This is a genomic window from Afipia broomeae ATCC 49717 (assembly GCF_000314675.2).
GTDB classification, from domain to species: Bacteria; Pseudomonadota; Alphaproteobacteria; order Rhizobiales; family Xanthobacteraceae; genus Afipia; species Afipia broomeae.
The window spans coordinates 1282269-1339428 of record NZ_KB375282.1; the positions used below are offsets into that span (position 1 = coordinate 1282269).

Genomic DNA, 57160 nt, shown 5'->3' on the forward strand with positions numbered 1-57160 from the left:
GACGTCGACATTCCCGGCAAGGATTCGTGGCAGCACCGGCAGGCAGGTGCAACCGAAGTGCTGATTTCCTCGGGCCGCCGCTGGGCATTGATGCATGAGCTGCGGGGCGCGCCCGAGCCGCCACTGGCTGAGTTGCTGTCCAAGATGTCACGCGTTGATTTGCTGATCGTCGAAGGCTTCAAGGCTGACCGGCATCCCAAGATCGAAGTGCATCGCGCCGCGAATGGCAAACCGCTGATGTTTCCCAAAGATCCGACTATCGTCGGCATCGCCGCCGATATCGCGGTAAATACGGCTCTGCCGTCCGCGCATCTCGATGACATTCCGGCTGTCTCGCGCATCATGCGGGCAGCCGCGGTGCGGATCGAGGATGTGCTCGCCCATGAGGCTGCGGGAGCCTGATCGCCGATGGCACAACTCTCGGACGACTGCTTCGCGTTCGGCGGCCCGATGATGTCGGTCGATGAGGCTGTCTCGACGATCGCGAGTCGCGTCGAGGCCGTGGCAGACACCGAATGGGTCGATCTTAGTGAGGCCGACGGCCGAATTCTCAGCTCCGACATTAAAGCGCCGTTGGCGCTGCCGCCGTTCACCAATTCCGCCGTCGATGGCTATGCCGTGCGCAGCGCCGATTTGCCGCGCGACAAGGAGCAATCGTTTCCGGTGTCCGGCCGCATCCAGGCTGGATCGTCAACCTCTGGCGCAATAGCAGCGGGACAGGCAATCCGCATTTTCACCGGCGCGCCGATGCCCGTGGGTGCGGATACCGTGTTCATGCAGGAAGATGCGCGTCTCGACCAGGCGGGCAAGGTTGTGCTGCCGCCGGGCCTCAAGGCTGGAGCGAACGTGCGGCCTGTGGGCGAGGATATCGCCGAAGGTCATGCCGCGTTGCCGGCAGGCCGCCGGCTGCGTCCCCAGGACATCGCGTTCATCGCAGCGTTTGGATTGACGCGCGTCGAGGTGAGGCGGCGGCTGCGGGTCGCTGTGTTTTCGACCGGCAACGAAGTGGTTTCGCCCGGTGCTCCGCGCGCCGCCGCGCAGTTGTTCGATTCCAACCGCTTCATGCTGACTGCCCTGTTGAAGCGGCTCGGCTGCGAAGTCAGCGATCTTGGCATTCTGCGTGACGACCGCGCGTCTCTTGCCGCGGCGCTGAAAGACGCTTCAATCCGTCACGACCTGATCCTTACCTCGGGCGGCGTGTCCACGGGGGAGGAGGATCACGTCAAGGCCGCCGTCGAGAGCGTCGGTACGCTGGTGCTGTGGCGGATGGCGATCAAGCCGGGGCGCCCGGTTGCGATGGGGGTCATAGGCGGCACGCCGTTTATTGGATTGCCGGGGAATCCTGTGGCGAGCTTTGTGACGTTTACTTACGTCGTTCGTCCGACAGTTCTGGCGCTTGCCGGAACAACACAGAAAAGTCCGGTGCCGATGCCCGTGCGCTCTGCCTTTACCTACGCCAAGAAAACCGGACGCCGCGAATATGTCCGGGTCAGCCTGCGCACGGCGGACGATGGCGTCCTAGAGGCGGTGAAATTTCCGCGTGAAGGAGCGGGGCTACTTTCGTCGCTGGTCGATACCGATGGGCTCGTTCAACTCGGCGAAGAGGTCACGTCAATAAAGCCCGGCCAGACTGTGGGTTTTCTGGATTACGGGAGTCTGATTTAGCTCGGCCCGATCAGATTATGGCCGGGATCGCCGACGCGCGCTCCGCTCGTCGTGAACGCGACGTAGCCAGGCTCCTGAAACTTGTTGAGGAGCATCGACACCGCAGCGGCGGAGATCCCTGCGAAAACCAATGCGACGATAAAGATTTTCATGACGTTCCCCAGCAAATCAATTGTTCTGGCTGCATTTTGTGCTCGGGAACCGGGCAAAGCAAGCTGCCTGTTGTCGCGCTTTCGTCGCACGTCAGGATCAAGCAAAACTGCAATAAACCCGCCAAAAATGATGCGCTGCAAGAAACGGCATTCGTGATCGTTGACGCTGGATTGAGTGTCCGCCATTGAGAAGCATGACCATGACCAAGCTCGATCTGACAGGGCTCAAATGCCCGCTGCCGGTGCTAAAGACGCGGAAGGCGCTAAGGGGCCTAACCGCAGGCGACCGGTTGGAGGTGCATTGTACTGATCCGCTCTCTGTCATCGACATTCCTAACCTGATCCGGGAAACCGGTGATCGCGTGGAGATCATCGAACGCGCCGAAAAGCGCATTGTGTTCATGATTGAAAAGACGGATGGGGCGGTCGCTTGAGCGAACTCACCCCGTGGCCGGTGGAAATCCGGCTTGCCAAGGACAAGCGATCGCTGAGCATTGCGTTCGACGACGGAAAAACCTTCAGCCTTTCTGCCGAATTGCTTCGCGTGACCAGCCCGTCCGCGGAGGTACAGGGGCACTCGGAGGCAGAGCGGAAAACTGTCGGCGGCAAGCGCAACGTTGCCATTCTCTCTGTCGATCCCGTCGGAAACTATGCAGTGCGAATCGGTTTTGACGACATGCACAGCACCGGGATCTACTCTTGGGCCTTTCTGCATGATCTTGGGGCCAACGCCGATCTGCGCCTCCAGAGTTATCTCGACGATCTGGCCGCCAAAGGTCTGGATCGGGATAAGCCCGGTATCCGCTGAGACACGGGCCGGATGAGCCTGTTGGCAGCACCGGTTTCGCTCGGCTCCCGACCACCGCTACCTGAACTCGATTTCATATTGCCAGGGATGCCGACGATCGGCGGCTATAGCCCGCGATACGATTCCTGAATGGAACTATCTGGTGCTCGAATAGAATAATTCTTGGCATACTGAATGCCAGAAGCTATCGTTCGTGCTCGAAACACCGGAAATGAGATATTCGAATGAGCCATAACGTCCTGAAAGTTCAGCCATTCGATCATCCTGGCGAGGGCAGGCGGCGGGCCAAGGCGACCCCGAAGGGCCGCCAGATCGACCCGACCGCGGCGCACGAAATCGAGCTTTTGCTGGGGGACCGGCCGAGGCGGCGCGATCTCCTGATCGAGCACCTCCATCTCATTCAGGACAAGTACCATCAGATTTCCGCAGCGCATCTTGCCGCTCTCGCGGATGAGATGAAGCTGGCTTTCTCGGAGGTGTTCGAGACCGCGACCTTCTACGCCCACTTCGACGTCGTCAAAGAAGGCCAGCCCGATCTTCCGCCGCTGACGATCCGGGTCTGCGATTCTCTTACTTGCGCGATGATGGGCGCGGAGACGCTGCTGGGCGAATTGAAGAAGGGTGCGGGTCCCGGCGTGCGCGTCGTGCGTGCGCCGTGCGTCGGCCGCTGCGACACCGCCCCGGCCGCCGAAGTGGGACATCACTTTGTCGACCATGCGAGCGTCGAGAGTGTGCTGGCTGCGGCGAAAGCCGGCGACACCCATGCGCATCTGCCGAAGTACGTCGATTACGACGCCTATGTCGCCAAGGGCGGCTACGCACTTCTGAACAAGCTGCGCTCCGGCGCGATGACGAAAGAAGATTTGCTGAAGGCGCTCGATGACGCCTCGCTGCGCGGGCTTGGCGGAGCGGGCTTTCCGACCGGGCGCAAATGGCGCGCGGTGTTGGGAGAACCGGGTCCGCGGCTGATGGCAATCAACGGCGACGAAGGCGAGCCGGGGACGTTCAAGGATCGCTACTACCTCGAAACCGACCCTCATCGCTTTATTGAAGGCATGCTGATCGGTGCGTATGTCGTCGAGGCGCCCGATGTCTACATCTACCTGCGCGACGAGTATCCGGCCTCACGCGAAATCATCGAGCGCGAAATTGAAAAACTGCCGCCGGGTGGTCCCAAGCTGCATCTGCGCCGGGGAGCCGGCGCGTATATCTGCGGCGAAGAATCCGCGCTGCTGGAGAGCATCGAAGGCAAGCGAGGATTGCCACGCCACAAGCCGCCGTATCCGTTCCAGGTTGGTCTGTTCGGTTTGCCGACCCTGATCAACAACATCGAGACGCTGTGGTGGGTGCGTGACATCGTTGAGAAGGGCGCGGACTGGTGGAAGTCGCAGGGCCGTAACGAACGTCAGGGCCTGCGCAGCTATTCCGTCTCGGGCCGGGTGAAAAATCCCGGCATGAAGCTTGCGCCTGCGGGCGTGACGGTGCGTGAACTGATCGATGAATTCTGTGGCGGTATGGCCGATGGCCATAACTTTCACGCCTATCTGCCGGGGGGAGCGTCGGGCGGCATTCTGCCGGCGTCGATGGATAACATCCCGCTCGATTTTGGAACGCTGGAAAAGTACGGCTGCTTCATCGGCTCGGCGGCTGTGGTCATCCTGTCGGACAAGGATCAGGTCAAGGACGCTGCGCTGAACCTGATGCGGTTCTTCGAGGACGAGAGTTGCGGCCAGTGCACGCCATGCCGCGTCGGCACGCAAAAGGCCGCGACGCTGATGGAACAGAAGGTGTGGAACCGTGACCTGCTCGATGAATTGAGTCAGGCGATGCGCGATGCATCGATTTGCGGCCTGGGGCAGGCGGCTTCGAATCCGCTGACCACCGTCATCAAATATTTTCCCGAGGAATTCGCGCCCAAGGAAGCCGCAGAATGACCAAGATTCAATTCGAGCTCGACGGGAAAATGGTCGAGGCCCAGCCGGGCGAGTCTATCTGGCAGGTGGCCAAGCGCGAAGGTACCGAGATTCCGCATCTTTGCTATTCGCCGGAGCCGGATTACCGCGCCGACGGCAACTGTCGCGCCTGCATGGTGGAGATCGAGGGCGAGCGCGTGCTGGCTGCCTCCTGCAAGCGCATGCCCAACGTCGGCATGAAGGTAAAGTCCGCGAGCGCGCGCGCCGTCTCCGCCCGCAAGATGGTGATGGAGCTTCTGGTCGCCGACCAGCCGGCGCGCGAGACATCGCACGATCCCGACTCCAAGTTCTGGAGCTGGGCCGACAAGGTCAACGTCACTGAAAGCCGCTTTCCGGCAAACGATCGTTGGTCGAGCGATACAAGCCATCCTGCGATGAGCGTCAATCTGGATGCGTGCATTCAGTGCGGACTTTGCGTTCGCGCCTGCCGCGAGGTTCAGGTCAACGACGTGATCGGCATGGCCTACCGCAACCATGACGCCAAGATCGTGTTCGACTTTGACGATCCGATGGGCGAATCCACCTGCGTCGCCTGCGGCGAATGCGTTCAGGCCTGTCCCACAGGCGCGCTGATGCCCTCGGCGTATCTCGACGCCAACCAGACACGGACAGTTTATCCGGACAAGCAAGTCGATTCCCTCTGTCCGTTCTGCGGCGTTGGCTGTCAGGTCACCTATGAGGTGAAGGACGAGAAGATTGTCTATGCCGAGGGCCGCGATGGTCCAGCCAACCACAACCGGCTTTGCGTCAAGGGCCGCTTCGGCTTCGACTACATTCATCATCCGCACCGCATCACCAAGCCGCTGGTGCGGCTGCCGAATGCCAAGAAGAGTTCGACCGATCAGGTCGATCCCGCCAATCCGTTTACGCATTTTCGCGAAGCGAGTTGGGAAGAGGCGCTCGATATCGCTGCACAGGGTCTGGTGAAGATCCGCGACGAGAAGGGCGTCAAGGCGCTTGCCGGCTTCGGGTCAGCCAAAGGCTCCAACGAGGAAGCCTATCTGTTCCAGAAGCTGGTGCGCACCGGATTCGGTTCGAACAACGTCGATCATTGCACGCGGCTGTGCCATGCCTCGTCAGTCGCAGCGCTGATGGAAGGCTTGAACTCGGGCGCGGTGTCGGCGCCGTTCGCGGCAGCGGCGGATGCCGAAGTCATCATCGTGATCGGCGCTAATCCGACGGTCAATCATCCGGTTGCTGCGACCTTCATCAAGAACGCAGCGAAGAAGGGCGCCAAGCTGATCGTGATGGATCCGCGCCGGCAAACGCTGTCACGCCACGCCACAATGCATCTGCAATTCAAGCCGGGCAGCGATGTCGCGATGCTTAATGCGATGCTGCACACGATCATCACCGAAGGTCTGACCGACGACCAGTACATCGCTGGCTACACCGAGGGATTCGACGACCTCAAGGAGAAGATCAAGGAATTCCCGCCGGAGAAGATGGAGCCGATCTGCGGCGTTCCCGCTGAAACGCTGCGCGAAGTCGCCCGCATGTACGCGACGGCGAAGTCGTCGATCATTTTCTGGGGCATGGGCATCAGCCAGCATGTCCATGGTACCGATAATGCGCGTTGCCTGATTGCTCTGGCATTGATCACGGGGCAGGTCGGCCGTCCCGGTACGGGCCTTCACCCACTGCGCGGACAGAACAATGTGCAGGGTGCCTCGGACGCGGGTTTGATTCCAATGTTCCTGCCGGACTATCAGCCGGTCGGGCGTACCGATCTGCGCGATCCGTTCGAACATCTGTGGCGGCACGAGATCGATCCAGTGCGCGGGTTGACCGTGGTTGAAATCATGGATGCGATCCATGCCGGTGACATTACCGGCATGTATATCGAGGGTGAAAATCCCGCGATGTCGGATCCGGATTTGCAGCACGCGCGTCAGGCGCTGGCCATGCTCGACCACTTGGTCGTGCAAGACCTGTTCGTGACTGAGACCGCGTTTCATGCCGACGTTATCTTGCCGGCCTCGGCGTTTGCCGAGAAGGTCGGCTCGTTCACCAATACGGACCGCCGCGTGCAGATCGCGCGGCAGGTGGTCAAGCCGCCCGGCGATGCGCGTCAGGATTTGTGGATCATTCAGGAGATCGCAAAGCGGATGGGGCTGGACTGGAATTACAGCGGTCCTGCCGATGTATTCCACGAGATGACGCAGTTGATGCCGTCGCTGAAGAACATCACCTGGGAGCGCCTGGAGCGCGAAGGCGCGGTGACCTATCCGGTCGACGATCCTTTCAAGCCCGGCAACGAGATCATCTTTACCACCGGTTTCCCGACCGAGAGTGGCCGCGGCAAGATCGTGCCGGCGCGCGTCACCGCACCGGACGAAATACCAGACGAAGAGTATCCGATGGTGCTCTCGACCGGCCGCGTGCTCGAACACTGGCACACCGGGTCGATGACACGCAGGTCCGGCGTGCTCGACAGCATCGAACCGGAAGCTGTCGCCTTCATGTCGCCAAAGGACATGCGGCGGCTGAACGTGTGGCCGGGAGATTTCATCAAGCTGGAAACGCGCCGCGGCGCCATTGAAGTCAAGGTTCGTTCCGACCGCGACGTGCCGGAGAATATGGTGTTCATGCCGTTCTGCTACGCCGAGGCAGCGGCGAATCTTCTGACCAATCCCGCGCTCGATCCGTTCGGTAAAATTCCGGAGTTCAAATTCTGCGCCGCGCGAGCGGAACGTGCAGAGGTGCGCACCGCCGCCGAGTGAAACTCCGACGGCACGCACGGGAAGCGACAGGTCTTCCCCGAGCGGGCGCCATCCCTGGCGCCGGCATTGGCTACGGTCTGAATGAGAACTGCGGAGGCCCGAGCTGATGTGCCAGGCCGGGCTGTACCAGTTCGATCCAGTCGCACAGCCGAGAGCGGGTTTCGCGCGGATGGATAAGGTCGTGAACCGAGAAAGCTTCGGCTTTGCGGAAGGGTGATTGCAACGCGGCGAACTGGTCTTCGAGTTCGAGCCGTTTCGCCGCGGGATCGGCCGCCGCCGCAATTTCGTGCCTAAACGCCAGAGCGACACCGCCTTCGACGGGCAACGCGCCGCTTTCGGCCGAAGGCCACGCCAGCACATGACAGCCCGACGGCATATGGGCGTAGTTGGCAAGGCCCATGCTTTTGCGCACCAGCACAGCCATCCAGGGAACGGTGGAGAGTGCGACCGAGATCAGCGCCGAAGCGCCGTGCCGGATGGTGGCGTCGCGCTCTGCATCGGGGCCGATCATGAAGCCAGGTTCATCGACAAAGGTGACGATCGGAAGGTGGAAGGTCTGGCACAGATCGACAAAGCGTCTCAGTTTCTGCGCGCCTGCCGCGGTGAGCGATCCGGCGTTGTGTTTTGGATCGCTCGCAAAGATGCCCACCGCATAGCCTGACAGGCGCGCGAACCCCGTAATCTGCCCCGGTCCGTATTTCTTTCCCATTTCAAAGAAAGAGCCGCGATCGACGATCGCTTCCACCACATGCCGCATGTTGTAGATGCGCTTGCGGTTGGCCGGGATGATATCGGCCAGTTCAGGAGCTTCGCGCGTGACCGGATCATCATTGGCTCCGCGTGGCGTTAACTCCCATACGTTCTGCGGCATATAGGACAGAAACTTTTTGATGGCATCGAAGGCTGCGTTTTCGTCTTCCACCACGTCATCGACGAGACCGCTCTTTTCGTGGACCTGCGCACCGCCGAGTTCTTCCTTGGTCAGCTTGACGCCGAGGGCGCGCTCAACCAGCGCCGGGCCGCCGGTCAGAATTTGCGAGGTCGTTTTCGTCATCACGGTGTAATGCGACGCCGCAAGGCGTCCGGCTGGAAATCCGGCGACTGCCCCAACAGCAGCGCTGGCGACCGGCACTGTTCCCAGGCATCGCGCGATGGATTCGAAACGGCTGCGTTCGTAGACAGCGCCGGGGAGGGTTTGAACTTTCTTGCCCCCGCTGCCGGTGATGCTCGCACCCGAGCCTTCGTGAAAACGCACCAGCGGAATCCGGTACTGCAGCGCGAGGTCTTCGGTGTAGATGCTCTTGCGCAGGCCGGCGGCGTTGGGCGATCCCGCGCCCATGGTGAAATCCTCGCCAGCCACCACACAGTGACGTCCGGCAATCTTGCCGATGCCAAGCACGAAATTGGCTGGCGTGAAAGACAGCGTGCCGTCTTCCGCGCGTTCGCCTGATCCTGCTATCGGACCGACCTCTTTCAGGCTGTCCGTGTCGAGGACACGCTCGATCCGCTCGCGGATGGTGAGGCGGCCTTTGTCGTGCTGCTTCCGGACTGCGATCTCGCCGCCTTGCTGAAGCGCCAGCTTGCGCCGCTCGTCGATTTCATCGGTTTTGTCCTGCCACGCTGTCGAACGCATTGTGTTTCTCCCGGACGCGGTTGTGGCTCAGATCTCAAGAACCATGAGCGATTGGCCTTCATCGACCATGTCGTCGATCTGGACGAGAATGGTTTTGATCTTGCCCCTTGCAGGCGAGGCAACCGGAATTTCCATCTTCATGGATTCGATCAGCATAAGATCGTCACCCGCGCTCACCTCGGTGCCGATCTCGGGAAAGGAGATGACCCGCCCCGCCAGTTCCGCGGTTATTGTCTTGTCGGCCATGTACTGACATCCATCACGTGTTTTGTTGCGGCCCCGAAAACCCCGTGGGCTATGGTGTTTCAGGTTAGTTCCAGAAAGGAACCTGTCAAGCGGTCTGCCTGCGAAGCAGCCCTGCGCGGTGAAGAGCATCGGATATTTACGCGTTTGCGGCTGGTATAGCTTGCAACCGGTGCTATGAAATGACCGATCAAATCGGCATAGATAGCCGGTGACCGAGGCTGAAGCGTGATTGACAGCAGTATCCGATTTTCCGTGGCGCCGATGATGGATTGGGTAGAGAGTTCTTTGAAATCAAATAGTTAGATGGTGGTCGTGTGCAAATCCTGTGCACGAAGGTTCTACTATTCTTTCCTTTTCGTTCTCACGAAATTGCACGTGACAGTCGTCGAATGACGCCGATTACCGGTGTGGCGCTTTGCCGTTGATAGAAAGAGCGAACCAGTGATCGATGAAGGTCAGGAAGGAAAATTTGGACCGACCGGCATTGCGGTGATGGAGTCCGCGGTAACGTTTGGCGGCGCGCTTTATGGCGAGGCGACCGTCGTTGATTTCAACTCCGCTTTTTATCATATCGTTGCGCTGCTCGACGATGCGGCGGTGCTGTTCGAGCGTTCGTCTTTCAACACGTCAGCTTTTCTCGCAATTACCGCTATAGAAGAGACCGCGAAGGCCCACGTCGGGCTATTCCGCAAGGGTGGGGACGTGGCAAAACGCAAGGGCCGCGATCCACTGCGCGACCACAAGAAGAAGCACCAAATGGGCGTATTGCCGACGGTGTTCATGGGCGACCGACTGACGACCGTACTCGGCAAAGATGCTTGCGTTCGGCTGGAGAATGAGGCCCAGACCGACGGTTTCACGACGACACGGGAGGCGTCGCTCTATTGTGCACGTTTGAACGGCCGCTTTGTAACGCCCCGTGGGGCGGTAACAAGGGCGCGCGCCCGGGAGCTGTTGTTGCTCGCGATTGAGACGCTGGATGATAGCCTCGTCGGCTATTCAAGCCACACGATGGCGGAACGTGGCCGGATCGACATGCTCTTTGATCGGATCGCTAGCATGTCGGAGGATAGATAAAACGTGGCCTCGCCAAGTATAGCGGCAACACTGATCATGATCGAACTGCATGAGATTGGTGCTGGCGAAAATTGTCAGAATGCTCAGGTTCGTGCTCGCGTGTTGGAGAGTCCCAAGGCGCGCTACACGAAGCAGTTCGCCGTTAGGGAAAGTGGATCAGAAGTGGCGTTCCTCGCGCTCGATCTGATTCCGGAAACCGACTATCTCGTTCTGTATGAGATTTTTGTACCAAGTGAACTTCGGCGGCGGGGGATTGGCTCGCGATTGCTCGGGGAGGTGGAGAGCCTTGCCAAGAGCCTTGGATACGAAAGCGTCGCGCTGTTCCCATCGCCACTGAATTCTGAGTATCCGGAGAGCAAACTGATTGCGTGGTATAGGAGCCACGGCTACGTTCCGCGACCTGATTGTCCAACCGAGTTGGAGAAGCTTGTTGTGTGAGAGTGTCTAACCTATTGGTCGAAGACGACACGGCACAGGATTTCAAGAGATCAGCGGCCGCAGGCTGAATAGTGCGTCAGGCGCTAGGCGAGGCCCAGGCGGGAAGAGCCGTCAGATAGATTAGTTCCTCTCTGACCAGCGGGTCGAATACTTCGGGAACGAGAAGGCGCATGATCTCCCATTCCGGGTCATCGGATAGAGAAAGATTGCCTTCCATCTGAGCCTTTGCCCGCTCGATGTGTTGTCCGACCGTGCCAGCGAGCAAATCGCGCAGGACCGTGTGCTGTAGAAGCGTCTCAATGAGAAGCGCGTACCGTTGAAGCCCCGACGGAATATGAAGTAGCGTGTTCAGCATAGCCCGAACGTTGGGATGCCTCGTCGCATAATTCCTCTCATGACCGTTGGCCGTCGATAGAATAGAGAATACGGAAGCCACAAGACGAAGAACGGTGAAATCTTGATCTCGTTTGTCACTCTCCCAATGCGACAGAATGGGGAACGTCTGCCTCAAGCTATCAAGTGCCTCCATAACGTGCGGCATCTCTAGGACCCGCCAATCCCAGCCTTCGCGGAGCGGGTCGAGAACCTTGAACCACGGCTTTCGCACGTCATTGATTTGATCGCGAAGCGGCCCGATGATTCTGTCTTCAAGGTAGGGAAGGCCGCGGTCCGGGAATGTAAGCTTATCAACCCGCGTCAGGACTGGGGAGTCGAATGAGCCATCCTTGTTCTTAAGATAGCATTTCAAGACCACCGTTTTTTCCGTCTTTGACGCGTCGATTGCTTGCTTGTCGAGAATGAAAGCATTGCCGCGATGCCGGCGGATGACGTCGCGAAAGCTCTGCGGCACGTCCAAGCCCGCGGGATCTACGCCGTACAAGACCCACACGAGCGGGATACCTTCACGCTGATAGTGGATGCACCGCGCTGACACCTCGGTCTGGAACGTGTTCGACAGTTGAACTTCAACCGCGAAGGGCGAGAAATTGCTCCATTCAACATATACGTCCGGATATCGGCCAAACGAATTTTCGGTCGGGGGAAGATATGTTGCGACGCTGCTGTGTTGGTAGCGTGGGTCGCCGCGTGCAAGCTGGTCAATCTGTTCACAGAGAAGTCTGTGCGCTGCGGATTCTTGTCGTCCCTGGTACTGCGCGGCGCGCGCATCGTCCGGCTTCATCGTTGCCCCATGATGCCACGGACAACTGGGATCTCCGCCCTTGAAATGTGCGAAGTAAGGAAGCCGGTTGCCGCGAAGCGTGCGGCTTTGAATGAATACACGACTTTCACACATCAGACATCGTGCGAGCAAGCCAGCGTCTTTTTCTCGGGCATAATCAGTCAGGCGATCACGAAGAATGCCCCAGCCATCCTCCGGCATAGCCAGCAGCTCCGTGGCCGTGACGGGGCCGATCTGCCTGTCAAAGATTGCCGCTTCAATAATGCGGCGTGGTTTCTGAGATCGTTTGAGCAAATGCGCCAATTCTCCAGGCTCCTCTCCGACTTGGCTGATGCGCGTTCATTTGCCAATCCGCCATTTAGTAAGGGCAATCCACCCCCGGTCTTAGAACCCCCTCAATCATCACACGGCCCTTGGCGACCTCCTCACCTTTTGCGAGAAGATTGACAACGACAAGATCATCGACCTTCAAGGTTCGGATCAATCCAAGCTTTTCGATGCGTTCGAGACAATCTTGCACTTCCTGTCGCGAACAGGTGAGGCCGATCTTCTCAAACAGGAGATTTATGATGCATTCATTCGATACATTTCCAGGCTGTCGATCGAGAAGGCGCAATAACGCCAAAGCACGATGGTCGGACTTGTGTTGCTCCATCGTCTCAACCTCATTAGGTCCGTAACAGTGCATTTCTCGCATCGCCGCTTTCAGAGGGCCGCGTTCGGGAAACGCACCGCATGTGTGTGAATGAACGAAGCGCTAGGCCACGTTCTCTGGACTCTCTAGCTCACGCAGTTCGGGAAGAATTGCCTCAAGACGCGCTACCAATTCATTGGCGATCCCCGGGGAATTGATATGAACGCCGATATCCCCCCAAGGGAAATCAGGGTCGGTGGCTGCTGAAGCCCAGTTGAGGCTAGTGATGACGACGTCATCGCTATCCCAAGTCGCGAATTTTCCGTGGAGCGGGGGTTTGCGGGTCCTGCGCAGGATCAACCCGTTTCCGTCTGCTTCCTCTTCGAGCGCCCGGGTATGCCGATTTTTCAGCGGCCCACTCGGTTGAGTATAAAGGACGATTGCTTTAACGCCCTTCCGGCCGGCCGCGGCTTCACCTTGCATGATCGCGCCCGGACGCGCGGTCGAACCAAGCCTGTGGCTTCCCACTAAGAAACGACGGGAGGCCGCACTTGCGGTTCTGATCAGTTGATCGTGAGTTTCGCCGATGACGATGGCGACCTTGGCCGAGCCTTGCGAGCTCGGGTGCCTTCGAAGATCGCGGGTGGTGACGGCCATTTCGGTCGCCATATCATCTGCCAGGCCCCGACGCCCGACCAGCCGCTGGATCGAAAACGTAAGGTCGGCGACGACACATTGATCGCGAAGGATGACCGACAGCTCGACGGATTGAAACGGCGACGACAGCCAATTGCAAGAACCGACTGCTGCAATCCATCCATCTTCGGCTGTGTCGTACAAAACGACCTTCGCATGCGAGCCGGTCGACTTCATCCGCACTCGAAATCGGCCCTTCATGGTGGGGTCTTCTCGCACGAGCTTCGCGATATCTGATGCTGCAGTCGAGTTTTTCTTCTCTGTTTCGTCGTCCTTCTCAGCGCCCCAAAGTAGGTCGAACTGTACACCCCGTATGCAAGCCGCCCTGATCGGATCGGCGAGAAGTTGAAATCGCTTCGCATCCAAAAATGTCGAATGAATAATCATGCGCCGATGAGCTTGACCTAGCATGGCCTCAAGACTGTCTCGATGCGCCGTGCCGCCGATGATGATATCCTTTGCGTCGAAGTCGCACGCGTGGCCTACCGGTTCACTGTCGAGAACTTCACGGGGGCCGCTGTAAATAACTGGGACGAGCGTTGTGCCGGGCGGCAATACAGCGGCCGCAGTGACAAGCTTGCGCAGGGCAGGGCCGGCCGACTGAGGAAGCCCCTGAGCCTCGCCGTCGATCACGCGCAGGACCATGAACTCGTCATCGCGTAGCGTCGCCGTTCTGCCGTCGACCAGAGCTACCTGCTCGTCCCACCCACGCGCTGCGATCTCGGAGAGGCGGTTCAAGTTGGCTTGGTGAGACATCGATGGACCGCCGCCCTCGACGGAGACCGTCCGGACTTCAGTCCCTGTCTGCCGCTCTTGATCTAGCCGGAACGCCGATAATAAACGAGGTACTTGCCGCGTCGGAAAGAAGTCGCCCGTGGCCCATTCGATGACGAAGCTTACGCGTCTCGCCACCCGCTTCGGAAAGTAAGGGAGGGGATGTCCGCCGCTGACCGCTTTGAAACCGTAGTCGCTCGCACGAAATGCGACGCCGCCGTCTTTGGGGGTCACCTCAACGAGGCGAAAGCGCATTAGACGAGCAATCGATGCGACAATCAACTGGCGTGGAAGATCGGTTTCGAGCGAAAGGTCCGCAACCGTTTTCGATTGTCGTGTGATCGCCCACAAGACCACTTCTTCCACCACACTCCACGCGCGGCCACGGTCGATACCGACCTTGCATCCAACTCGAAATACAGGAACAGCGATCACCACCGTCATAAGCGATCCTTCAAGACTGAAGGCGCAATGACGCTCGCGAGCGGTAAATCGCCGCGCTTGCGAGTGGCGAGATTTTCGATCGCTTCGACGATGACGGTCAGAAAGGAGAGGTCATGGTCCTCTGCATCCGGATTGACCCCGCGAACCGCCTCGCGCAAGAAACCCAGGCTGCCAACGATAATCAATTGGCTCTTTGCGCGGCTCAGCGCCACATTCATCCGGCGGCGGTCTCGCAAAAACCCAAGCGCCCCCGCGCCGGTCCGCCCGCTATTTCGGACAAGAGATAAAATAACAACGTCGGCTTCGCTGCCTTGAAATGAATCAACGGTACCGACGAAGGCACTATTGCTTCGCACCGGCGAAAACCCGTCGAGATGGGAGAGGTCTCCCGTCCGCAGCGAGGCAAGCCCGTCGTGGAGCTTATCCACTTGCGCCTTATACGGTGACAGAATGGCAAGGCTGGGCTTTTTCGCGCCTGCTCGAGGCCGCAACCGTCTGAGGACATCCATGACGGCCGACACTTCCGCCGGATTGTGCCATCGCGGTCGCCCGCGCTCGGCGCCTGAGCCATGACTGGTCGAACTGACGTGCGGAAAGTCAACGACAACGACCGGCGATTTCGGCAACGCGCCGAGATGTTTGATGGGCGGTTCTTCTGTCTCAGCCGCAATTTTTCGGCCAGATTCCGTTTCCAGCCGCCCGCCGTAAAATGCCTTCGAGACGATTTCGGCAATGGCAGGGTCCATCCGGCGCTGTTCGGTCAACGTCGCGGCGAGCGTGGAATGATTTGGGTTGGCAGCCGCCCGCCGTTCATCCTCCTCGACGGCGGTTCGGAACGGCTCGAGCACGCGTAGCGCCATTCCGGCGATGTCGCGAAGTGCAATCGGATCAGATTTCAGAGGATCGAGTTCATCGAGTTCCCCTTCCCGCATCAGAGGCCCCACAAGCTGTTCGGCAAGCCCGAGGGCCTCGACCACAAGACTGTGGTCTCTGAGAATTTTCACAAGGCGTTCCGCATCGAATGGCGGAAGCTGGTAATGATCGCCGATCAAGAGGCGGCGACCCGACAGCATCAGCGGTCCGATCAATTCCGGACCGGTCGCTTTGGCAGCCTCCTCGACGATCACCCAATCGAACTGCTCGCGTGCTTCAACGAGGCGCTCAATATCCGGCGAATTTGCAGTCGATATCACGACATTCGCAGCATCGAGCACCAAGTGCGAGACAGCGCCGAGGCCGGAGCGTTCTTGGCGATCGACCGTGTCTTTGGCTTGCTCCAGACGGCTTGCCGCCTGCTTTAAGGCCGTGACGCGGGTTCGGATCGACAACGGCAGATCGCCCATAATCCGGCTGTCCGCGATGCATTCGAGATATTCTAATCCGGCCCGATGCACCTCCTCGTCAGTGGTCGTCCGTTTTTCGGGGGTGGTCGAACGAATAACGAGCACATCATCAAGTTTGGCCTTGGCGAGAGTTTCCTTGATCTTTTCCTGAAGATTGTCCAGTGCATCGTGACCCTGCGCGCTTACCAGCATCCGTGTTGCGCCGTCGGCGGCAAACCGGCGCCGAATGACTTCGGTCGCGAGTTTGGTCTTGCCAACGCCGGGTGGACCGACGACGAAGAACGATGGCAGCGTAGACCACGAGCCGATCAGCGCCTCTCGCTTCGGCTTGTCCAAATCGAGGAAATGTTCGTCCTTTTGTTCGGCCTCCGTCAGCGCTTCGCGGCTCGCGCGTCTTACGCGCCACGGATCAGCCAGCATTTCGGTAAGATCAATGCGGGTATCGAGTGCCTTGATGTTCCGCAACCGACGACCAATCACTTGTTCGGTGCCGGTGTCGCGCTCCGTCCGGAGGAAGAGGCGGCCTTCGTTCGGCAGCTCTTCGTCGATTTCAAACTGATAGCCACGTCGTCCCCGATGATCGACGACGTCGGCGAAGCTCGCGGTGACATCTCCGCTTCTCGAGGCGCCCAGGCTTGCCGCCTGACTAAACTGCCATTTTGCGTCGGCATCGCGATGCTCGTCTTCAAATAGTCGTTTCAGCGCCGCGGCGCTTTCAGAAAGGCCGATCCGTTTAGCGATCTTGTCGCGGTCGCTGTCGGGCTCCGCTCGCACAATCGCAAATCTGCGGCCCTCACGCCGTCCGGTCTCCATGACTTCGACAGGATAGACATCCAGCGCCTTGGTGACCGCTTCAATAATCTGGACCAAAAGCAGCGCTCGCCGGATCGCGACGCTCTCGCTGTCCGGTCCAGCTTCGCGAACCGGCGTCGAAAACGAGCCCCAATCCAGAATATCCGGTCCGAGTCGCCCCCGCAGCTCTTGCGCTGCCCGCGACGTCGTGGCCAGGGTGATGGGCTGAACAATGGTATGCTCGTCATGGTCTCCAAGACTGAACACGTCATGTCGAACATCAACGGCCTGACAAACCGCGATATCCCAGACAGGCGCACCTTCGTCGCGGAAAGCGCGCAGGCGATAAACCATAGTGTCGGTTACGAGCCGCAACCAGCTGATCGCCGGATCGAACCCGCGAGGGACGAGGAGGGTGACGCCGTGATCGAGGTCGGCGCGGACCCAATCGAGTTGCCGGCGATATTCATCAACGGGGATCGCACCTGATGTCAGGGTATAGATCGCATCGCCCAGTTTTGACTGAGTGTCGAAAAACAAAATAAATGTGCCGGCCCGCACCGACGATGCCCGCGATACGCTCGCAATCAGGTCATGAATCGAGCGGGCAATTGAATCTGCGTCGAGATGATCCATTCGGGCGGGTGTGACCAGGCGGCGCAACAAGGCACGTTCTGGCACATCAAGCACGATCAGTGATCCTGCCTTCGGGTATACTTCGCCGGTTTTCTGAATGATCGTCTCAAGGCAATCCGCGATCATCAGCCCGACCGCGCGCCAGTCGTCGGCGAAAGAATAGCTCTCGGCCCGTTTGACCGCCGCAGCCGGCCCGAGCTTCGCCTGCGATTTCTCAGCCATGTCAGAACTGAGCCAGAGACTCCATTCAAATCCGCCGAGCTGAAAATCCGGATCGTCGGTTCCTTCGGTCATCACGACATCAGCGCTGATTCGACCGTGAACGAGACTCTGCTTGTGAATGATGCCGAGTGCGACGACCAGCCGCGCGATGTTGCGCCAGAACAAAACTCTAGAGCGCGGAGCATTGAGATTTCGCAGCCAATGCTGGCGTGAGACCCGCTTGCGTTTTTCGCTCAGCGGTTGGCCGACCCGCTCCAGAACAACACCGAAATCTTTATCGTCCTCGACGAATTCCAGAACATCGACGATGACATCGCGTGCGCCAGCATAGGACATGACACGCTGAACTTGACGCATTTCGTGAAGCCAAAGCTGCCGAAGATCCTCATCGACGGGTGTTCCTGTTTTTCGCCACAGCTTCAGGCAACGCTCAACGCCAGAGAGCCGATCTTCTACCTCGAACATGGCAGACCGGAGCGCCTCACGATCGCCAGGGGCAACCGCATCGCCGACGAATTCGAAACGATCCTCCAGGGAGGGTTTCGCGCGCTTGTAGTTCCTCCCAGTCGCCATTGGGGGCGGGGTCCGAATCGAAATGGTTAGGTGTCGTTAATCCTTTCATATTCTCGTTTTGTTCGCAAATGGAAGATCCATCCGACCCGACAGGCTGCGCCGTGGCCGCAGGATCGCGTCTAGCCGGTCAAAGGTCGATTTTGGGGTACAAATAGGCTTGTAGTTATCAAATTTGATATCTAGAGTAATAGATATGAAGCGACGAGATCTCGATGAGAAGCTGGCTGCGGCCGATGTTGCTGGCGTTTGGGCCTTCACGCCCCCGAGCTTTTCGGCTCTGCTCGGCGGAGTCGATCCAGCTTACCTTAAGCTGATGATGAAGCGGCTCTCGGACCACGGGGTGCTGATCCGCGCAGCCCGGGGCGTTTACGTCAATCCCCATTCCCGGTCGCGCCCGGCGGACGCTCGGCGCGGTCTCCTTCGTTTCCTGCGACCCCGCGAGATCAACTATGTCAGTCTGGAATCCAAACTTTCAGAGGCAGGAGCCATCTCGCAGATTACGACCGCGCTGACCTGCATGACGACCGGATCGCCGGGGCGGTTCGAGACGCCTTGGGGCGCAGTAGAATTTACCCATACAGATCGTAAGATCGAGGTCGGGACGGATGTTGTTGCCCAGGACGACGGAACGCTGGAAGCCACGATCCGCACCGCCGCTCGCGACTTGCGTCGTGTCGGCAGAAACCTCGATCTTATTGACGAAGAGATTCTTGCCGACGCCATTTCGGAGGAAGAGAGCCTAGATGAGCAGCAAAGCGAGCGGGCTTAAGAGCGCGATCGACGCCTTCATCCAACGCCGCGGCATCGAAGCGGGGATGGACCAGAATTTGATGAAGGAGGCCATCCATCTCCATCTCCTGTCCGCGCTGTCCGAAGCGGGCGTCCTCCGGCACGTCATCTTTCAGGGCGGGACTGCCCTGCGCCTTTGCTATGGCGGCGAGCGCTACAGTGAGGACCTCGATTTCGTTTGCGGCAAGGCTGGCGCCTATCTGAAAGACGTTGAATTCAACGCTCTCGTTGATAAGGCGCTCGAAACCACGAAGCGGACTCTGCAGCGCGACTTCGACATCGACGCTGCACAGATCACTCTGAAGCGCCCAGCGCAACCGGAGCTCGTTAAGGGAAGCAACGTCAACGTCGCCGCATGGCAGATTGTAGTGCCGGTCAATCCGACGCCCAAGACGCCGAAATCGCGCATCAAGATCGAGTTCGCCAACGTCCCGTCCTACGACTCAAAGCCGCTGACGGTCAGTGCAACGCCGGGTTTGGTCCAGATTCAGGATGTGATCCTCAATGCCGAGACTCCGAATGAAATTCTTGCGGACAAGGCGGTCGCGTTGACCGCAAGGGCGGCTCTCAAGTTCCGCGATGTGTGGGACGTCTGGTTCCTCGTCAACAAGCTCGGCGCGACGCCCGATCGTGAGATGGTTCTGAAGAAATTCGCAGACTATGGCACCCCCGATATTGCGGTGAAGGCAAATGCCCGTCTCGACGAATTGGCAAAGGACGCGACAGCGATGGCGTTTTACGCCGAGATGAAACGCTTCCTTCCATCGGCGCGAGTCGTGCAGATGTCGCAAATGAATTTGCAGCACACGATGCTTGCGGACAGCGCCGATCTTATTCGAAAGACTGTCGTATAGGAGGCATGAACAGCCCGTCTGCTGGCTGACGCTGCACAGGACTCGAGAAGGCGATAAAATAGAAACGGTAGGGGGAATGATGGCGAAGCCGATCAATTTGCCGAACGGCCGGTCCTGGAAGTCGCAGACAGCAGCGTTAACCCATTTCAAGGATATGCTTGCCCGCCATTCAGACAACCAGGTCGTGGAAGATCGCTCAGATCATGATGATCTGGTTGCCCTCCTTGAGCGCTACGACGCCGTCATCACCGATAGCCCGGCAAAGATCGGATCCGGTGTCGAGCACTTTTTCCGACGCCGAAACGTCGGAGAGGGATATTCGACGCCTGGCTTTTGGGTCCACAGGACCGACGGGACCGACACCGATTTCAGCTACATCAGTGCCGTGAAGGGCGAGCCGAAATCGAACGCGCAAGAATTCTACGATGCCTGCCGAGGGGCGGTCGCGGCCGACCTTCTCGCCGCGAAAAAGCGCCATTTCGAGACCCACGGTGATGACGCCGGCCGCGTACCGTGCGACCTGTCGGACGAGTTGATCACATTCGCCGATGCCCATTTGGATCATGCCTATCCGACGTTCGGGCAATTGGTCGTGAGTTTTCGTGCCGTGCGCGGATGGCAGCATGGTGTTCCCGTCGGAGTTCTCTCGCCACCGGCAGATGCTCAGATAACGACCAGCTTCATCGACGCATCTGCGGCGGAGGCGTTTCGGCAATTTCATCGAGGCGCCGCAACTCTGCGGATCGTCTCGCGTGAACGCAACCTCGCCATGTCGGCGGGGCAACGGAAGCCAAAAATAAAACGGCCATTGCGGCTTGAACCGTAGGGCGGAGAGTCATTGAGATGAAGGCGATAGCGGAAAATAGCTGCATCTTTGCCAGCGGCCCGGCGCCCGGTGCCGGAGGCTTGGGCGCAGCCGCACGGGCCGAAGGACCGTGGACCGATCTCGCTTTGCACAGCATCGGCTGGAGAGCGTTTCAGGATCTTTGCTCCCAAGTGTGTGAGGAGGTTCTTCAACGTCCCGTGGAGATATTCCGAGAAGCGCAAGACGGTGGTCAAGATGCGGTATTTCTCGTTCCGTCAACCGACGGGGGAGCCACGTATACTGGTAGCGTGCAATGCAAGCACTCTTCGAATTCTTTGCAACACCTAAAAGTCGGCGATTTGACGCCCGAGCTAAAGCACGTCGAGGAACTCGTCGCTGCCGGGCAAGCTCATACCTATATTTTCATGACGAGCATGAGCGTTGATGCGCCTGTCGCATTGCAGCTCCGGGCAAAACTTCGAGCTCTTGGCGTGAGCAAGGCGCATGTCCTTGGCAAGCAGTATCTGGTCCGAGCGATACGAAGCAGCACGCGTCTGCGAGCCCTCGTGCCGCAGGTTTATGGGCTCGGCGATCTCTCTGCAATTCTGGACCAGAGGCTTTTGCAGCAGACACGTGCATTGTTGGACCACTGGATCCCGAAATTGAAGGTCTATGTCCCGACCGCAGCGCATCGAAAGGCCGTCAACGCCCTCAAGGAACACGGCGTCGTGTTGCTGCTTGGAAATCCCTCGACGGGAAAATCCGCGATTGGCGCGATATTATCCACGATCGCATCCGAGGATTTGCGGCATACGGTGCTAAATCTGACTAGCCCACGCGACTTTGACGCCGGATGGAATCCCCATGATCCCGGCCGATTTTTCTGGATCGATGACGCTTTCGGCTCCAACGTCGTTCGCGAAGAATATGTGCAGGATTGGGCCTCGACGTTCCGAAAAGTCCAGGCCGCGATCAGCCACGGAAATCGCTTTCTGTTGACGTCTCGCCGGCACATCTACGAGGCAGCGAGGGGGCGGCTCGGACAACGCAATCTGCCGATGTTCATTGATGGCCGCGCGATTGTCGATGTTGGCGATCTGAGCCCATCCGAGAAAGGACAGATTCTCTACAATCACATCAACTTCGGCTCTCAGACACAGAGCTGGAAACGCAGCGTCAAATCGCATCTCGACGAAGTCGCTGCCATTCTAGAGTTTCTGCCGGGGATAGCCGAGCGTCTCGGAGATCCTTCTTTTACAAAAAGCCTTGCGGTCACAAAGAGCGAGCTCCTCCGATTCATGCGCGAGCCGAAGGAGCACTTGATCGACACCATCAATGCTCTCGACGATCCGCTTCGCGCAGCGCTCATTCTCGTTTATGTCCATCAGGGCGCAATGCCGCATAATACGATCGACGCGTCTGCCTTATCCGTGGTGAGCGAACTCACCAGCGTGCCGGCCCCGCGTATCCGTGACAGCCTAGCTGAACTCAAGGGATCATTTCTTCGAACGGCCGTCGTCAACGGCGCCGAGCTATGGTCGTTCGCCCATCCGACAATCGCGGATGCGCTGACGAGCATTCTAAGAGAACGACCGCATTTTATAGCAGCCCTTCTGCGCGGCGCGAGCATTGAAGCGATCCTGGGCAGCTTTGTCTGCGAAGGCATGCGTTCAATTCAAGATGCTCCGACAATTCCGGCAACCTTGGATGATGTCCTGGTCGCCCGGTTATCTCGCATCCCTGATGAGACGTCGACCAACTGGACAATGTTTCGATTTCTCGCTGACAGGGCCAGCGACAAGGTCTTTGAACGCGTTGTGATGGCGGACGATGAAATTCTTCGACGTGAATCATGGGACAGTTATCGCGTATCGCAGGATCCAAAAATTCTTGCGCACGCCCGTGCCCGTCTTCTGGGACGGTTGGACGAATACGACCAGGATCGGACGGCCGAGCGTCTTAAAGAGGCGGCTCTACGTGATTTCGATTTGTCGTTCTTTGAAAATGATGACATTCTAAGTTTAATCCCGCCGCAACAGGTCATTGTGCTAGGTATCAAATTGCGCTCTGAGGCGTTAGTTGAGGCTCCTTCTCGTATGGTGAACATTGCGGAGGAGGCGGACCTCAATGAGGATCCCGAGTCGCATTTCGAGAACTATTCGCGAGGCCTCGATATATTGGGGGAATTTGAGGAATTGGATGTTTCGACGCAAACGCTGATCGATGAAGCGCGGCGGGTCATGGCGCGCGCAATCGAGGATATTACGCAGCGCAAAGAAGCCGAAGACAAACCCGATCACGCCGCCGAGTGGAGCTATATGTCTCCGGTCGCCCGTGAACAAGAAGTCAAAGCTGTGGCGATTGTAGCGCCGGCAAGACGATCCATTTTTGATGATGTTGACCGCTAGGTGGGCCGGAGCTCAATCTAGTTACGAGGGGAGGGGAATATCGCATCTTACCGCTTCGTCCATGCTGCGGATATCCATCTCGACTCTCCGCTGCGTTCGCTTGCCCTGCGTAACCCCGATCTTGCCGATCTGATCGGGAACGCGACGCGGCGGGCTTTCGTGCGCATCGTCGATCTGTGTCTGGAAGAGCGTGTCGATGCGCTGTTGCTGGCAGGCGATCTTTATGATGGCGACCAGACGTCGATGAAAACGGCCCGTTTCCTGGCCGAGCAGATCCGCCGACTGCATCAGGTCGGGATTCGCGTCTTCATCATTCGCGGCAATCATGATGCGCTCTCACGGATCACCAAGGAGCTGATCTTTCCAGACTCGGTGAAGGTGTTCGGTGGCCGCGCCGAAGCGGTGGCCGTCGACCGGGAGGCAGGCCATTTTCCAGTCGCAATCCATGGCCTGAGTTTCGCTCAACCGCACGCTCCTGAAAGCCTGATCGCAAAGTACAAGCCTGTTATCGCGGGCTCCGTGAACATCGGTATCATGCACACGAGCCTCGCGGGAGCTCCCGGCCACGATCCATATGCGCCATGCAGTCTCGCTGACCTGCGGGCCGTCGGCTTTCAATATTGGGCCCTGGGCCACGTGCATAAGCGATCGATCGTGGAAGGCGCCTGCGCAATCGTAATGCCGGGCATGCCACAAGGCCGCGACATCAATGAATCCGGTGCAAAGTCGGTGACGCTTGTCACCATCCGGGATGATCGTTCGATCCATATCGAAGAGCGCGCTACGAGTATCGCACAATTCGAACGCGTCTCCGTCGATGCTACCGGCCTCGATGACTGGCGCGATCTTATTGCTGCTGTCACGCGCGCGCTGGAGCAGACGCGTCATTCCGTCGTTTCTGAACACCTTGTCGCCAGGCTGCGCGTGACCGGCGCCACTCCATTATCCTGGCGCATCCGGCGCGACCTCGATCTCCTTAAGGCCGAGGCGGATGATCGTGGTTCCCTCATCGGTGCGTGCTGGATCGAAAAACTCGAAGTGGCGACCCATTCTCCCGGCGAGAACGCCGAATCCCCTGCTGACCCGCTCGTCGAATTGCGACGCCTCATCCAGGAGGAGGTACTTCAGTCTGAGACGTTTCAGACGGATATCTTGACAATCGCCGAGGAATTGAGGGCGCAGCTTCCGCAGGAGTGCCGCGACAGCCTCGGCTCTGACGAGACAGCCTTCAAGACCGGCCTCGCGCTTCTCGCGCGAGAGGGCGCTGAAGATATTCTTGCGAAGCTCCATGCATCCGAAGAGGGTGTATAGCTAATGCGTCTCAAGCGCCTCGATCTCACCCGCTACGGGAACTTCACCGGTCACAGCATCGACTTCGGTGAGAAGCCACAAGGCCGGCCTGACCTACATATCGTCTATGGTCCGAACGAGGCAGGCAAGTCGACGGCTCTCGCGGCCTTCCTTGATCTGATGTTCGGGATCGGAACGCAGAGTCCGTTTGGTTTTCTTCATCCTTATCCGACTATGCGGGTGGGTGGCCTCATCGAGCTTGCCGCTGAAGCCCGGGAGCTCGTTCGGATCAAGCGGCCGCAGAACAGTCTGCTTGATGCCGACGATCGACCGATTGCCGAAAGCGTCATCCGTGGCGAACTTGGCGGTATCGATCGCGAGTCGTATCGCACCATGTTTTCACTTGATGACGAGACTCTGGAGAAAGGCGGCGAGAGCATTCTCGCCAGCAAGGGCGATCTTGGAGAACTGCTATTTGCGGCCAGCGCGGGCCTTGCCGATCTCAGCCGTAGACTGCTGGACCTCAGGGCGGAGGCCGATGGTTTCTATAAATATCGTGCGCGGAGCGGGATTCTCGCCGATCTCAAGACACGTCTCGCAGAATTGAAGACCGAACGGGAGCGGTTTGACACACTGGCGTCTGATTATGCACGGCTCGTCGACACCCGCGACCGGGCTTCGTCACAATATGACGAAGCGATAGATGAACGAACGCGCATCCAGGCGCGGACTGATGAAATCCAGCGTCATCTCACTGCTCTGCCACGTCTCGCTGCGCTCCGAGCGCTCCGTGAACGTCTCCAACCGCTTGCCGAGTTGCCTGCTCCGCCGCCAGTCTGGAGCGAGGATCTGCCCAAGCTGCAGAAGGCGGAGATAGAGCTTAGCGTACAAACGCAGGCAGTCGCCGATGAGATCAACCGGCTCGAAGCCGAAGTCGAGTCGATCGTCATTAACGAACCTGCCTTGAGGCTGTTCAGCAGAGTTGAGCGGCTTGCCGACCTGCGAGCCCGCCATATGACGGCGGAGAAGGATATCCCGGAACGGCGGTTGCAACTGCAAGCAGCTGAATTGGCCTTGTCCGGCATCTTGACCCGGATGGAGCGGGAAGGGGAAGCAGACCCCCGACGCCTCTTGCTCGGGGCTTCAACGGTCGGTCGCCTGCGCGAACTGGTCGAATCTCGCTCGGGCGTTGACAATGCCATCGGTACCGCCACGACGGAACTTGCTGACGCCCGTCGCCGTCTGGCGGACGCCGAGGCCGCGCTGCGAGAAGCGGGAGACGATACGGAAGCGGGACAAGGCAGGGACAGCGCGATCGCCCGATTGACGGCGGCCGTCGCCGCTTCGCGTAACGCCGACCATGTTGCGCGTCGGCGATTGGCGGAGAGGGCCCGTGAGACCGCGATCACGACGCTGACCGACCGCCTCCGGATGCTGCATCCCTGGCAGGGCGAGGTTGAGGATCTCCTCGCTGTGCGATGCCCGGGTGCGGACGCGATCCAACAGTGGAAGACCGCGCTCGATGATGCACAGCAGACGTTTCGTCAACATGTCGCCGATGTCGATCGGCTGACAAGCGAGGTCGGCCGACTTGAAGCGGAACATGACGCCATCGCGGGCATGACAGGCATCGTTTCCGATCAGCAGGCGGCTGCCATCCGGACACAGCGTGAGCAGGCCTGGTCAGCACATCGCCATGATCTCAAGGGCACGTCAGCCGATGCGTTCGAAAGTACGCTGCGATACGACGACATCGTCACGTCCAGCCGTCAGGCGCATATGGCGGACTTGGCGAAATTGCATCAGAACGGACAAGCTCTCACCATCGCCGCAGCTGGATTGACGCGGACGATCGAACTTAAGGACGCAGCGGCCGTGGCCGTGCAGTCAATCCGCGATCAGATCGCTACGGCTATTCGTACGATGGCGACATCATTTTCCGACGATGTGACGCTGTCGGAGGTCGAAGGCTGGCTCGCGCGGCGCGAAAAAGCACTGGAATCACGAGGAGTTGTCCTTGCGGCCGATCGCGACCTGCGCGAGGCCAAGGCCGACGCGCAGGAGGTTCATGGCCAGTTGAAGGCTTTACTCGATGGCGTTGGCCTGCCCTATGATTCTGAATCTGGATTCGACGGTCTTCTCGTGGCGGCCCAAGCCATCCTCGACCGCGAAGCCGAGGTCCGGGCGCTACGCGCCGCGGCGGAAGAGCGAAAACGAGAGCTGTTGCAACGCGAACGCGCAGCCGAGCGGGCGACTGCAGACGACCAAACCTGGATCGCGTCCTGGGCTGCGGCGTGCGGGACTAGCTGGCTCGGTGATCAGGTCGAAATTCCGACCCTTGCGACTGTGCGCGAGATACTGTCGGCCGCCACCGACCTCGGACCTGCCCTGGAAAAGAAGGCGGGCTTGGTCGACCGCATCGATAAGATGGAGAAGGATCAGACCGCATTTCGTGATGAAGTTGCGGCCATCTGCAGCGAGATGGCGATTCCGGTGGGCTCAAGCACTGTCCTCGACGTAGCGCAGCGCGTTGGCGATCGTGTTCGTGAAGCGGTCGCAGACCGCGCACGCCGCACCAAAGCGATGGATAGTCTCGAAGACGCGCACAAGCGGGGCCGGTCGCTTGCCGAAACATTGGCGATTCACGAGCGGCAAAAAGGGACGATGACATCGTTCTTCAGCGTCGCTTCGCTAGCCGACGTCGCGGGAAAGCTCCTCGATGTCGGCAGGCGAGATGAGCTGCAGGCAGACGTCGAAAATGCGGAGGGAGAAATCCGCGAAGCGCTACGCCTCTCCGATATCACCGAGGCTGAACGGATCCTCGATATTGCTGATCGGCCTGCCCTGGAGGCAGAGCTTATCGAGCTCAAGGCGCGCTTCGACGATCAAGACAGGCGTTGTCATGAACTTTTCGCCACGCGGAGCCATGCGATTGATCAGGTCGAGGCGATCGGAGGGGATTCAAAGGTCGCGGAGATCGAGGAGCGACGCCGCACGACGCTGCTTGAAATCCAGGACGGCGCTGGACGTTACCTGCAACTGCGTGCCGGTACAGTGGCCATGGAGCAGGCGCTGCGCACCTATCGTGAGCGTCATCGTAGCTCGATGATGACACGCGCCTCGGCGGCGTTTCGGACTGTTAGTCGCGGTGCCTATAGCGGGCTCGTCGCTCAACCCGGCAAGGACGGCGAAACCCTAATCGCCTTGTCGGAGGGCGGTGGCTCAAAGTCGGCCGACGAATTGTCGAAAGGCACGCGCTTCCAACTCTATCTGGCCCTGCGCGTTGCCGGCTATCACGAATTCGTTCGAGCGCGCAGTCCCGTGCCGTTCATCGCTGACGACATCATGGAGACATTCGACGACTTCCGCGCAGAAGAAGCCTTCCGGCTGTTTGCCGACATGGCCGGGGTAGGGCAGGTCATTTACCTGACCCATCATCAGCACCTGTGCGACATCGCGACGAAAGTTTGTCCCGACGCGCGATTACACAAGATCGGATCAGATTAACAGGTAGAATGACGATAGGATTTGGGGGCGGGAATGGCCGAAGTTGGACTCCTGGAATGGGCGGATAAGCAGCATGACTGGATCAGGGACGCTTTAAGAAGACATGCCGCGCGGCCGGGCTTCATCCTCGAGGAGGAGGACAAGGCCGGCATAGCTGCTCGGGTTCGCCACGTCGGTGGATTTGTGTTGGATGAACCGCCGGAATGCTCCCCGCTCGCAGCGGAACATTTGAAGGCCAGCAGTTCGAACGAGCCGCGCGCTGTGCTTTGCTCGCTCGGCCCCGTCAAGCATTTGAACCGTCTTGCTGAAGAACAGCAACTGCGTTTCGCCATCGATGGTGTCACCATCATCTACGGCGACAATGGAAGCGGAAAGAGCGGCTATTGCCGGATCGCCAAGAAGCTCTGCCGTAGCCTGACGGCGGATGATCTTCTCGGCAACGTGTTTGAGATCGGCGTCAAACCGCCGGCCGAAGTGCTTGTCCGCTTTCTCGAAGAGGGCGCCACCGAGCCGACTTCCATCACCTGGAAGGACGGAACGCAACCGCCTATGCCAATTGCGCGGATTTCCGTTTTCGATTCCGCAAACGCTCGCCTATACGTCGACAAGCAAAACCGAATCGGCTTTCTGCCGGCGGCCATCGCTCTTCTCGAACGCCATGGCCTTCATCGCGGCGAGCTCGAGGCCGGATTCCGGGAAGAAGTCAAAGCGATTGAGAAGAAACTGAAGACACCGCTGCCCGGCGGATACGCCGCGGCCGGCATGGTCGCGAAGTTGCTGGCTCGTCTTGAAATAAAATCCAAGGAAGCGATGCCGTCCGCCGACTGACCGGCCCCCACTGAGTGGTCCGATCGGAATGTTAGTTTAGGGATTGCATTTTGACTACCTCCTTTGGTGCTGGCCAGACGATGGCTTCGGGTGCCGGTGGTCGATATCCAAGCGATGAGTGTGGACGCACCGTGTTGTAGTGACGTCGCCAGTTTTCGATCACGATCTGGGCCTCCTTCAATGTGTAGAAGATTTCGCCGTTGAGCAGTTCATCGCGCAGCTTGCCGTTGAAGCTCTCGCAATAGCCATTCTCCCACGGACTGCCCGGCTCGATGTAAGCAGTCCTGGCTCCGACGGTGGCGATCCAATCCCGCAGCGCCTCGGCGACGAACTCAGGGCCATTGTCCGAACGTATGTGCGCAGGGATGCCCCGCGAGACGAACAGCTCGCAGAGCGCTTCGATGACGTCAGTTGCTTTGAGCTTCCGCGCGACACGGATGGCCAGGCTCTCACGGCTGAACTCGTCGATGATGCACAACATCCGGAACGCCTTGCCGTCGTGGGTGCGGTCGGCGACGAAGTCATAGGACCAGACATGGTTGGGTCGCTCCGGCCGCAGACGGATGCATGAGCCGTCGTTGAACCAGAGACGCCCGCGTTTAGGTTGTTTTAGGGGGACCTTCAGCCCCTCGCATCGCCAGATCCGCTCAACACGCTTCTTGTTCACCATCCAGCCGGCTCTGCGAAGCAACGCCGTAATTCGGCGATATCCGTAGCGGCCATATTGGCGGGCAAGCTCGATGATGTCGGCAGTCAAAGCCGCCTCGTCATCGGGTGTCGTTGGAGTCTTGCGCTGCGTCGATCGGTGTTGACCCAAAGCCCGGCACGCCCGTCTCTCGGAGATGCCAAGCTCGGCTGTTACATGATCGACGCAAGCACGGCGTCGGGAGGGGCTTAGAAGTTTCCCTTTGCGGCCTCCGCCAGGATCAGCTTGTCCAGCGTCAGATCCGACACCGCTCGCCGGAGACGATTGTTCTCAGTCTCCAGCTCTTTGAGTCGCTTCACCTGATCGCCCTTCAGGCCACCGTACTCGTTTCGCCATCGATAGTACGTTACTTCCGTCACGCCTATCGCTCGGACTGCGTCTGCTACCTGCCGGCCCTGTGCCATCAGCACATCAACCTGCCGCAGCTTCGCAACGATCTCTTCAGCCGTATGCCTCTTCCTTGCCATTGATCTTATCCTCCATCCGAAAATCATACTTCAGGGAGGACCACTTCAAAGGGGGCAGATCAGTCATCAGGTTCAACAAGCGTCGATTTCGAGAAACCCACGAGGGCAATCGGGTCGATGGACCGAAGGCGAGGAACCCTCCCGCAAGCGTCGGTGCTCCCGCGGTAAGGTCGAAAGGACAATGGTTCAAAGCTTCGGGCATTCTGGGCCGCTTAATCGATGTCAGATTGTCCGAAACTGCCCCATCATGCCGTTATCCTCGTGCTCCAGGATATGACAGTGATACATAAATGGCGCCTTTTCGGCAGGCTGATTGAAATGCACGAGTAATTCTACTGGCTCTCTCACGAGAACGGTGTCGCGAGCACCGGTATCACGAAGGCTTGGCTTGCTCCCATTCCGCCTAAGCTCAAATTGCACGCCATGAATATGGAAAGGGTGAGACATCATCTCTCCTGACACCTCCCAGATTTCGGTGTCACCCAGTCGCACTTTTTCGTCGATACGGTTCACATCGAACGGGCGACCGTTGATGACCATGCTGCCGCCGGCACCAGTGCGGCCGCCCATCATCCCTCCGCCCATCCCCATGCCGAGCACAAAGCTGCGTCGTGTGCTGGCTTTCGATGGATTAACGCGCGAGCGTTCGACAAGGTGCTCTGGAATCTTGGCGGAGCTCCCTGGGCCTCCAATAGGGTCAAACTCTAAAACGGTCTCGCCCTGACTACCAAGAAGTTCCTTTGTGAAATTACGTGCTTGTGCCAGCGGTCCCATCATCATTGGCATGTTGGTGTCAGGAGCCGTCTTGAGAGACACGGCTTGGCCATTCGCAAAGTCCACCAACACCTCGACGCGTTCACCCGGCGCAAGCGTGAGCGAACGGACGCTCATCGGGCGATCGAGTAGACCACCTTCGCTTGCGATCCAGTGAAACGCTCTCTTGTCGCTGAAGGAAAGGTCATAGATTCTGGCGTTAGAACCATTTACCAGCCGTAGACGCACCAATTGATTTGGAACACGCGCCGTGGCGTTCGGCGTACCATTGGCCAAGATCGTATTGCCACGACGTCCCTGCATCACCGTCATCATTCCTTGCGGGAGCACCATTAGCCCGTCCTCGAACTGCCTGTCTTGAATGACAACGGGAAGGTCATCGACACCATATTCAGAGGGCAGCGCCAGAGCCCGCTCGGCCTCATCGGTAACGAGCAGCAAGCCTGCCAGCCCGGAATACACCTGCGCTCCAGTCCGTCCATGAACGTGGGAATGATAGAACAGCGTCGCGGCAGGCTGGTGAATGGGCAACCTTGGGCGCCAAGTGTCGCCGGGGACGATTATTTGATGGGGCCCGCCGTCGAGCTCGGCAGGGATGAGAAGGCCATGCCAATGAACTGTGGTTTCTTCCTTCAGCATGTTGGTTACGGCAATTTCGACGTTGTCGCCCTGATAGATTCGAATTGAGGGACCCAAATAGCTCCCACTGTATCCCAAACTCGCGCTCGCACGTCCCGGAAAGAATTCGGTAGCGCCCGCTTGAACGCGCAGCGCAACCGCGTTGCCTTCCTTCCGCGCGTCAATAAGTGGAGGAATCCGCAGGGGCTGCCGTTCCGCTGCCGCATCTGCCGCGGTCCAACCGGCATAGTAGAACGTGAAGGCACCTGCGCCTATAGCGCCGGCACCGGCAAGAACGGATCGACGGCTGAGTTTCATAGGTGCGCCTGCTGGTCAATGGATGTCACTCGAACCCATGGCACGGTTGTGAGACATGGATACGCCGCTAAAAATTAGAAGTATCTTATATTGTTTGGGTTCCGCACTTAAGCGCGAGCATGAGACCGACCACGGTCCCCCTGCGGAACAGCACTTCGGGGCAAATGCTGTTCCGGACGAGAAATCCGTTCTAGGGCACTTGCATTAATATCATGATAGTCTAAATTAGCAATTGCTAATCGCTGCAGGAGCGACAAGTTGACGACTGTGTTGAACTTCGCGGACTTCGAGAAAAGCGCCATGGAAGTGGCGGGCATAGTCCGCGCGCTGGCGAACGAGCGTCGGCTGATGATCCTGTGCAAGCTGGTCGAATATGGCGAAGCGACCGTGGGTTCCCTTGTCGATGCGGTCGGCATCAGCCAATCCGCACTGTCTCAGCATCTCTCGAAAATGCGCGAGGAGGGAATTGTGACGTTTCGACGAGAATCCCAAACGATTTGGTATCGAATTGCCGACGGGCGGGTCGAAGAGCTCTTAACCACGCTTCATCGGCTGTTTTGCAAGCCGACCGGAAATCAGGAAAACGCAAATGACCACACATCTTGATCCACAGGAAGCATTGCGTCTCATCAATGAGGGCGCGTTGCTGATCGATGTCCGCGAGCCAGATGAACACGCCCGCGAACGCATCCCCGATGCCAAGCTTGTTCCATTGTCCCGTCTTACCACACCGCTGGATCGGAACGAGGCTCAGCAGCTCATCTTTCATTGCCGGTCGGGAAGCCGAACCGGCGCAGCGGCCGATAAGCTCGCGGCTGCTGCCGGCGGCGAAGCTTACATTTTGCGTGGAGGGTTGGATGCCTGGCAAGCGGCAGGGCTGCCGGTTCTAAGAGACCCTCGTCGACCGATCGAAATGATGCGGCAGGTTCAGATCGCCGCAGGCGGCCTCGTGGTTCTTGGCGTTGGTTTGGGCGCGCTGCTGCATCCGGGATTCTACGCCCTGTCGGGGTTCGTCGGCGCCGGTCTAGTCTTTGCCGGGACAACCGGAACATGCGGCATGGCCCGAATGCTCGCGCTTGCTCCGTGGAACCGAATGGCTCGGGCCTGACAGGGAGCGTCGCTCGCCCATGATGGACATTCCTGTCGGTATTGCGACCACAATCTCGGGCGGAGTTGTTGGCCTAGTGCTCGGCCTCGTGGGCGGCGGCGGGTCGATCCTTGCAGTTCCTCTTTTGGTTTACGCTGTCGGGGTCACGTCGCCACATGTCGCAATCGGCACAAGCGCCATTGCGGTCTCTATGAGCGCAATCGGCAACGTGGTGGGCCATGCCCGCGCCGGGAATGTGAAATGGCGCTGTGCGGCCGTCTTTGCGTCAGCCGGCGTGTTCGGGGCGGTTGCGGGTTCTGTGGTAGCCAAAGCGCTTGATGGGCAGAAGCTCCTGGTCCTGTTCGGCGCGCTGATGATCATCGTGGGAATTGCCATGCTACGCATACGCAGTACGGCGGGGAATCCCAAGGTGCGATTGTCAATGACAACGGCGCGCGAGCTTTTGCCGCTGCTGCTGAGCATCGGTTTTGCGGTCGGACTGTTGTCGGGTTTCTTTGGAATTGGCGGCGGCTTCCTGATCGTGCCGGGCCTCATGTTTGCGACCGGGATGCCCCTGACCATGGCGATTGGCACGTCTCTCGTTGCCGTCGCGGCGTTCGGGGCGGCAACTGCAGCGAGCTATGCCGTCTCCGGGATGATTGACTGGCCGATGGCCAGCCTGTTCGTTCTCGGCGGCCTGGTTGGCGGCATAGCCGGCGTCGCGTTCGGCAAGGCGCTCGCAGCAAGGAAGCGGGCACTCAATCTGACGTTCGCTGGTCTGGTAATTCTGGTCGGCCTCTACGTCGTCGTGCGCGGAACGGTGCCGCTGTTCGCGGCTTGAAAATCTCTTATCTCGGGAAAGGACGGTTGTATGGTGAAGTCTGAGTTGCAGGGGTTTCCAATTGTCCAGGGGTTCTTCGACAAACGCACCTTCAGTGTGCAGTACGTTGTCGCGGATCCCGAGACCCGGCACTGCGCCATTATCGACCCCGTTCTCGATTTTGATGAAAAGTCCGGCTCAACAGCCACGTGGTCGGCCGATGAACTACTCGCCCATGTGCGGAAGGAGGGCTACATGCTCGAATGGATTCTCGACACACATCCGCACGCCGATCACTTCTCGGCAGCGGCCTACCTCAAGGGCAAAACGGGCGTCCCGACTGCGATCGGCGAAAAGGTCGTCGAAGTGCAGAAGCTATGGAAGGAAATCTACAATTACCCCGACACGTTCCCGACTGACGGATTGCAATGGGACAAGCTGTTCGTCGATGGCGAGCGGTTAAAAATAGGCAGTTGTGATGTCGAGGTGATGTTTACGCCGGGGCATACGCTCGCCTCGATCGCCTATCGTGTCGGAGATGCAGTCTTCGTTCATGACACCCTGTTCCAACCAGACTTCGGAACGGCACGCGCCGATTTTCCTGGTGGGGATGCGCACGCACTTTGGAGGAGTATCCAGAGGCTTCTCGCGTTGCCAGATGACACCAAGGTCTTCACCGGACACGACTACATGCCGGGTGGGCGCCAGCCCGCCTGGGAAAGTACAGTCGGACAACAGAAATCCGAAAACATTCACCTTGGAGAGGCGAAGAGCGAAGCAGAGTTCGTTGCGCTTCGGCAGGCCCGTGACCGGAAACTGCCTATGCCGAAACTGATATTGCAATCGCTGCAAGTGAACATTCGAGGCGGCAGGCTGCCCGATCCAGAATCAAACGGGCGGCGTTATCTCAAAATCCCCCTTGGGGCGCTCGAAGGCGCGCCCTGGAATGAAGGAGACCACCATGAACATTAAGAGCGCAAAAGAACTCGTCGCCGAGGCCACGGCGGAGGTCGAGACGCTTTCCGCGGACGCCGCCGTGAAACTGATTGGCGACCCGAATGTGGTATTCGTCGATGTCCGGGAAGCCGATGAACGGCGCAAGACCGGCGTTCTCAAGGGTTCAGTGCATGCCTCACGCGGATTTCTGGAATTCCATGCCGACCCCGACAGCCCAACTCATGTGAAGCCGTTGAGCAGCGCCAAGCGGGTGGTGCTCTATTGTGCTTCCGGCAATCGGTCCGCGCTGGCTGCCAAGACGCTCAAGAGCATCGGTATCGCCAACGTCTCGCATGTGACCGGTGGATTCTCGGCAATGCAAAAGGCGGGCGGCGAAACCGAAAGCGCGGCGTGAGTCGGATCGTGACGTCCTAGTGCAATCTAACAGAAGGACCCAAGACAATGATGGACGGTACAGGCGGAGGAATGATGTGGGGCATGGGCCTCACATGGATCGTCGTCATCGTGGTGCTGGTGTTGGCAGGTGCGGCGCTCGCCAAGTACCTGTCCTCTGGCCGATAAACGAGAGCGTTAATTGGCGTGCCTCTGGGCCATTCATCTCAAGGATTGAAGAGTGACATTTATTACGCAATTACAGCGGTTCTTGAAAACAAACTCAAATTTCTCGGACCTGGTTTTTCGCGTTTGCCTCAGTCTCATATTCATCATTGGCGGGCTTGGACATTTCGTGGAGCACCGTCAGATGCTTGAGCGGATGGCTGAATCGCCGTGGGCAAATACGATCAACACGATCGGCGATCCATCTGTTTTGCTCTGGATTTCCGGAGCTATTTTCGTCCCGGCCGGCGTCGCGCTGGCCGTGGGATTCATGACCCGGCTGTCATCTGTGGCGCTTTTCGTGACGCTGGTGCCAATTACGATTACAATGCACGTGGCTCCGGGCCACGCCGGGCCGTTGTTCAAGAATATCGCTATCCTTGGCGCGTTGATTCATTTCGTCTTTAACGGATCGGGTGCGGTTGCGATCGACCGAGCGTTTCCATTAGCCGCTGAACATCGATAGGAGTTCGAGAAAACGTGCGCGGACGAGCTAGGAAATCGCGTCTCGGCCGCGGCTAAGAAATTGTGACTACGGCGTATTCCTGCCGTCACCGCGGTTCGAGCGCGACCGATAAGATCCAGTATCTGCTGTAGTCCACCCAAGGTATTCGCGATGTCCGTGAACCTTAGCCGTCGAGCATCGTTAACAATGAAGCCAACCCAACATTCCACTGCGGACGGGAGAAACGTTCATGAAATACCACTTTTCTAAGACCGTCGATTTACCGATGGAAGCCGCCGTTTCTGCGACTACCGAAGCCTTGAAGAAGCATGGTTTTGGTGTGCTCACCGAGATTGATGTGCAGGCGACACTAAAGAAGAAACTCGATGTGGACTTTCGCCCTTACCGCATCTTAGGTGCTTGCAACCCCAATATGGCGTATCAGGCACTACAAGCTGAGGATAAAATCGGCACCATGCTTCCATGCAACGTAGTTCTGCAAGAGCATCATTCGGGCCGTACTGAAATTTCAGCGGTGGATCCGGTAGCGTCTATGCAAGCGATCGAGAACCCCAAGCTCGCCGGAATTGCAGCAAGCGTCCGCGCTGCGCTGCAGGAAGTAATTGCAGAGATTGGAGCCAAGCAAGGTCCGCCAGCGTAGCGGGGGTCGAATGACACAAACCTGCAATCTGACGATTATTCAGATTAACGACACACATGGCTACCTGGAATCCCATCCAGAGCTTGTATGGAGTGGAAGTAAAGCGTCCTGCCCCACGCTCGGAGGATACGCGCGAATCGCTGCGCTGTTAATTACCGCGCGGCGTGAAAATCCCGATGGGGTCGTGGTCCTCGACAACGGCGATACGTTTCATGGGACATACCCCGCCGTCGTAAGTCGCGGCGAAGCTTTGATCCCGCTCGTCAACGCGCTGAAACTCGACGCTATGACGGCACATTGGGAGTTTGCTTGGGGCCCTGCGCACTTCCGCAAGTTGGTCGATCGACTTGACCATCCGATGCTCGCCATCAACTGCTACGACAAGGCGACCGGCGACCGAGCTTTCCCGGCATCCGTGGTTCTAGAGCGCGCCGGATTGCGCCTCGGCGTGATTGGCATCGCAGCGACGATCACTGATAAAAGCATGCCGCCACATTTCAGCGAGGGCCTCCGCTTCACCTTGGGCCTGGATGAGCTGCCTGCAGAGATCGATCGGCTAAAGCGCGGCGAGAGAGTCAACCTGATTGTCGTATTATCGCATTTGGGCTTTCCTCAAGATGTCAAACTCGCGGCCTCGGTTAAGGGCATCGACGTCCTTCTCAGCGGCCACACTCACAATCGGCTCGAACGCGCCGCCCGGATCGGAAGCACGCTCATCATGCAGTCCGGTTGCCATGGCTCCTTTATCGGACGGCTGGACCTGAAGGTGAGCGATTGCAGGATCGTCGACGTGCGGCATCGGCTCATTCCCGTCGAAGAGTCTATAGAGCCGGAGCATGCGATGCAGCGCCTGGTTGACGACGTAATGAGGCCCCATCGCGCCATGCTGGCAGAGATCGTCGGCAATACAGCTATCGGATTGTACCGCGACACAATCCTTTCCGCATCGATGGACGATCTTCTACTCGCGGCGGTCGCGAAGGCTGGCGGGTCGGATTTCGCGTTTTCAAATGGCTGGCGATATGGTGCACCGATCCCACCAGGCCCGGTTACAATAAACGACCTTTGGAATATCATTCCGACCAATCCGCCGATCTCGACCGTGGACCTTACCGGCGCAGAAATCCAGGAGATGATGGAGGAGAGCCTTGAGCAAACATTTTCAGCCGACCCATTCGGGCAGATGGGCGGCTATCTAAAGCGCTTCAGGGGACTAACCATCTACGGCAAGCTCGAAAATCCCCCAGGCCATCGGATCGAGCACATCTTCACGGCAGGCGCGGCCCTTGCGGCGGGCCGCAGCTATAAGTCAGCCTTCGTGACAGCCCAAGCTGTGCCGCAGAAATTTGGTCGAAACAGGCAAGACTTGCCGGTGAAGGCGATCGATGCACTGCGAGATTATTTTCGGAGGCAACCGGTTGAACCTGACGAGGGGCTGGGACGTTTCATACCTGTGTGAGACATCGCAGAAACGACAGGACATACATCTTGGCATTCCAGTCGCGACCACCATTTGATGGTCAAGGGAGAACGCAAAGCGCGGAAGCTCCAGAAAATTTGCACGCTCGGACGGCGAGGTCTGTCGGACTTCTCGCGTTGATTATATCGGCCGGCTTTTTCATCATCCTGCCGTTCAGTGCCACCGTGAGTGCGGCGGAGGGTGGACAACTAGCTGCCAACGGCAACAGCAACGGAGCGCCTGCCTGTTCCGCCTGTCATGGCGACCAAGGCGAGGGGCGGCCCGATGCCGCTTATCCGAGGCTTGCTGGACTTAATAGCGGATATCTTCTGCGCCAGCTCAACGATTTCGCCGACAAAAAACGCGAAAGTGAAACCATGCAACCCATCGCCAAGGCGCTTGGCATGGACGAGCGTACAGCAGTGTCATCTTTCTACGGCGGATTGTCGGCCCCCAAAGTGCAGGAGCCGAAAAAGCCAGACGACAAGACCCTCGCCATAGGTGCTGCCCTCGCGCTGCGAGGAGACTGGTCCAAGGGCTTGCCGGGCTGCGGGCAATGTCACGGTCCGGGCGGACAAGGCGTTGGTGATTCGTTTCCGAAGCTTGCCGCTCAATCCGCCGAATACATTGTCAAAGAGCTCAAAGCGTGGAGAGAAGGTAAGCGCAGCAACGACCCGTTGAATTTGATGACGGGGATCGCGAGCAAGCTCGACGAAGCGCAGATGGCCGCAGTCGCCGCATACTATGCCAGCCTGCCAGTCGTCACTTCGGCATCTGCAGGGCAGAAAGGAACGAAGCCATGAGCGAAAGCCGACCCGACCTGCAAACCTGGGCCGCGGGCTTGCTCTTTCTCGGGCTGGCCGGATTTGTCGGCTATTCTCTTCCGCGGCCAGAAAGCTCGAAGCCCGCGGAGATATCAATGTCGAAGGACACAAATGCGGCCGACAAGGACGCGCAGGCGAAGCAGGTGTTCACGCCTCCGCGCGACGACGAAATACCCGACGACGACTTCGGCAAAATGATCAGGCTCGGCTCGGATATCTTCCATGATACTCAGAAGAACGCCAAGGAATTCGTCGGGAACGCGCTTCAGTGCGCGAACTGCCATATCGACAGAGGCCGGCTCGCAAACTCCGCGCCTCTCTGGGCCGCATACGTCGCGTATCCGGCGTTTCGCGACAAGGACAGGCGCGTGAACACATTTCGGGAGCGAGTACAGGGCTGCTTTCGTTATAGCATGAACGGGAAGGCGCCGCCCTTGGGGGACAACGTTCTCGTCGCCATCGAAACCTATGCCTATTTCCTCGCGAAGGGCGCCCCAACCGGGGTCGATTTGCCGGGCCGGGGTTACCCGAAACTACCGAAGCCTGCGAGTCTTGACTATGGTCGCGGAGCGCAGGTCTATGCGCAAAAATGCGCTGTCTGTCACGGCGCGACGGGGCAGGGACAAAACTCGTCCGACGGCACGATGGTGTTTCCGCCCCTGTGGGGCGAGCGTTCGTACAACTGGGGAGCCGGCATGAGCTCCATTTCGAACGCAGCCGGCTTTATCAAAGCGAACATGCCCCTAAGCCAAGGCAACACGCTCAGCGATCAGGAAGCCTGGGACGTGGGGACGTTTATCGATAGTCAGGAGCGTCCCCAAGACCCGCGATTTTCGGGCTCGGTTGCCGACACCCGCAAGAGGTACCACGATTCACCTATGTCGATGTATGGCCAATTGGTGAATGGCGTCGTACTTGGCCAGAACGCTTCACTCGGGGCACGCCCAAAGGAATGAGTGGGTCAGCGCACGCCTGTCATCGACGGTCGCGAAGCGCCCGGCGTTATAGAGGACTGTGACCAACAGAGACAATTGAAAGGGTCCAACAGGGTCGGCCGGCTCCGTACAGGCGTTAGATGACGACCCACGGAGCCGACCGTCACGCTGCCGGTTCCTAATTCTGTCCTAAGTCTGGACAAGTGTTTTGGCCCGCAACTGATGGCAGCACGGACGCCATCTGGATTTAAAAATGTTCGAAGCGTTCAATATACGCCTCTTTGAAACAATCGCAGCGGCTCCGACACTTGCGGGGGCGCCACTCGCCTTCGCGACGCTGCTGGCTCAATCGGCCATCTACCTCGTCCCTTTCATGCTCGTCCTGCTTTGGATTTTCGGGGCGCATGCGGAGCGGCGGGCTGCCGTGGATGCCGTTTTGTCTTCGCTTCTGGCAATGGCGTTGGCTGTCGTTATTTCATCGCTTTGGATGCATCCCCCGTCCCTTTGCCGTCCTGCAGATCCGAAACTTTCTGAAACACGCGGCGGATAGCTCGTTTCCCAGCGATCACAGCACCGTACTCTTCGCGCTGGGCTTCGCGCTATGGGCCTCCGGCTGGGTACCCGGACGCAGTGCCGGGGCGCTGGCCGTTGTCCTCGGGATCTCCGTAGGCTGGGCCCGGGTCTATCTCGCCGCCCATTACCCACTTGACATTGTCGGTGCAGCAGGCGTCGCCGCGACATCGTCGTGGGCGGTCGCGTCGCCCATGGGACGGACGATCAGCGCGCGCCTGACGATTTGGGGCGAGCACCTTTTTGGCTGGTCGATTGCACGCAACCTGCGCCGACGCCGGTGAAGCGGGCGGTACCCGGTCTCTTCTGTTAAAACTAACTTGGTGACTAAAATGAACGACAAGCGGATAGTGTCGCGGCACCGCATTTTCAAAGCCGGGAAGATAGTGTTCGACGGGGCGGTGATCGACTGCACTGTTCGTAACATTTCACGAACCGGCGCGGCATTGGAAGTCGACAGTCCCGTCGGCATTCCACATAACTTTATACTTGTAATCGAGACGGATCGTCTCCGGCGGGCCTGCCATGTCGTTTGGCGGAAGGAAAGGCGTATAGGCGTGGGATTCGACGACGGTGAAAAGTGAGATCAACAAAGGCGGAAACCCTTGCCGTGAAGCAAGATCTAATAGGCAATGATGAGCGCCGGAAGACCATCCCCTCGAATGCGACCAACCAGAAACCGGGAGGCTTAGAGGAGTGGGAACGTGGATAGCACTGCCTATCAGCGAAACGCCGGTCGATCGCCCGCAGATGGATTTGATGGCGCATCTCGGGGCCTTCTTCTGCCCCTCGGTTAATTTTGGACTCTCGGAGAGGAAACACCAGAATGATCCGTCTTAATCAACATCCGGAAGACCACCTTGTCGAGCGCATCGGGTGGCTGAGGGCGGCGGTTCTGGGAGCCAACGATGGAATTATCTCAACCGCGAGCCTCATTGTCGGAGTCGCCGCGGCTGCCGCGACCCGGAACGACGTGCTGATCGCAGGAATTGCGGGGCTCGTTGCGGGCGCCATGTCGATGGCAGCCGGAGAATATGTCTCCGTTAGTTCTCAGTCTGACACCGAACTCGCCGATCTGGCGCGCGAACGCCGGGAGCTGAGTGAGAACCCGGAATCCGAACTCGAAGAGTTGACCGAAATATACGTCAAGCGGGGTATCGAACGCGAGTTGGCACGACAGGTCGCGCAGCAGCTTATGGCCAAAGACGCATTGAAAGCGCATGCCCACGACGAGCTCGGAATTTCGGAGGTTACGGCGGCCAGGCCTGTTCAGGCCGCACTTACATCGGCGGCCATGTTTTCGATCGGCGCGGCCATGCCCTTGCTCATGGTGGTTATTGCGCCCGCAAACGCGTTGGTTCCGGTCGTATCGGCCGCGTCTTTGGGATTCCTCGCGCTTTTGGGTGCGGTCGGAGCGAAGGCAGGAGGCGCGCACATCCTGCGTGCAACAATACGCGTGACATTCTGGGGCGCGCTCGCCCTTGCGACGACCGCGGTAATAGGCAAATTGTTCGGTACGGTTATCTGATTGACGCCACGTCCGACGGACCTTGCCTCCTCGACCCTTCACCAGGAAATTGAGAGGGAAGGTGCCGAATTATAGGGACGGCCAGACGTCTATCAATGAAAGGTCCAAGGCAATAAGTCGCTTTTCGATACAATACGTTCGCCAAATTACGCATGGAACGTCGTCTCTGGGACCGCGGGAAAGCTGACGCTGGCGTTTAGACCTGGTCCCTCCGGCGGCCGCATGTTTTCGAGACGGATCGATGCGTGACACCGTTCGGCGATGCGTCGCACGATCGAGAGACCGAGGCCAGTCCCATCGCCCCGCGAGCGACTTCCACGGAAGAATGGTTCGAAGATCCGGTCGATCTCCGCATCCAGGATGCCCGGTCCGGTATCGGCGATCCGAAGGATGACAGCCTCGTTTTGACGAAACAGGCTCACGTCCACCCGGCCGCCTGCCGGCGTGTGCCGGAGAGCGTTGTCGATCAGGTTTCGGACGAGCATCGTCAACGCCACCGGTTCGCCCCGCACCGAGGCCGTCTCGATCCGTGCGAAACCCAAATCGATCGAGCGGTCCTGGGCGACTGGCAGCAGATCGGCTACCACACCCTTGACGATGCGGTCGAACTCGCTGTGCGGCATCTCCGTGGACGCGTGGGAATCGTACCTCGCCAGCGCAAGAAGCTGCTCCAGCAGGTGAGCGGTTCGCCGGATTCCCGCCCTCAGGGAACCCAGCCGGGCCCGTCCGTCATGCGAAAGTCCGGCATGCTCGAGATTTTCGGCTTGGACCGAAAGCGCGGTGATAGGACTGCGGAGTTCGTGCGCGGCATCGGCGACGAACCGTCTCTGTTTGTCGAACATCGTCCCGATACGGTCGAGAAGACGGTTGATGGAGGCGACGAAAGGAAGCAACTCCTTCGGAATGTCGTCCGTCGGCAGTTTTTCCAAGTGGTCCGATTGCTTCGCGTCGAGGCGCGCCGTTAGTTTGGAAAGAGGACGCAGGCTTCGGTCGACTACGATGCCGATCAGCAGCATGAGACCCGGAACGAGCAAGCCCAGCGGCACGATGGTTCGCAGCGCGCTCTCCCGGGCAATTTCGTCGCGATGGGCCGTCGGTTGGCCGACCGCGACGCGGCTTCCGTCCTTTCGCGTACGGACCAGGATCCGCCACTGCTCCTGGCCGCGCTTAACGGTCTGGAGGCCGTTGCTAAGATCCTGGGGGAGGCGGGGAAGCGAACTTGCGGGCGCGGGATCCCCGGGGGGCGGCGTCAGTTCCTCGATGGCGACTCGCGCCTCACCGTCGATATTTCCTTCGGGCGCTAGGTCGGTCAGGCGGTTTTTTGCGGCCAGCGACCCGACCTGCAGCAGGATGGCATCCTGAAGCTCGATCGCCTCCTCGAACGCCCATCTGAAGGCCAGGTAACCCGCCGCGAGCCCTGTCCCGACGATGAAGACGGTAAGCCCCACAAAGAGACGACCACGCAGCGAGGAAATCAACATGGGCGGTCCACCATCCATCCGACGCCTCTTACGTTACGGATGGCCGCAGCGCCGAGCTTCTTGCGTATCGCATGGATCAGGAATTCCACGGCATTGCTCTCGACCTCCTCGTTCCAGCCGTAGATATGCCGTTCGAGGTCGACGCGCGACAGGATGGTGCCGGGACGCAGCAGAAGGGCTTGCAGCAGTGCGAATTCGCGTGCGGTCAAACGCGACGTCTCGCCGGCGTGGGCCACTTCGTGGGTCGCGGGATCCAGGCTGATCGCGCCATTGCTCAGGACGGCGGAACTACCGCTTCCCTGCCGCCGGAGGATCGCGCGCATGCGCGCGAGAAGCTCACGGATCTCGAACGGCTTGACAATGTAGTCGTCGGCTCCCAGGTCAAGCCCTTGGATCCGGTCGTCGATGGCCTCGCGCGCGGTCACGATGATCACCGGCAATTGACGCGCCAACTTCCGGAATTGCCGAAGCAGTTCGGTCCCGTCCGGAGGCGGCAGTCCAAGGTCGAGCAAGGCAAGATCGTAGGTTTCGGCGCGGACGGCTTCCAAAGCCGTGTCCCCGTCGGTCACCCAGTCGACCGCGTATGAGGCATCCTTGAGCGCCTGGGTCACGGCCGCTCCGATCATCCGGTCGTCCTCTATCAGAAGAATGCGCATGTCCAGTTCCGTTGCGGCCGGCGGCGGATGCCGCCGCCGGCCTCTTTTACAGCGTATCGGCGATCAATCGGCCTTGTCACCCTCGTCATCGGCATCCGCCGTATCCTTGGTCGATGCGATGACCGTGCCGGCGTCCGGATCGACCTTCACGTCGAACACGTCGGTGCCGTTGGCCACTTCGACGTCGTAAGTCCACCGGCCGTCCTTGCCCTTTTCGTATTCGGCTCGGACCGCCTTGCCGTTGGTGTGCTTCTCGGCGGCAGCGACGGCGGCTCCCATCGATATCTTGGCTTGCGCAATGGGACCCGCATCGTTGGATGCGGTCTTGGCATTGTCCGCTAAAGCCACCGCCGATGTCATCACAGCGACGGCGCAAACGATCGTTTTCAGCTTGTTCATGTGTCTTCTCCAGAAATGCCCCTCGTCACGTCTGGCTCAGGCCACTTAGCGGCAACTTAGCCGATTTAGCCTGGCGGCGGCACGGCGACGGACCTTCTAAGTCGTCGCTAAGTCGGCAACCCTAACGATGAGGGAGGGCGCACGAATACCGACGGCCCTGCGAAGGGAAACGACATGGATTTCAGCAAAAACCTCGTGGCGGAAGCTCTCAACAAGGTTCCGCAAGTGACGCTCACCTTCTGGGCGATCAAGATCATGTCCACGACGGTCGGCGAGACCGGGGCCGACTACCTCGTGGTGCACGCCGGTCTTGGCAAAACGGCCACGAACGGTATTACGCTGATCTTGTTATTGATGGCGCTGACGCTTCAGATGCGGATGTCGCGCTACGTTCCCTGGATCTACTGGCTGACCGTCGTGCTCGTCAGCGTCGTCGGGACCCAGATCACCGACGCGCTCACCGACGGCATGGGCGTAAGCCTCTACATCAGTACGCCGATATTCGCGGCGGCCTTAGCCGCGACCTTCGCGGCCTGGTATGCCGTGGAGCGCACGCTCTCGATTCACACGATCGTTAGCTCACGGCGCGAACTCTTTTATTGGACCGCCATCCTTCTGACGTTCGCTTTGGGCACGGCGGCCGGCGATCTCGCAACCGAGGCCGTGGGGCTTGGCTTCAGGCTCGGCGTCGTCGTCTTCGGCGCAATGATCGCCACCGTCACGACGGCGTACTATCTCGGCGCGAACGCGGTGCTCTGCTTCTGGATAGGCTACATCCTGACGCGGCCTCTCGGAGCTTCGCTCGGCGACCTGCTTTCGCAATCGCGTGAATATGGCGGGCTCGGTTTCGGTTCCGTCTACACCAGCCTCGGCTTCCTCACCGTCATCGTTGCCCTTGTCGCGTTCCTCACCCTGCACGACCGCCCGGCGGCCGCGGACGAACGGGCGTGATCCACTCAACGCAAACCTATCGAAAAATGGAGATCGAACATGTCTGCCCAAAAAACCCTTTATAGGCTCGTCCTGTCGGCGCTGCTTGGTGCGGGTCCGCTGTCTGGCGCAATTCTGTCGGCACCTTTTATCGTCGCCGGCATTACCCAGGCGCAGGCCGCTTCGTCCAAATTGGGGGATCTGACTTCCTTTCGGAACGTCGTCGCCGACAGCAAGGCGCTGTTGGACAAGGGGGACCTGGCCGGGGCGAAGGCGCGCTTGAAGGATCTCGAGACGTCCTGGGACGAGGCGGAAGCCGGATTGAAACCCCGCGCGGCTGCGGACTGGCACACCCTCGACAAGGCCATCGACCGCGCACTCACCGCGGTTAGGGCCGCTTCGCCGGATCTTGCCGCCGGCAAGTCCGCGCTCGACGAAGTCGTCGCCACGATCGACCGGCTCGGCGGCAAGCCATAGGTCGAACACCCCCGCCTACGAAACAAGTGCCTCAATCGAAAGCAGCGCTTCATGAAAGACCAACTTCGCGAAAGCCTGAGCAAGGTGCCCGCGCTCACGCTTGGGTTCTGGATCATAAAGATCGCTGCGACGACGCTCGGAGAAACCGGCGGCGACGCGGTGACGATGTCGATGCATCTGGGTTATCTCGTCGGAACGGCGATCTTTGCAGCCCTATTCGCCGCCGCCGTTGCTGCTCAGATAAGCGCCAAGAAGTTCCATCCTTTTCTCTACTGGACGGTCATCGTGGCGACTACGACGGCGGGAACGACGCTTGCCGACTTCGTGGACCGGTCCCTTGGCATCGGATATCTCGGTGGTAGCTCGATCCTCCTCGCTCTCTTGCTGCTGTCGCTTGCGGTCTGGTACCGCTCGCTGGGGACCGTATCGGTCGAAAGCATCACCACGCCCAAGGCAGAAGTGTTTTATTGGGCGACCATCATGTTCTCCCAAACCCTCGGAACCGCTCTCGGCGACTGGATGGCGGACTCCACGGGACTCGGCTACAGCGGCGGCGCCGTCGTGTTCGGAGCCGCGCTGGCCATCGTCGCCGCGGCCTACTTTTGGACGAACATGTCGCGCACGGTTTTGTTTTGGGCCGCCTTCATCCTCACGCGCCCGCTCGGTGCAACGGTCGGCGACTTCCTGGACAAGCCGCTCTCCAACGGCGGGATGGCACTGAGTCGATACGCGGCGTCCGCCGTACTCGCGGTATTCATCGTCGGCTGCATCGCGTTGTTGCCTCAGCGGGCAGGACGACATCCGGCTTGAAAAATCATTCTTGCGCAATGGAGCCGCAGGAAGCATCGTAGCCGCTTCGCTCGCAATCTCCAAGCTCAAGAAAATTAAGTTAAGCTTAGATGTTCGCCGGTCGGCTCGTTTTTCCTGGTTACTCTTGGACGCAGGTGTCAGGTCATAAGGGAAAATAACCTTTTTCGCTTTCGCTTGTTCTCGCGCCAAGTATTTAGCGGTCTTTCCTTAGGCCGCTCCGATTAGAATGCCGACTGAAAGTACGATCGCGCCACCCAGTACGATTTGGAAGACCGCCTGCAGGAAAGGGGTGTCCATGTAGCGGGCCCGGATGTACGCGATCGCCCAGAGTTCGAAGAACACCACCACACCGGCGATCGCGGTCGCGATCCAAAACGCGTTCTGCCAAGAGTCTGGAACAAGATAAGGCAACGTATGACCCAATCCACCTAATGTCGTCATTAGGCCGCAAATCCCGCCGCGCAACCAAGGCGAGCCTCGCCCGGTCAATGATCCGTCGTCCGACAGCGCCTCCGCAAAGCCCATGCTGATACCGGCCCCGATCGACGCCGCCAGACCCACCAGGAACGTCTGCCAATTGTGATGGGTTGCAAAAGCCGCAGCGAACAGCGGTGCCAAAGTCGAGACCGAACCATCCATCAGACCGGCGAGGCCAGGCTGCACGTATTGAAGGACGAACATGCGTTTGCGTGTCCTATCCTCCTCCTCGCGAACGTTCGGTGTAAGAATCTTGTCGGTAAGCTTTGCTGCTAGGTTTTCGTGGCTTTTCTCAATTTCCGCCAGGTCCCCCAAGAGCTTTCGGACTCCCACGTTGGTGGCTTGCTCCGCTGCCTTGGAATAGAAGCGCTGCGCTTCGAACTCCATGATCTCCGCCTCCTTGCGGACAACGTCTAGCGACAAGTTCTTCGTCAACCAAACCGGACGGCGTCTCAGGAAGCCTTTCACGTCGGTGCGCCGAATAGGGGGCAGATTCGGCCCAAAGCTCTTTTCGTAAATTTCGAGCAGCCGATGACGATGGCCTTTTTCCTCCTCTGCCATCTCCTCGAACAGCTTGGCAGACTCCGGATAGCGTTCGCTGAGATCTTCGGCGAAGCTCATATAAATGCGGCTGTCCTCTTCTTCGCCGGAAATGGCGACAGCCAAAACTTCGCGCTCAGACAGATCGGCAAATTTCTTCACGTCGTACCCATTTTGTCTATTTAGAATAATTCTAAATCGTGTATAGGGGTGTACGCCGCAGCGATCAATCCCTCTTTTTCGTCGTTACGGCACGCCATCTTCCCGGAACTGCAATGCAACCCGTGATGCGGCCAAAAATCGATTCCAACGAACAATCATAGGAACAGAGTATGGCCACCGAACAATATCATGAGCCCGCTGCCGAACTCTCCTCGGAAACACGCACCTTTGCACGGATGATCACCGGGCTCGTCGAAGAAGCCGAGGCAATCGGCTGGTATGAGCAGCGAATTTCACTTGAGAAGGACAAGGAAGCCCGTGCGATCATGGAAAATGCGCAAAAGGAGGAGTTCAAGCATTTCGGCATGGACCTTGAGTTTCTGCTTCGACGCAAAGAGGAGTGGCGAGAGATTCTCAAGGGCATTCTGTTCACTGACGGGGATATCGTCGAAGCGGCGGAGAAGGCCGAAAAGAAAGCAGATTGAGACCGCGATCCAATTTCTTTCTCATCAGGTTTAGAATTTCGGAATGACAAAGCAACTCGCCTACGGAAATACCGCCAAAGTCTTTCACTGGACGATCATGGCGCTCCTCGCCGTGCAGTTCCCCATAGGCTGGCTAATGCCGGACATTCCGCGCGGCGCGAATCCCGGAAACGCGATGATATTGCATATCTCCGTCGGGCTTATCATGATGATGCTGATGATCCTGCGCTTAAGTTGGCGGCTGTTCCACCCCGTCGCGCCTGCGGATACGCTCCCTCGTTGGCAGCGTCTCACGTCGGAGAGCGTTCATTGGCTTCTCTACGGAATGGTCTTTGCGACCGCCATGAGCGGCTGGTTTTTTGCGTCGTTCCGGGGCTGGCAGTTGTCGCCCTTTTCCGGACTGCCGCTGCCTATGCTGACCGCTCCCGGATCAGCCGCCGGACGCCTGGTCGGTGGTTGGCATCAAGCAGCCGGATGGGGACTGCTCATCGCCATCGGCGTCCACGTCAGCGCGGCCTTTATTCATGCCTTCATCTTCCGCGACCGCATAATGCAGCGAATGTTTCCCGGATCGTGAGCACATGGCCTTTGCAACATTCACAAGTTTGTTCAACAACGGATTGGAGACTATGCGGGCGCCCGGTCCGGCGAGCCTGCGTGCATCCGCGAGCCGCACACCGCGCTCCATCAGCAAAAATTGCAGAAAAAGAATCGTGGACGTGCAGCTTGAATGCTGGGGTAAGCTCCGACAGGCGATTATGGAAATTGGAAGGCGATGGGGCTGGCGCATCTGATCGCCCGCGGCCTCGACAGGGCTAAATGAGGTAGGTAACACCCATAGCGACCGCCGCAGCGGCCATGACAGCCGTCGCTATCCATCCCAGCCCCGTCAGCCAGCCGCCAATCGTGAATTCGCCCATAATCTTCGAGTTGGCTGCCATCAGCATCATCAGCCCCATAACCGGCACCGCCACGATACCGTTGATGACCGCGCAACAAAACAGCGCTTTGATGGGATTGATCGGCGTAAAATTGAGGAGGACGCCCACGACTGTGGCCAGGACGATGGTCGCGTAGAATGCTTTCGCTTCTTTGGGTTGTCGTGCAAGCCCAATGGGCCACTTGCGGGCTTCGCCAATGGCGTACGCTGCTGAGCCGGCGAGAACCGGAATGGCTAGAAGTCCCGTGCCCAGAACGCCCAACGCGAATATCGTTGCGGCGTAGTGGCCGGCGATCGGACGCAACGCCTCGGCGGCTTGGGCAGAGGTCTCGATTTCCGTGACGCCCGATACGTTCAGCGTGGCCGCGGTCGTCAAAATGATTGCCAACGCAATAAAGTTGGAAACACCCATGCCTATCAGGTTATCGAGTTCGATCCGCTTGATGGCATCGGGGCCTTGTTCTGGTGCCCGCTTCAGGATCTTTCGTTCCGGAACGGCGCGAATGTCTTCAGCCTCCTGGGACGCCTGCCAGAACAGCAGGTAGGGACTGATCGTCGTGCCGAAGACGGCAACGATGGTCTGGATGTATTCGGTATTCCAGTTGAATGATGGCAACACGATTTGCCGAAGCGCCGCCCCCCAGTGCACGTCGACCATGAAAAGAGTTGCCACGTACGCGATCAGCGCAAGCGTAAGCCACTTCAGATAGGACACGTAGCGCGTATATTGCAGCATGACCTGTAGGCCGATGCATAAAGCTCCGAACACCGTCACGTAGAGTGACTTGGGGCCGCCCAAAACCAGGGAGGTTGAATCCGCCATCGCCCCAAGATCGGCTCCGATGTTGATCGTATTCGCAGCCGCCAGCAACGCCACGAAGGTCTGCAAAAGCCAGTTGGGATAGTGCTGGCGCAGATTTCCGGCTAGGCCCCGGCCGGTAGTCCGACCGATCCTGGCACTGATCATTTGAACTGCCGCCATGAGCGGATAGGTCAACAGCATGGTCCAGCTCAGCGAATAGCCAAACTGGGCGCCCGCTTGGCTTTACGTCGCGATACCGCTGGGATCGTCATCCGACGCACCGGTAATCAACCCGGGTCCCAATGCGTCAAGAAGGCGTGGCTTGCTCGGACCGATCAGAGAGCCGATTTTGGCCTGTTTTTTCGCTTTTTGCGTCGAACTCATTCTGTCTGTCCCCGCCGAAGGCGCAAAATGACAATAGGTGACGCCCTCAACGCCGCCAAGTTCCGCTGTCTTTGAAAGAGGGCTGGATCAGCGGGCCCGTCCATGCTTTGCCGGTGGCTATCGGCATGAGCCGAATTAGCTAGGTCTAGGAATGCCTCCGGCTCAACGAACCATCTTCATTATCGGGCTGCTGGGGACGATCGCCCTCGCGGCGACGGTTTTGGGGATCCTGTTACATCGTGCATTCCCTCACAGCCACTGGGTAACTCTGCTAGCGCCTGTCGGCGCAGCGACCGCGGTGATCGGACTAGCAAGTGTATTCTTTCGCAAATGAGCCCTTGGCCATTTCGCTTGTATCGACAGAACGCGCGCTAAAAGGACTTTTATCGCTGGAACTTTAGGGTCTTGTTCATCGCTGGGTCGCGTACGTGCTCGACCAATTGGCGAATCGAAGAGTAACGCTCCCGACCTTTTGCGCCCGCAGACATGGAACACGTTGCTTCCGCGCCCAAGCGGGATCGCAGCCGTTTTCCTGATCGTGGCCTACCTGCTATCGGGGGCGCTGCACCGATTGCTGGATATCAACGCTACCGCCCCCAGCGGCCGGATGTTTATGGCGATGTCCTCGACTAAGGACGTCGATACGTCCGGAAAGTTATAGCCGCTGGTCACCACTGCCACGATTGTCTTGCGGTTTTGGCGCCGGCGCCGCTGATGGCCCTTGCCACGATTAACCGAAGATCGCCACGCTTGCGCAGCCGCCTTCGCTCAGTGCCGGTCTCGGTCCAGGGATAGACCCCACCAAGGCTCCTCACCCGGACGTAGCCGGGCGCAACAGCGCCCAGATTTCGTCGTTCGTAAGTTTCAAAGCTGCCACGCGTCTCCGCGTAACGGCATTGCTGGTCAGCCCCGCTGGCTATCTTTATTTGGTGTGTCGGCGCCGACGTGGACGGCTCCCGAATCCGTCGCCAGTCGACTGGTTGACGGCTGCCTCAAGCAGCCGGATGGTGAATGCTCATCGCCTTCGCCGTCCACGTGGCCGCGGCCTTCATTCATCCTTTTGTCTTCCGCGACCAGATAACGCAGCGCATGCTCCCCGATCATGAGCGCGGACCTGCGCTTTGCATCCGGTCCGACGACGAATAGATGGTAGGCCGCATGCGGACGCTGTTCCCGCAAGGCTAGATGTTCACCGCCCGAAGCCGCAGTGCGTTGCCGACGACGCTCACGGACGACAGCGCCATGGCGGCGGCGGCAATTACAGGGGACAACAACAATCCGAACGTCGGATAAAGAATGCCGGCGGCTATCGGAATTCCGGCCGCATTATAAATGAAAGCAAAAAAGAGATTTTGCCGGATGTTGCTCATCGTCGCTTGGGACAGACGACGGGCGCGGACAATTCCGCCAAGATCGCCTTTCAGCAGCGTCACGCCTGCACTTTCCATCGCCACGTCCGTTCCAGTCCCCATGGCGATTCCGACATCGGCCGCTGCGAGGGCCGGCGCGTCGTTGACGCCGTCTCCCGCCATGGCGACGACGCGACCCTGCTTCTGCAGTTTACTGACGACGGCACTCTTCTGATCCGGCAGCACCTCGGCCTCGACCTCGGAAATGCCAAGTCGCTTCGCGACCGCGTTCGCCGTCGTTCGGTTGTCGCCGGTCAGCATGATGACCCGGATGCCTTCGGCCGCCAGCGCTTTCAATGCTTCCGGCGTCGAGGTCTTGACCGGGTCGGCGATGGCTAGAATGCCGGCAAGCTTGCCATTGACCGCGACGTTGATGACCGTGGCGCCGTCGCCGCGCAGCTTCTCCGCCTGCGCCTCCAACGGCCGTGTTTCGATGCTCGCGGATTTGAAGAAGTTGGCGTTGCCGAGCAGGATCAGTTTGCCGTCGACTTTCCCGGTGACGCCCTTGCCGGTCGGGGAATCGAATTCCTCGACATTGGCAAGCGCCAAATTCCGTTCTTTCGCCGCCCGGACGATCGCATCGGCGAGCGGATGTTCACTGGACCGTTCGACGCTCGCTGCAAGCTTCAGAATTTCAATTTCGTCGAATCCCTCTGCGGGTACGATTGAGACCACCTTCGGCTTGCCTTCGGTCAGCGTTCCCGTCTTGTCGACGACCAGCGTGTCGACCTTTTCCATGCGTTCGAGAGCTTCGGCATTCTTGATCAGGACGCCGGCCTGAGCACCGCGTCCGACGCCGACCATGATCGACATCGGTGTCGCGAGTCCGAGGGCGCACGGGCAGGCGATGATCAGGACGCTGACGGCCGCAACCAGGCCGAACGCGAGCCGCGGCTCCGGACCGAACAGCGCCCAAGCACCGAACGCGAGGAGGGCGACGACGATCACCGTGGGCACGAACCAACCGGCCACCTGGTCGGCGAGGCGCTGGATGGGAGCACGGGACCGCTGTGCCTGCGCCACCATCTGTACGATCTGGGAAAGCAGGGTGTCACGGCCGACCTTCTCGGCCCGCATCACGAAGCCACCCGACTGATTGAGCGTGCCAGCAATCACCTTGGCTCCGGCCTCCTTGGTGACCGGCATGGACTCTCCGGTCACCAGCGATTCGTCGAGGGACGAGCGTCCTTCGATGATGACGCCGTCCACCGGCACCTTCTCGCCCGGCCGGACCCGCAGCTTGTCGCCCACGCTCAGGCTGTTGAGCGGAACCTCATGGTCCGCGCCATTCTCGTCGACGACGCGCGCGGTCTTGGGCGCCAGATCGAGCAGGGCCTTGATCGCTCCGGAGGTGGCCTCACGGGCCCGAAGCTCCAGGACCTGACCGAGCAGGACCAGGACGGTAATGACCGCCGCGGCCTCGAAGTAGACCGCCACGGCGCCGTCGTGGCTCCGGAATGCGGGCGGGAAAATGCCCGGCGCTACCGTTGCGACGACGCTGTAGGCGAAGGCGACGCCGACGCCCATCGCAATGAGGGTGAACATGTTCAGATTGCGGGTGACCAGCGACTGCCAGCCTCGCACGAAGAACGGCCATCCGGCCCAGAGCACGACCGGCGCGGCGAAAGCGAGTTGGATCCAGTTCGAGAGGTTCTGATCGATCCAGCCGTGGCTGCCGACCAGATGGCCGCCCATCTCCAGGACAACGACCGGCAGAGCCAGCGCGAGCCCCATCCAGAAGCGGCGGGTCATGTCGGCCAGTTCGGGGTTGGGTGGGTCGTCCAGGCTGACCAGGTCCGGTTCTAGCGCCATCCCGCAGATCGGGCAGCTTCCGGGGCCGATTTGGCGGATCTGTGGATGCATGGGGCAGGTGTAGACGGTGCCCTCTGGGACGTCGGCGTGGTGCGGCTTTGGGTTCATCTTGTCGAGGTATTGCTCCGGAGCGGCGGCGAACTTGGTCCGGCAGCCGGCCGAGCAGAAATAGTAGGTGAAGCCCCGGTAGTCCGAGCGATGCTTGCTGGTCTCGGGATCGACGGTCATGCCGCAGACCGGGTCGAAGACGCCGGCTCCGGCCGCAGCGTGGTCATGATGATGGTGATCTTGGCCGCCGGCGCCGCCGCAGCATCCGCCCTTCTTGGTCGAGGTTTCAGGTCCGGCAGCGGCCTTGGAGGAGCATCCGCATCCGCCTGGCGATATAGCTTTCTGTTCTTTGGCCATTTCGAGCTCCGTGCCTACTTGTAACACATACCGTGTAGGGGTATATGGGGCCCATGCGCAAAGACATCAAGACATCCTGTCAAAAACGCCTCAGCCGGATCGAAGGCCAGGTGCGCGGTCTCTCCAAGATGGTGGAGGAGGAGCGCTACTGCATCGACATCGTCACGCAGATTTCGGCGGTCCGTGCCGCGCTGCGACGGGTCGAGGAGGAAGTCCTGAAGGACCACGTCTCCCACTGCGTCGAACACGCCATCGCGAGCGGCGACAAAACAGACCAGCGAAAGAAGATCACCGAATTGATGGCCGTCATTGGCCGGGCGGACCGATGAGCGACACTACAAGTTCCATCTTGGCGGATCGAGGCTTCACCGCTATGCTCCCGAGTCTTGGTACGAATAGGTATTGATGTCTGCATGCTCGTCCGGTTGACCAGAGCGAAGCGATTGAGGGCAGGGTGGCTGATAGCCCTTGCCTATCTGCTTTGCGTATTGGCGCCGACGATCTCCTACGCGATGCCCGGCGTCCACGCTCCGGCCCGGTGCCTGACGGACCAGAATCACGTTCCCGGAATGGTTCATATTCATTCCGAGCTGCAGCACCTGCATGACGACGGTCATGCCCATGATCACACCGCGGCGCAGGGCAATTCAACGGGGCATGACCATTCGATGTCCGTGGAATCGGATTCGAAGTCGGTTCCCGAAAATGCTCCGCATAAATCCGGCGGCGAGTGCTGCGGGCTGATGTGCGTAAGCGCTATTCCGGCGACGGTCGTCGACATCGTGAAGCCTTCCGCTCCGACGGCGCTTTGCAAAGTAGAACGCTACCGGAACGTCGCGGACAACGCGCCCCCCCGGCTCTATCGTCCCCCCATTTCCTGACCCGATCGAAGCTACGCGGTGCGGTGCCCGTCGAGGGCTCGCGCGCCTGTGGTCCATCGTCAGTTCAGGAAAACAAAATGTTTGCGCAGCTTGGGGCGATTCTCGCCGCCGTTCAGTCGGTGGTGGGGAAGTTATTCGGCAAAAGATTTCGAACGATAGCTGGGACGACCGCCACGGCGCTCGCCTTGGGCGGGTGCATGCAGACGGCGGCGCCGTTGGCGGGCGTCGATCCTGCGGATCCGAACGCCAGGGTCGCGGCCGTGGGGTACCGCTCCACCGTCGCTCCCTACACCAGCCTTCGTCCCACCGCGCCGTCGTCGTGGCGCGAACAGAACGACCGCGTCGCCCCGGCGCCGAAATCCGGCCGGTAGGAGCGCCCGATGCACAAAAATCCCGAGATTTCAAACGACGCGACAAGCCCATCGAAGATCGGTCCCGCAGCAGCCATGCTTCTTTCCGCCTTGCTTCTTTCAGGATGCGCGACATTTTCCCCGGACGGGGGCATGACGGCTGTCGCTAACCTCGCGGGCGAGACCATTCACAAGGAGGTAGTTTCCATCCGCACGGCGGACGACGCGGCCTGGGCGCAGAATGCCGTTCGGGGCCTGCTTCGCCGAGGTCTGACGGTGGATACTGCTGTCCAGATCGCACTTCTCAACAACCGGGGCCTGCAAGCGTCTTATAACGAACTGGCGTTGGCGGAGACCGACCTCGTCCAGCAAAGTCTGCCGCCCAATCCGACCTTCTCCATCTCGCGCATCGCTGGTTCTGGCGTGGTCGAAATCGAGCGTCGGATTGCCGGCGATATTCTCGCGTTGGCGACCTTGCCGTTCCGCTCGGAGATCGCGCGGCAACGTTTCCGCCAGGCGCAACTGCGGGCGGCGGAAGAGACCCTCCGGCTCGCCGCCGAAGTGCGGCTTGCCTACTTCCGCGCCGTCGCCGCCAACGAGTTGGTCGGGCTTTTGACCGACGCCAAATCGACCGCGGAGTCCACCGCCCAGCTCGCGCTGAAGCTGGGGCAGACAGGGGCGCTGAACAAACTCGACCAGGCGCGGGAACAGGTGTTCTATGCGGAAGTCACCGCGGAGCTTGCGCTGCTGCGCCAGGAGGCCGCCAGTTCGCGTGAGCGACTGATCCGCCTGTTGGGATTGTGGGACGGCGATCTCGGCTTCCGTCTTCCGGCAGTACTTCCGGCGATGCCCCGCCGCCCGCAACCTCTGCCGAGCATCGAGGTCGATGCGGTTGGGCGCCGTGTCGATCTCCAGATCGCCCGCCTTGAACTCGACGCTCTCGCCAAATCTCTCAATCTCACCGAAGCGAGCCGCTTCGTTACGCTGCTCGATCTAGCGGGAATCCACAAGAAAACGACGGATGCAGGCGGCGCGATCACCGAGCGCGGACTCGATCTGCAATTCCAAATTCCGATTTTCGACGGCGGAGAGGTTCGCGTCCGGCAGGCCGTCGAAACCTACAATCTGGCCTTCAACCTTTTGACCGAAAAGGCCGTGAACGTTCGGTCCGAGGCGCGCGATGCCTACAAAATATATCGTTCCACCTACGACATCGCCGGACACTACCAGCGCGAAGTCCTGCCGCTCCGCAAGATCATTTCGGAAGAGATGCAGCTTCGTTTCTCGAGCATGCAGGACGACGTGTTTGCGCTGCTGACGGAAGCAAGGCAGCGGATCGCCGCATTGCGCGCGGCGATCGAAGCCAAGCGGGACTTCTGGCTGGCCCAAGCCGAACTGCAGACCGTCGTCAACGGCGGGGGTCGCCCGGACACTCAACCACAAAAACGTTCGTCGAAGACCGCCAGGGCCGGCGGCTGACAACTAAAGGAGAAGAGCCATGTTATCCCGTAGAGGCTTTCTAGGCACCGCCGCGCTGGTGAGCGCGACCGCGGTGAGCGGCCGCGTCCAGGCGGCCAATATTCCCGAAGCGCCTATCATGGAGAAGGCAACGATGCAGCCGCCGCTGCGTCCGTCGAGCGGACCCGACTATAATCCGGTCGTCACGTTGAACGGTTGGACGCTGCCGTGGCGGATGAACGGCGACTGGAAGGAATTCCATCTGGTTGCCGAGCCCGTCGAGCGCGAATTCGCAGAGGGCATGAAGGCCTATCTCTGGGGCTACAACGGCCAGTCGCCGGGGCCGACCATCGAGTGCGTCGAAGGCGACAAGGTCCGCATCTTCGTCACCAACAAGCTTCCCGAATACACCACCGTGCATTGGCACGGGGTGCTCCTGCCAAGCGGCATGGACGGCGTCGGCGGCCTCAATCAACCGCATATCAACCCGGGCAAGACATTCGTCTACGAATTCGAGATGAAGCACAGCGGGACGTTCATGTACCACCCGCACTCGGACGAAATGGTTCAGATGGCGATGGGCATGATGGGCATGATCGTCGTGCATCCGCGTGACCCCGCATTCCGGCCGGTCGACCGCGACTTCGTCTTCATCATGAGCACCTACGACATCGATCCCGGTACCTATCTTCCGAAGGTGTCGGAAATGACGAATTTCAACATGTGGACCTGGAACAGCCGCGTGTTTCCCGGCATCGACCCCATGGCCGTGCGGCTCGGGGATCGCGTGCGCGTGCGCATCGGCAATCTCACCATGACCAATCATCCGATCCATCTTCACGGCCACAACTTCGCGGTTAGCTGCACTGACGGCGGTTGGGTTCCAGAGAGCGCGCAATACCCGGAAACTACCACGGACGTTCCGGTCGGCGCCGTCCGGGCCTTCGATTTCACCGCGGACAATCCCGGCGACTGGGCGTTCCATTGTCACAAGTCGCATCACACCATGAATGCGATGGGTCACAACGTCAGAAACATGATCGGAG

Annotated in this window: 54 protein-coding genes and 1 pseudogene (2 of these 55 only partly in view); 40 read left to right on the forward strand and 15 right to left on the reverse strand. The window is 59.4% G+C overall.

Annotation, left to right across the window (positions count from 1 at the left end; genetic code table 11):
• Both mobB and HMPREF9695_RS05885 read left to right on the forward strand, forming a co-directional pair.
• On the forward strand, window positions 1-402 hold the 3' portion of the coding sequence (gene mobB, locus HMPREF9695_RS05880; RefSeq protein ID WP_006019901.1) for a molybdopterin-guanine dinucleotide biosynthesis protein B. It extends 126 nt beyond the left edge of the window; 402 of the gene's 528 nt are visible here — the last part of the coding sequence; its start codon lies off the left edge, out of view; the stop codon is at window positions 400-402.
• Between the two features lie 6 nt (window positions 403-408).
• A complete protein-coding gene (locus HMPREF9695_RS05885; RefSeq protein WP_006019902.1) occupies window positions 409-1665 on the forward strand; it encodes a molybdopterin molybdotransferase MoeA in 1257 nt (418 codons plus the stop codon).
• On the opposite strand, the gene HMPREF9695_RS26275 is transcribed toward HMPREF9695_RS05885, so the two are convergent.
• Window positions 1662-2003 (reverse strand): hypothetical protein, encoded by a 342-nt coding sequence (locus HMPREF9695_RS26275; RefSeq protein ID WP_157223907.1) that lies wholly within the window; start codon window positions 2001-2003, stop codon window positions 1662-1664. The two genes, HMPREF9695_RS05885 and HMPREF9695_RS26275, sit on opposite strands and share 4 nt — an antisense overlap.
• An 8-nt stretch (window positions 2004-2011) precedes the next feature.
• Here HMPREF9695_RS26275 and HMPREF9695_RS05890 point away from each other — a divergent pair, with 8 nt between their 5' ends.
• The 4 genes from HMPREF9695_RS05890 (at window position 2012) to fdhF (ending at window position 7321) form a co-directional block, all read left to right on the forward strand.
• On the forward strand, window positions 2012-2251 hold the full coding sequence (locus HMPREF9695_RS05890; protein WP_024920986.1) for a sulfurtransferase TusA family protein: 240 nt from the start codon (window positions 2012-2014) through the stop codon (window positions 2249-2251).
• A complete protein-coding gene (locus tag HMPREF9695_RS05895) occupies window positions 2248-2625 on the forward strand; it encodes a gamma-butyrobetaine hydroxylase family protein (RefSeq protein WP_006019905.1) in 378 nt (125 codons plus the stop codon). Before HMPREF9695_RS05890 ends, HMPREF9695_RS05895 begins: the two co-directional genes overlap by 4 nt.
• 224 nt (window positions 2626-2849) lie before the next feature.
• Complete coding sequence (locus HMPREF9695_RS05900) at window positions 2850-4559, forward strand: NADH-ubiquinone oxidoreductase-F iron-sulfur binding region domain-containing protein (RefSeq protein ID WP_006019906.1); 1710 nt, start codon at window positions 2850-2852, stop codon at window positions 4557-4559.
• Window positions 4556-7321, forward strand: coding sequence for a formate dehydrogenase subunit alpha (gene fdhF / locus HMPREF9695_RS05905; protein WP_006019907.1), 2766 nt, complete (start codon window positions 4556-4558; stop codon window positions 7319-7321). The genes HMPREF9695_RS05900 and fdhF overlap by 4 nt, the downstream gene beginning before the upstream one ends.
• 70 nt (window positions 7322-7391) lie before the next feature.
• Here the strand turns inward: fdhF and HMPREF9695_RS05910 are convergent, their stop codons facing one another.
• Window positions 7392-8954, reverse strand: a complete 1563-nt coding sequence (locus tag HMPREF9695_RS05910) for an acyl-CoA carboxylase subunit beta (protein ID WP_006019908.1) — start codon at window positions 8952-8954, stop codon at window positions 7392-7394.
• Window positions 8955-8981: 27 nt separating this feature from the next.
• The gene (locus HMPREF9695_RS05915) at window positions 8982-9200 is read right to left on the reverse strand and encodes an acyl-CoA carboxylase biotin carboxyl carrier protein subunit (protein ID WP_006019909.1); all 219 of its coding nucleotides are present in this window, start codon (window positions 9198-9200) and stop codon (window positions 8982-8984) included.
• A gap of 441 nt (window positions 9201-9641) precedes the next feature.
• Here HMPREF9695_RS05915 and HMPREF9695_RS05920 point away from each other — a divergent pair, with 441 nt between their 5' ends.
• Both HMPREF9695_RS05920 and HMPREF9695_RS05925 read left to right on the forward strand, forming a co-directional pair.
• Window positions 9642-10277, forward strand: a complete 636-nt coding sequence (locus HMPREF9695_RS05920) for an AbiV family abortive infection protein (protein WP_006019910.1) — start codon at window positions 9642-9644, stop codon at window positions 10275-10277.
• 36 nt (window positions 10278-10313) lie between these two features.
• Window positions 10314-10715, forward strand: a complete 402-nt coding sequence (locus HMPREF9695_RS05925; protein ID WP_006019911.1) for a GNAT family N-acetyltransferase — start codon at window positions 10314-10316, stop codon at window positions 10713-10715.
• Between the two features lie 76 nt (window positions 10716-10791).
• On the opposite strand, the gene HMPREF9695_RS05930 is transcribed toward HMPREF9695_RS05925, so the two are convergent.
• The 4 genes from HMPREF9695_RS05930 to HMPREF9695_RS05945 form a co-directional block, all read right to left on the reverse strand.
• Window positions 10792-12198, reverse strand: coding sequence for a competence protein CoiA family protein (locus HMPREF9695_RS05930; protein WP_006019912.1), 1407 nt, complete (start codon window positions 12196-12198; stop codon window positions 10792-10794).
• A 55-nt stretch (window positions 12199-12253) separates the two neighbouring features.
• The gene (locus HMPREF9695_RS05935; RefSeq protein ID WP_006019913.1) at window positions 12254-12550 is read right to left on the reverse strand and encodes a VpaChn25_0724 family phage protein; all 297 of its coding nucleotides are present in this window, start codon (window positions 12548-12550) and stop codon (window positions 12254-12256) included.
• A 102-nt stretch (window positions 12551-12652) separates the two neighbouring features.
• A complete protein-coding gene (locus tag HMPREF9695_RS05940) occupies window positions 12653-14443 on the reverse strand; it encodes a phospholipase D-like domain-containing protein (protein ID WP_006019914.1) in 1791 nt (596 codons plus the stop codon).
• Window positions 14440-17901 (reverse strand): AAA domain-containing protein, encoded by a 3462-nt coding sequence (locus HMPREF9695_RS05945; protein ID WP_245258718.1) that lies wholly within the window; start codon window positions 17899-17901, stop codon window positions 14440-14442. Before HMPREF9695_RS05945 ends, HMPREF9695_RS05940 begins: the two co-directional genes overlap by 4 nt.
• Window positions 17902-18202: 301 nt before the next feature.
• On the opposite strand from HMPREF9695_RS05945, the gene abiEi reads away from it, so the two are divergent.
• From abiEi to HMPREF9695_RS05980, 7 genes are all read left to right on the forward strand, one after another.
• Window positions 18203-18778 (forward strand): type IV toxin-antitoxin system AbiEi family antitoxin, encoded by a 576-nt coding sequence (gene abiEi / locus HMPREF9695_RS05950; RefSeq protein WP_006019916.1) that lies wholly within the window; start codon window positions 18203-18205, stop codon window positions 18776-18778.
• On the forward strand, window positions 18753-19652 hold the full coding sequence (locus HMPREF9695_RS05955; protein ID WP_006019917.1) for a nucleotidyl transferase AbiEii/AbiGii toxin family protein: 900 nt from the start codon (window positions 18753-18755) through the stop codon (window positions 19650-19652). Before abiEi ends, HMPREF9695_RS05955 begins: the two co-directional genes overlap by 26 nt.
• Before the next feature lie 79 nt (window positions 19653-19731).
• On the forward strand, window positions 19732-20478 hold the full coding sequence (locus HMPREF9695_RS05960) for a DCL family protein (RefSeq protein ID WP_006019918.1): 747 nt from the start codon (window positions 19732-19734) through the stop codon (window positions 20476-20478).
• Between the two features lie 17 nt (window positions 20479-20495).
• A complete protein-coding gene (locus HMPREF9695_RS05965) occupies window positions 20496-22865 on the forward strand; it encodes an nSTAND3 domain-containing NTPase (protein ID WP_006019919.1) in 2370 nt (789 codons plus the stop codon).
• 39 nt (window positions 22866-22904) lie between these two features.
• Window positions 22905-24176: a metallophosphoesterase family protein gene (locus HMPREF9695_RS05970; protein WP_041711374.1), complete on the forward strand. Its 1272-nt coding sequence runs from the start codon at window positions 22905-22907 to the stop codon at window positions 24174-24176.
• Between the two features lie 3 nt (window positions 24177-24179).
• Window positions 24180-27662, forward strand: coding sequence for an AAA family ATPase (locus tag HMPREF9695_RS05975; protein WP_006019921.1), 3483 nt, complete (start codon window positions 24180-24182; stop codon window positions 27660-27662).
• A gap of 33 nt (window positions 27663-27695) precedes the next feature.
• Window positions 27696-28490, forward strand: a complete 795-nt coding sequence (locus HMPREF9695_RS05980) for an ATP-binding protein (RefSeq protein WP_006019922.1) — start codon at window positions 27696-27698, stop codon at window positions 28488-28490.
• A 31-nt stretch (window positions 28491-28521) separates the two neighbouring features.
• Here HMPREF9695_RS05980 and HMPREF9695_RS25595 read toward each other — a convergent pair.
• A protein-coding gene (locus HMPREF9695_RS25595) for an IS3 family transposase (RefSeq protein WP_085947356.1) occupies window positions 28522-29663 on the reverse strand; the annotation gives its coding sequence in 2 pieces (ribosomal slippage) (window positions 28522-29399 and window positions 29399-29663; 1143 coding nt in all).
• Window positions 29664-29885: 222 nt separating this feature from the next.
• Window positions 29886-31373 (reverse strand): multicopper oxidase family protein, encoded by a 1488-nt coding sequence (locus tag HMPREF9695_RS05995; RefSeq protein ID WP_006019923.1) that lies wholly within the window; start codon window positions 31371-31373, stop codon window positions 29886-29888.
• Window positions 31374-31673: 300 nt separating this feature from the next.
• Between HMPREF9695_RS05995 and HMPREF9695_RS06000 the strand changes: the two genes are divergently transcribed.
• The 14 genes from HMPREF9695_RS06000 to HMPREF9695_RS06060 all read left to right on the forward strand — a co-directional run bounded on the left by HMPREF9695_RS06000 (window position 31674) and on the right by HMPREF9695_RS06060 (window position 41256).
• Window positions 31674-31979 (forward strand): ArsR/SmtB family transcription factor, encoded by a 306-nt coding sequence (locus HMPREF9695_RS06000; RefSeq protein WP_051054996.1) that lies wholly within the window; start codon window positions 31674-31676, stop codon window positions 31977-31979.
• A complete protein-coding gene (locus tag HMPREF9695_RS06005; RefSeq protein ID WP_006019925.1) occupies window positions 31963-32481 on the forward strand; it encodes a rhodanese-like domain-containing protein in 519 nt (172 codons plus the stop codon). The genes HMPREF9695_RS06000 and HMPREF9695_RS06005 overlap by 17 nt, the downstream gene beginning before the upstream one ends.
• A 19-nt stretch (window positions 32482-32500) precedes the next feature.
• The gene (locus tag HMPREF9695_RS06010; protein ID WP_006019926.1) at window positions 32501-33301 is read left to right on the forward strand and encodes a sulfite exporter TauE/SafE family protein; all 801 of its coding nucleotides are present in this window, start codon (window positions 32501-32503) and stop codon (window positions 33299-33301) included.
• 30 nt (window positions 33302-33331) lie between these two features.
• Entirely contained in the window at window positions 33332-34252 is a 921-nt protein-coding gene (locus HMPREF9695_RS06015) for an MBL fold metallo-hydrolase (protein WP_006019927.1), read from the forward strand.
• Entirely contained in the window at window positions 34242-34631 is a 390-nt protein-coding gene (locus HMPREF9695_RS06020) for a rhodanese-like domain-containing protein (RefSeq protein WP_006019929.1), read from the forward strand. The genes HMPREF9695_RS06015 and HMPREF9695_RS06020 overlap by 11 nt, the downstream gene beginning before the upstream one ends.
• A gap of 219 nt (window positions 34632-34850) precedes the next feature.
• Window positions 34851-35300 (forward strand): DoxX family protein, encoded by a 450-nt coding sequence (locus HMPREF9695_RS06025; RefSeq protein WP_051054961.1) that lies wholly within the window; start codon window positions 34851-34853, stop codon window positions 35298-35300.
• Window positions 35301-35529: 229 nt separating this feature from the next.
• Window positions 35530-35940, forward strand: coding sequence for a DUF302 domain-containing protein (locus HMPREF9695_RS06030; RefSeq protein ID WP_006019932.1), 411 nt, complete (start codon window positions 35530-35532; stop codon window positions 35938-35940).
• 10 nt (window positions 35941-35950) lie between these two features.
• The gene (locus tag HMPREF9695_RS06035; RefSeq protein ID WP_006019933.1) at window positions 35951-37399 is read left to right on the forward strand and encodes a bifunctional metallophosphatase/5'-nucleotidase; all 1449 of its coding nucleotides are present in this window, start codon (window positions 35951-35953) and stop codon (window positions 37397-37399) included.
• A 137-nt stretch (window positions 37400-37536) separates the two neighbouring features.
• Window positions 37537-38202 carry a c-type cytochrome gene (locus tag HMPREF9695_RS06040; protein WP_006019934.1) on the forward strand — a complete coding sequence of 222 codons (666 nt, stop codon included), beginning with the start codon at window positions 37537-37539 and terminating at the stop codon, window positions 38200-38202.
• Complete coding sequence (locus HMPREF9695_RS06045) at window positions 38199-39179, forward strand: c-type cytochrome (RefSeq protein ID WP_006019935.1); 981 nt, start codon at window positions 38199-38201, stop codon at window positions 39177-39179. The genes HMPREF9695_RS06040 and HMPREF9695_RS06045 overlap by 4 nt, the downstream gene beginning before the upstream one ends.
• Window positions 39180-39411: 232 nt before the next feature.
• Window positions 39412-39708, forward strand: coding sequence for a phosphatase PAP2 family protein (locus HMPREF9695_RS26870; protein ID WP_051054962.1), 297 nt, complete (start codon window positions 39412-39414; stop codon window positions 39706-39708).
• The gene (locus HMPREF9695_RS27195; RefSeq protein WP_430648568.1) at window positions 39689-40012 is read left to right on the forward strand and encodes a phosphatase PAP2 family protein; all 324 of its coding nucleotides are present in this window, start codon (window positions 39689-39691) and stop codon (window positions 40010-40012) included. Before HMPREF9695_RS26870 ends, HMPREF9695_RS27195 begins: the two co-directional genes overlap by 20 nt.
• Window positions 40013-40060: 48 nt before the next feature.
• On the forward strand, window positions 40061-40312 hold the full coding sequence (locus tag HMPREF9695_RS25610) for a PilZ domain-containing protein (RefSeq protein WP_041711382.1): 252 nt from the start codon (window positions 40061-40063) through the stop codon (window positions 40310-40312).
• Between the two features lie 242 nt (window positions 40313-40554).
• Window positions 40555-41256, forward strand: a complete 702-nt coding sequence (locus HMPREF9695_RS06060) for a VIT1/CCC1 transporter family protein (protein WP_006019938.1) — start codon at window positions 40555-40557, stop codon at window positions 41254-41256.
• A gap of 146 nt (window positions 41257-41402) precedes the next feature.
• On the opposite strand, the gene HMPREF9695_RS06065 is transcribed toward HMPREF9695_RS06060, so the two are convergent.
• The 3 genes from HMPREF9695_RS06065 to HMPREF9695_RS06075 form a co-directional block, all read right to left on the reverse strand.
• A complete protein-coding gene (locus HMPREF9695_RS06065; RefSeq protein ID WP_245258719.1) occupies window positions 41403-42737 on the reverse strand; it encodes an ATP-binding protein in 1335 nt (444 codons plus the stop codon).
• A complete protein-coding gene (locus HMPREF9695_RS06070; RefSeq protein ID WP_041711385.1) occupies window positions 42731-43393 on the reverse strand; it encodes a response regulator transcription factor in 663 nt (220 codons plus the stop codon). Before HMPREF9695_RS06070 ends, HMPREF9695_RS06065 begins: the two co-directional genes overlap by 7 nt.
• Before the next feature lie 63 nt (window positions 43394-43456).
• Complete coding sequence (locus HMPREF9695_RS06075) at window positions 43457-43792, reverse strand: PepSY domain-containing protein (RefSeq protein ID WP_006019941.1); 336 nt, start codon at window positions 43790-43792, stop codon at window positions 43457-43459.
• 174 nt (window positions 43793-43966) lie between these two features.
• Here HMPREF9695_RS06075 and HMPREF9695_RS06080 point away from each other — a divergent pair, with 174 nt between their 5' ends.
• The 3 genes from HMPREF9695_RS06080 to HMPREF9695_RS06090 are packed head-to-tail and all read left to right on the forward strand — an operon-like array spanning window position 43967 to window position 46009.
• Entirely contained in the window at window positions 43967-44743 is a 777-nt protein-coding gene (locus HMPREF9695_RS06080) for a COG4705 family protein (protein WP_006019943.1), read from the forward strand.
• A 39-nt stretch (window positions 44744-44782) separates the two neighbouring features.
• The gene (locus HMPREF9695_RS06085) at window positions 44783-45199 is read left to right on the forward strand and encodes a hypothetical protein (RefSeq protein WP_006019944.1); all 417 of its coding nucleotides are present in this window, start codon (window positions 44783-44785) and stop codon (window positions 45197-45199) included.
• Window positions 45200-45250: 51 nt separating this feature from the next.
• Window positions 45251-46009 (forward strand): COG4705 family protein, encoded by a 759-nt coding sequence (locus HMPREF9695_RS06090; protein WP_006019945.1) that lies wholly within the window; start codon window positions 45251-45253, stop codon window positions 46007-46009.
• 207 nt (window positions 46010-46216) lie between these two features.
• On the opposite strand, the gene mbfA is transcribed toward HMPREF9695_RS06090, so the two are convergent.
• Complete coding sequence (gene mbfA, locus HMPREF9695_RS06095) at window positions 46217-47188, reverse strand: iron exporter MbfA (protein ID WP_006019946.1); 972 nt, start codon at window positions 47186-47188, stop codon at window positions 46217-46219.
• 170 nt (window positions 47189-47358) lie between these two features.
• On the opposite strand from mbfA, the gene HMPREF9695_RS06100 reads away from it, so the two are divergent.
• The gene (locus HMPREF9695_RS06100; RefSeq protein ID WP_006019947.1) at window positions 47359-47673 is read left to right on the forward strand and encodes a ferritin family protein; all 315 of its coding nucleotides are present in this window, start codon (window positions 47359-47361) and stop codon (window positions 47671-47673) included.
• Between the two features lie 43 nt (window positions 47674-47716).
• Complete coding sequence (locus tag HMPREF9695_RS06105) at window positions 47717-48250, forward strand: cytochrome b (RefSeq protein ID WP_006019948.1); 534 nt, start codon at window positions 47717-47719, stop codon at window positions 48248-48250.
• A gap of 238 nt (window positions 48251-48488) precedes the next feature.
• Here the strand turns inward: HMPREF9695_RS06105 and HMPREF9695_RS06110 are convergent.
• Window positions 48489-49799 (reverse strand): annotated as a pseudogene (locus tag HMPREF9695_RS06110) (NRAMP family divalent metal transporter).
• Between the two features lie 1011 nt (window positions 49800-50810).
• On the opposite strand from HMPREF9695_RS06110, the gene HMPREF9695_RS27080 reads away from it, so the two are divergent.
• The gene (locus tag HMPREF9695_RS27080; protein WP_283804971.1) at window positions 50811-50945 is read left to right on the forward strand and encodes a hypothetical protein; all 135 of its coding nucleotides are present in this window, start codon (window positions 50811-50813) and stop codon (window positions 50943-50945) included.
• Window positions 50946-50980: 35 nt separating this feature from the next.
• On the opposite strand, the gene HMPREF9695_RS06130 is transcribed toward HMPREF9695_RS27080, so the two are convergent.
• Entirely contained in the window at window positions 50981-53425 is a 2445-nt protein-coding gene (locus HMPREF9695_RS06130; RefSeq protein ID WP_006019953.1) for a heavy metal translocating P-type ATPase, read from the reverse strand.
• 53 nt (window positions 53426-53478) lie between these two features.
• Between HMPREF9695_RS06130 and HMPREF9695_RS06135 the strand changes: the two genes are divergently transcribed.
• The 5 genes from HMPREF9695_RS06135 to HMPREF9695_RS06155 all read left to right on the forward strand — a co-directional run.
• Window positions 53479-53754 (forward strand): metal-sensitive transcriptional regulator, encoded by a 276-nt coding sequence (locus HMPREF9695_RS06135; RefSeq protein ID WP_041711393.1) that lies wholly within the window; start codon window positions 53479-53481, stop codon window positions 53752-53754.
• Window positions 53755-53838: 84 nt separating this feature from the next.
• Window positions 53839-54306 carry a hypothetical protein gene (locus HMPREF9695_RS06140; RefSeq protein WP_006019955.1) on the forward strand — a complete coding sequence of 156 codons (468 nt, stop codon included), beginning with the start codon at window positions 53839-53841 and terminating at the stop codon, window positions 54304-54306.
• Between the two features lie 77 nt (window positions 54307-54383).
• On the forward strand, window positions 54384-54677 hold the full coding sequence (locus HMPREF9695_RS06145) for a hypothetical protein (protein WP_006019956.1): 294 nt from the start codon (window positions 54384-54386) through the stop codon (window positions 54675-54677).
• 75 nt (window positions 54678-54752) lie between these two features.
• Window positions 54753-56135, forward strand: coding sequence for a TolC family protein (locus HMPREF9695_RS06150; RefSeq protein WP_245258760.1), 1383 nt, complete (start codon window positions 54753-54755; stop codon window positions 56133-56135).
• Between the two features lie 19 nt (window positions 56136-56154).
• Window positions 56155-57160, forward strand: the 5' portion of a protein-coding gene (locus HMPREF9695_RS06155; protein ID WP_006019958.1) for a multicopper oxidase family protein. It continues 377 nt past the right edge of the window; the window shows 1006 of its 1383 coding nt (coding positions 1-1006); its start codon is at window positions 56155-56157; its stop codon lies off the right edge, out of view.

Coding starts and splice junctions, on each gene's coding strand:
- HMPREF9695_RS05900 (WP_006019906.1), top strand. CDS start 2,850: ATGAGCCATAACGTCCTGAAAGTTCAGCCATTCGATCATCCTGGCGAG.
- HMPREF9695_RS05935 (WP_006019913.1), bottom strand. CDS start 12,550: ATGGAGCAACACAAGTCCGACCATCGTGCTTTGGCGTTATTGCGCCTT.
- HMPREF9695_RS05960 (WP_006019918.1), top strand. CDS start 19,732: ATGGCGAAGCCGATCAATTTGCCGAACGGCCGGTCCTGGAAGTCGCAG.
- HMPREF9695_RS06085 (WP_006019944.1), top strand. CDS start 44,783: ATGTCTGCCCAAAAAACCCTTTATAGGCTCGTCCTGTCGGCGCTGCTT.
- HMPREF9695_RS25610 (WP_041711382.1), top strand. CDS start 40,061: ATGAACGACAAGCGGATAGTGTCGCGGCACCGCATTTTCAAAGCCGGG.
- HMPREF9695_RS06150 (WP_245258760.1), top strand. CDS start 54,753: ATGCTTCTTTCCGCCTTGCTTCTTTCAGGATGCGCGACATTTTCCCCG.
- HMPREF9695_RS05925 (WP_006019911.1), top strand. CDS start 10,314: ATGATCGAACTGCATGAGATTGGTGCTGGCGAAAATTGTCAGAATGCT.
- HMPREF9695_RS05945 (WP_245258718.1), bottom strand. CDS start 17,901: ATGTTCGAGGTAGAAGATCGGCTCTCTGGCGTTGAGCGTTGCCTGAAG.
- HMPREF9695_RS05890 (WP_024920986.1), top strand. CDS start 2,012: ATGACCATGACCAAGCTCGATCTGACAGGGCTCAAATGCCCGCTGCCG.
- HMPREF9695_RS06045 (WP_006019935.1), top strand. CDS start 38,199: ATGAGCGAAAGCCGACCCGACCTGCAAACCTGGGCCGCGGGCTTGCTC.
- HMPREF9695_RS06080 (WP_006019943.1), top strand. CDS start 43,967: ATGGATTTCAGCAAAAACCTCGTGGCGGAAGCTCTCAACAAGGTTCCG.
- HMPREF9695_RS06000 (WP_051054996.1), top strand. CDS start 31,674: ATGGAAGTGGCGGGCATAGTCCGCGCGCTGGCGAACGAGCGTCGGCTG.
- HMPREF9695_RS06135 (WP_041711393.1), top strand. CDS start 53,479: ATGCGCAAAGACATCAAGACATCCTGTCAAAAACGCCTCAGCCGGATC.
- HMPREF9695_RS05885 (WP_006019902.1), top strand. CDS start 409: ATGGCACAACTCTCGGACGACTGCTTCGCGTTCGGCGGCCCGATGATG.
- HMPREF9695_RS05955 (WP_006019917.1), top strand. CDS start 18,753: ATGAGCAGCAAAGCGAGCGGGCTTAAGAGCGCGATCGACGCCTTCATC.
- HMPREF9695_RS06130 (WP_006019953.1), bottom strand. CDS start 53,425: ATGGCCAAAGAACAGAAAGCTATATCGCCAGGCGGATGCGGATGCTCC.
- HMPREF9695_RS06060 (WP_006019938.1), top strand. CDS start 40,555: ATGATCCGTCTTAATCAACATCCGGAAGACCACCTTGTCGAGCGCATC.
- HMPREF9695_RS05915 (WP_006019909.1), bottom strand. CDS start 9,200: ATGGCCGACAAGACAATAACCGCGGAACTGGCGGGGCGGGTCATCTCC.
- HMPREF9695_RS05980 (WP_006019922.1), top strand. CDS start 27,696: ATGGCCGAAGTTGGACTCCTGGAATGGGCGGATAAGCAGCATGACTGG.
- fdhF (WP_006019907.1), top strand. CDS start 4,556: ATGACCAAGATTCAATTCGAGCTCGACGGGAAAATGGTCGAGGCCCAG.
- HMPREF9695_RS06005 (WP_006019925.1), top strand. CDS start 31,963: ATGACCACACATCTTGATCCACAGGAAGCATTGCGTCTCATCAATGAG.
- HMPREF9695_RS06145 (WP_006019956.1), top strand. CDS start 54,384: ATGTTTGCGCAGCTTGGGGCGATTCTCGCCGCCGTTCAGTCGGTGGTG.
- HMPREF9695_RS05975 (WP_006019921.1), top strand. CDS start 24,180: ATGCGTCTCAAGCGCCTCGATCTCACCCGCTACGGGAACTTCACCGGT.
- HMPREF9695_RS06090 (WP_006019945.1), top strand. CDS start 45,251: ATGAAAGACCAACTTCGCGAAAGCCTGAGCAAGGTGCCCGCGCTCACG.
- HMPREF9695_RS26870 (WP_051054962.1), top strand. CDS start 39,412: ATGTTCGAAGCGTTCAATATACGCCTCTTTGAAACAATCGCAGCGGCT.
- HMPREF9695_RS05965 (WP_006019919.1), top strand. CDS start 20,496: ATGAAGGCGATAGCGGAAAATAGCTGCATCTTTGCCAGCGGCCCGGCG.
- abiEi (WP_006019916.1), top strand. CDS start 18,203: ATGAAGCGACGAGATCTCGATGAGAAGCTGGCTGCGGCCGATGTTGCT.
- HMPREF9695_RS06105 (WP_006019948.1), top strand. CDS start 47,717: ATGACAAAGCAACTCGCCTACGGAAATACCGCCAAAGTCTTTCACTGG.
- HMPREF9695_RS06075 (WP_006019941.1), bottom strand. CDS start 43,792: ATGAACAAGCTGAAAACGATCGTTTGCGCCGTCGCTGTGATGACATCG.
- HMPREF9695_RS05910 (WP_006019908.1), bottom strand. CDS start 8,954: ATGCGTTCGACAGCGTGGCAGGACAAAACCGATGAAATCGACGAGCGG.
- HMPREF9695_RS06020 (WP_006019929.1), top strand. CDS start 34,242: ATGAACATTAAGAGCGCAAAAGAACTCGTCGCCGAGGCCACGGCGGAG.
- HMPREF9695_RS06035 (WP_006019933.1), top strand. CDS start 35,951: ATGACACAAACCTGCAATCTGACGATTATTCAGATTAACGACACACAT.
- HMPREF9695_RS06070 (WP_041711385.1), bottom strand. CDS start 43,393: ATGCGCATTCTTCTGATAGAGGACGACCGGATGATCGGAGCGGCCGTG.
- HMPREF9695_RS05995 (WP_006019923.1), bottom strand. CDS start 31,373: ATGAAACTCAGCCGTCGATCCGTTCTTGCCGGTGCCGGCGCTATAGGC.
- HMPREF9695_RS27080 (WP_283804971.1), top strand. CDS start 50,811: ATGCTCATCGCCTTCGCCGTCCACGTGGCCGCGGCCTTCATTCATCCT.
- HMPREF9695_RS26275 (WP_157223907.1), bottom strand. CDS start 2,003: ATGGCGGACACTCAATCCAGCGTCAACGATCACGAATGCCGTTTCTTG.
- HMPREF9695_RS06100 (WP_006019947.1), top strand. CDS start 47,359: ATGGCCACCGAACAATATCATGAGCCCGCTGCCGAACTCTCCTCGGAA.
- HMPREF9695_RS06065 (WP_245258719.1), bottom strand. CDS start 42,737: ATGTTGATTTCCTCGCTGCGTGGTCGTCTCTTTGTGGGGCTTACCGTC.
- HMPREF9695_RS06030 (WP_006019932.1), top strand. CDS start 35,530: ATGAAATACCACTTTTCTAAGACCGTCGATTTACCGATGGAAGCCGCC.
- HMPREF9695_RS06010 (WP_006019926.1), top strand. CDS start 32,501: ATGATGGACATTCCTGTCGGTATTGCGACCACAATCTCGGGCGGAGTT.
- HMPREF9695_RS06140 (WP_006019955.1), top strand. CDS start 53,839: ATGCTCGTCCGGTTGACCAGAGCGAAGCGATTGAGGGCAGGGTGGCTG.
- HMPREF9695_RS05940 (WP_006019914.1), bottom strand. CDS start 14,443: ATGACGGTGGTGATCGCTGTTCCTGTATTTCGAGTTGGATGCAAGGTC.
- HMPREF9695_RS06015 (WP_006019927.1), top strand. CDS start 33,332: ATGGTGAAGTCTGAGTTGCAGGGGTTTCCAATTGTCCAGGGGTTCTTC.